At 53.9% G+C, this 55,870-nt stretch carries 57 protein-coding genes, 7 tRNA genes and 1 other RNA gene (1 of these 65 cut by a window edge); 31 read left to right on the top strand and 34 right to left on the bottom strand.

The features are described 5' to 3' along the window. The 5 genes in view from ccmE to ccmA are tightly spaced (at most 58 nt apart) and all read right to left on the bottom strand, a layout consistent with a single transcriptional unit that may run on beyond the window. On the bottom strand, positions 1 to 157 hold the 5' end (the start) of the coding sequence (ccmE, locus tag PMI17_RS10500) for a cytochrome c maturation protein CcmE (protein WP_007889192.1). 329 nt of this gene lie to the left of the window's left edge; the window shows 157 of its 486 coding nt (coding positions 1-157); the start codon lies at positions 155 to 157; its stop codon lies beyond the left edge, outside the window. Then, positions 154 to 387, bottom strand: coding sequence for a heme exporter protein CcmD (gene ccmD, locus PMI17_RS10495; RefSeq protein WP_007889184.1), 234 nt, complete (start codon positions 385 to 387; stop codon positions 154 to 156). The genes ccmE and ccmD overlap by 4 nt, the downstream gene beginning before the upstream one ends. Next, a complete protein-coding gene (locus PMI17_RS10490) occupies positions 384 to 1,124 on the bottom strand; it encodes a heme ABC transporter permease (protein WP_007889180.1) in 741 nt (246 codons plus the stop codon). The genes ccmD and PMI17_RS10490 overlap by 4 nt, the downstream gene beginning before the upstream one ends. Before the next feature lie 58 nt (positions 1,125 to 1,182). Continuing rightward, positions 1,183 to 1,842 (bottom strand): heme exporter protein CcmB, encoded by a 660-nt coding sequence (gene ccmB, locus PMI17_RS10485; RefSeq protein WP_007889178.1) that lies wholly within the window; start codon positions 1,840 to 1,842, stop codon positions 1,183 to 1,185. After that, a complete protein-coding gene (gene ccmA / locus PMI17_RS10480; RefSeq protein ID WP_036620914.1) occupies positions 1,842 to 2,456 on the bottom strand; it encodes a cytochrome c biogenesis heme-transporting ATPase CcmA in 615 nt (204 codons plus the stop codon). Before ccmA ends, ccmB begins: the two co-directional genes overlap by 1 nt. 243 nt (positions 2,457 to 2,699) lie before the next feature. On the opposite strand from ccmA, the gene PMI17_RS10475 reads away from it, so the two are divergent. Both PMI17_RS10475 and PMI17_RS10470 read left to right on the top strand, forming a co-directional pair. Beyond that, positions 2,700 to 3,614, top strand: a complete 915-nt coding sequence (locus PMI17_RS10475; protein WP_007889169.1) for a formate/nitrite transporter family protein — start codon at positions 2,700 to 2,702, stop codon at positions 3,612 to 3,614. Positions 3,615 to 3,701: 87 nt separating this feature from the next. Beyond that, positions 3,702 to 3,776: transfer RNA gene (locus PMI17_RS10470), tRNA-Arg, on the top strand. A 20-nt stretch (positions 3,777 to 3,796) separates the two neighbouring features. Here PMI17_RS10470 and PMI17_RS10465 read toward each other — a convergent pair. After that, on the bottom strand, positions 3,797 to 4,048 hold the full coding sequence (locus tag PMI17_RS10465) for a hypothetical protein (protein WP_007889162.1): 252 nt from the start codon (positions 4,046 to 4,048) through the stop codon (positions 3,797 to 3,799). Between the two features lie 183 nt (positions 4,049 to 4,231). Continuing rightward, complete coding sequence (locus PMI17_RS10460) at positions 4,232 to 5,104, bottom strand: helix-turn-helix domain-containing protein (RefSeq protein WP_007889160.1); 873 nt, start codon at positions 5,102 to 5,104, stop codon at positions 4,232 to 4,234. Between the two features lie 180 nt (positions 5,105 to 5,284). Here PMI17_RS10460 and PMI17_RS10450 point away from each other — a divergent pair, with 180 nt between their 5' ends. Continuing rightward, on the top strand, positions 5,285 to 6,184 hold the full coding sequence (locus PMI17_RS10450; protein ID WP_007889158.1) for a DMT family transporter: 900 nt from the start codon (positions 5,285 to 5,287) through the stop codon (positions 6,182 to 6,184). Between the two features lie 39 nt (positions 6,185 to 6,223). Here the strand turns inward: PMI17_RS10450 and PMI17_RS10445 are convergent, their stop codons facing one another. Then, entirely contained in the window at positions 6,224 to 6,463 is a 240-nt protein-coding gene (locus PMI17_RS10445) for a hypothetical protein (RefSeq protein WP_007889156.1), read from the bottom strand. Positions 6,464 to 6,734: 271 nt separating this feature from the next. On the opposite strand from PMI17_RS10445, the gene PMI17_RS10440 reads away from it, so the two are divergent. Next, a complete protein-coding gene (locus PMI17_RS10440; RefSeq protein WP_007889153.1) occupies positions 6,735 to 7,952 on the top strand; it encodes an MFS transporter in 1,218 nt (405 codons plus the stop codon). A 510-nt stretch (positions 7,953 to 8,462) separates the two neighbouring features. Here PMI17_RS10440 and PMI17_RS10435 read toward each other — a convergent pair. The 4 genes from PMI17_RS10435 to PMI17_RS10420 all read right to left on the bottom strand — a co-directional run bounded on the left by PMI17_RS10435 (position 8,463) and on the right by PMI17_RS10420 (position 11,052). Further along, positions 8,463 to 8,744, bottom strand: a complete 282-nt coding sequence (locus PMI17_RS10435) for a membrane lipoprotein lipid attachment site-containing protein (RefSeq protein ID WP_007889143.1) — start codon at positions 8,742 to 8,744, stop codon at positions 8,463 to 8,465. Positions 8,745 to 8,994: 250 nt separating this feature from the next. Beyond that, positions 8,995 to 9,798, bottom strand: coding sequence for a hypothetical protein (locus PMI17_RS10430; protein ID WP_007889139.1), 804 nt, complete (start codon positions 9,796 to 9,798; stop codon positions 8,995 to 8,997). A gap of 9 nt (positions 9,799 to 9,807) precedes the next feature. Beyond that, on the bottom strand, positions 9,808 to 10,260 hold the full coding sequence (locus tag PMI17_RS10425) for a universal stress protein (protein WP_007889137.1): 453 nt from the start codon (positions 10,258 to 10,260) through the stop codon (positions 9,808 to 9,810). Between the two features lie 6 nt (positions 10,261 to 10,266). Next, positions 10,267 to 11,052 carry an IclR family transcriptional regulator gene (locus tag PMI17_RS10420; protein ID WP_007889135.1) on the bottom strand — a complete coding sequence of 262 codons (786 nt, stop codon included), beginning with the start codon at positions 11,050 to 11,052 and terminating at the stop codon, positions 10,267 to 10,269. A gap of 150 nt (positions 11,053 to 11,202) precedes the next feature. Here PMI17_RS10420 and PMI17_RS10415 point away from each other — a divergent pair, with 150 nt between their 5' ends. The 3 genes from PMI17_RS10415 to ypdK all read left to right on the top strand — a co-directional run bounded on the left by PMI17_RS10415 (position 11,203) and on the right by ypdK (position 14,112). Further along, on the top strand, positions 11,203 to 12,804 hold the full coding sequence (locus PMI17_RS10415; RefSeq protein WP_007889133.1) for an MFS transporter: 1,602 nt from the start codon (positions 11,203 to 11,205) through the stop codon (positions 12,802 to 12,804). A 5-nt stretch (positions 12,805 to 12,809) separates the two neighbouring features. After that, positions 12,810 to 13,838: an HlyD family secretion protein gene (locus tag PMI17_RS10410; protein WP_007889131.1), complete on the top strand. Its 1,029-nt coding sequence runs from the start codon at positions 12,810 to 12,812 to the stop codon at positions 13,836 to 13,838. A 202-nt stretch (positions 13,839 to 14,040) separates the two neighbouring features. Continuing rightward, the gene (gene ypdK / locus PMI17_RS25380; RefSeq protein WP_099686956.1) at positions 14,041 to 14,112 is read left to right on the top strand and encodes a membrane protein YpdK; all 72 of its coding nucleotides are present in this window, start codon (positions 14,041 to 14,043) and stop codon (positions 14,110 to 14,112) included. Positions 14,113 to 14,153: 41 nt separating this feature from the next. On the opposite strand, the gene alaC is transcribed toward ypdK, so the two are convergent. Together alaC and PMI17_RS10400 are read right to left on the bottom strand one after the other, a co-directional pair. Next, positions 14,154 to 15,389, bottom strand: a complete 1,236-nt coding sequence (gene alaC, locus PMI17_RS10405; protein WP_007889129.1) for an alanine transaminase — start codon at positions 15,387 to 15,389, stop codon at positions 14,154 to 14,156. A 119-nt stretch (positions 15,390 to 15,508) separates the two neighbouring features. Next, positions 15,509 to 16,033 (bottom strand): GNAT family N-acetyltransferase, encoded by a 525-nt coding sequence (locus PMI17_RS10400; protein WP_007889127.1) that lies wholly within the window; start codon positions 16,031 to 16,033, stop codon positions 15,509 to 15,511. Positions 16,034 to 16,296: 263 nt separating this feature from the next. Here PMI17_RS10400 and PMI17_RS10395 point away from each other — a divergent pair, with 263 nt between their 5' ends. Together PMI17_RS10395 and PMI17_RS10390 are read left to right on the top strand one after the other, a co-directional pair. Beyond that, a complete protein-coding gene (locus PMI17_RS10395; RefSeq protein ID WP_036620850.1) occupies positions 16,297 to 17,988 on the top strand; it encodes a sensor histidine kinase in 1,692 nt (563 codons plus the stop codon). After that, positions 17,985 to 18,710 (top strand): LytTR family DNA-binding domain-containing protein, encoded by a 726-nt coding sequence (locus PMI17_RS10390; RefSeq protein ID WP_007889122.1) that lies wholly within the window; start codon positions 17,985 to 17,987, stop codon positions 18,708 to 18,710. Before PMI17_RS10395 ends, PMI17_RS10390 begins: the two co-directional genes overlap by 4 nt. Before the next feature lie 32 nt (positions 18,711 to 18,742). On the opposite strand, the gene glk is transcribed toward PMI17_RS10390, so the two are convergent. Then, complete coding sequence (glk, locus tag PMI17_RS10385; protein ID WP_007889119.1) at positions 18,743 to 19,708, bottom strand: glucokinase; 966 nt, start codon at positions 19,706 to 19,708, stop codon at positions 18,743 to 18,745. A gap of 160 nt (positions 19,709 to 19,868) precedes the next feature. After that, positions 19,869 to 21,521: an alpha-keto acid decarboxylase family protein gene (locus PMI17_RS10380; protein ID WP_007889116.1), complete on the bottom strand. Its 1,653-nt coding sequence runs from the start codon at positions 21,519 to 21,521 to the stop codon at positions 19,869 to 19,871. Between the two features lie 213 nt (positions 21,522 to 21,734). On the opposite strand from PMI17_RS10380, the gene mgrA reads away from it, so the two are divergent. Next, entirely contained in the window at positions 21,735 to 22,724 is a 990-nt protein-coding gene (gene mgrA, locus PMI17_RS10375; RefSeq protein ID WP_007889113.1) for an L-glyceraldehyde 3-phosphate reductase, read from the top strand. Between the two features lie 159 nt (positions 22,725 to 22,883). Then, positions 22,884 to 23,240 carry a DUF2502 domain-containing protein gene (locus PMI17_RS10370; RefSeq protein ID WP_007889111.1) on the top strand — a complete coding sequence of 119 codons (357 nt, stop codon included), beginning with the start codon at positions 22,884 to 22,886 and terminating at the stop codon, positions 23,238 to 23,240. Between the two features lie 45 nt (positions 23,241 to 23,285). On the opposite strand, the gene PMI17_RS10365 is transcribed toward PMI17_RS10370, so the two are convergent. Then, positions 23,286 to 24,527, bottom strand: coding sequence for an Nramp family divalent metal transporter (locus PMI17_RS10365; protein ID WP_007889109.1), 1,242 nt, complete (start codon positions 24,525 to 24,527; stop codon positions 23,286 to 23,288). A gap of 368 nt (positions 24,528 to 24,895) precedes the next feature. On the opposite strand from PMI17_RS10365, the gene PMI17_RS10360 reads away from it, so the two are divergent. From PMI17_RS10360 to PMI17_RS10345, 4 genes are all read left to right on the top strand, one after another. Then, positions 24,896 to 26,086, top strand: coding sequence for a NupC/NupG family nucleoside CNT transporter (locus PMI17_RS10360; RefSeq protein WP_007889107.1), 1,191 nt, complete (start codon positions 24,896 to 24,898; stop codon positions 26,084 to 26,086). Positions 26,087 to 26,278: 192 nt separating this feature from the next. Next, entirely contained in the window at positions 26,279 to 27,367 is a 1,089-nt protein-coding gene (locus tag PMI17_RS10355) for an LLM class flavin-dependent oxidoreductase (protein ID WP_007889105.1), read from the top strand. A 5-nt stretch (positions 27,368 to 27,372) separates the two neighbouring features. Next, the gene (locus tag PMI17_RS10350; RefSeq protein WP_007889104.1) at positions 27,373 to 27,963 is read left to right on the top strand and encodes a cysteine dioxygenase; all 591 of its coding nucleotides are present in this window, start codon (positions 27,373 to 27,375) and stop codon (positions 27,961 to 27,963) included. Then, positions 27,956 to 29,572 (top strand): rhodanese homology domain-containing protein, encoded by a 1,617-nt coding sequence (locus PMI17_RS10345; RefSeq protein WP_007889103.1) that lies wholly within the window; start codon positions 27,956 to 27,958, stop codon positions 29,570 to 29,572. The genes PMI17_RS10350 and PMI17_RS10345 overlap by 8 nt, the downstream gene beginning before the upstream one ends. A gap of 140 nt (positions 29,573 to 29,712) precedes the next feature. On the opposite strand, the gene PMI17_RS10340 is transcribed toward PMI17_RS10345, so the two are convergent. Both PMI17_RS10340 and PMI17_RS10335 read right to left on the bottom strand, forming a co-directional pair. Continuing rightward, positions 29,713 to 29,788, bottom strand: a tRNA-Ala gene (locus tag PMI17_RS10340). A gap of 42 nt (positions 29,789 to 29,830) precedes the next feature. Continuing rightward, positions 29,831 to 29,906 (bottom strand) — tRNA-Ala (locus tag PMI17_RS10335). A 363-nt stretch (positions 29,907 to 30,269) separates the two neighbouring features. On the opposite strand from PMI17_RS10335, the gene PMI17_RS10330 reads away from it, so the two are divergent. Together PMI17_RS10330 and PMI17_RS10325 are read left to right on the top strand one after the other, a co-directional pair. Further along, entirely contained in the window at positions 30,270 to 31,058 is a 789-nt protein-coding gene (locus PMI17_RS10330) for a formate/nitrite transporter family protein (protein WP_007889100.1), read from the top strand. 111 nt (positions 31,059 to 31,169) lie between these two features. Continuing rightward, positions 31,170 to 31,520: a YfeC-like transcriptional regulator gene (locus PMI17_RS10325; RefSeq protein WP_007889099.1), complete on the top strand. Its 351-nt coding sequence runs from the start codon at positions 31,170 to 31,172 to the stop codon at positions 31,518 to 31,520. Between the two features lie 48 nt (positions 31,521 to 31,568). Here the strand turns inward: PMI17_RS10325 and gltX are convergent, their stop codons facing one another. Then, a complete protein-coding gene (gene gltX, locus PMI17_RS10320) occupies positions 31,569 to 32,990 on the bottom strand; it encodes a glutamate--tRNA ligase (protein WP_007889096.1) in 1,422 nt (473 codons plus the stop codon). Between the two features lie 273 nt (positions 32,991 to 33,263). On the opposite strand from gltX, the gene PMI17_RS10315 reads away from it, so the two are divergent. The 6 genes from PMI17_RS10315 (at position 33,264) to PMI17_RS10290 (ending at position 34,348) form a co-directional block, all read left to right on the top strand. Beyond that, positions 33,264 to 33,339, top strand: a tRNA-Val gene (locus PMI17_RS10315). Positions 33,340 to 33,391: 52 nt separating this feature from the next. Beyond that, positions 33,392 to 33,467 (top strand) — tRNA-Val (locus tag PMI17_RS10310). Positions 33,468 to 33,507: 40 nt separating this feature from the next. Then, a tRNA-Val gene (locus PMI17_RS10305) sits at positions 33,508 to 33,583 on the top strand. A gap of 4 nt (positions 33,584 to 33,587) precedes the next feature. Next, positions 33,588 to 33,663 (top strand) — tRNA-Lys (locus tag PMI17_RS10300). A 43-nt stretch (positions 33,664 to 33,706) separates the two neighbouring features. Then, positions 33,707 to 33,843, top strand: a non-coding RNA gene (locus PMI17_RS24820) — RtT sRNA. Between the two features lie 172 nt (positions 33,844 to 34,015). Next, positions 34,016 to 34,348, top strand: a complete 333-nt coding sequence (locus PMI17_RS10290; RefSeq protein ID WP_007889095.1) for a FlxA-like family protein — start codon at positions 34,016 to 34,018, stop codon at positions 34,346 to 34,348. On the opposite strand, the gene PMI17_RS10285 is transcribed toward PMI17_RS10290, so the two are convergent. Beyond that, positions 34,345 to 35,265 carry a LysR family transcriptional regulator gene (locus PMI17_RS10285; RefSeq protein WP_007889093.1) on the bottom strand — a complete coding sequence of 307 codons (921 nt, stop codon included), beginning with the start codon at positions 35,263 to 35,265 and terminating at the stop codon, positions 34,345 to 34,347. The two genes, PMI17_RS10290 and PMI17_RS10285, sit on opposite strands and share 4 nt — an antisense overlap. 102 nt (positions 35,266 to 35,367) lie before the next feature. On the opposite strand from PMI17_RS10285, the gene PMI17_RS10280 reads away from it, so the two are divergent. Continuing rightward, the gene (locus PMI17_RS10280) at positions 35,368 to 36,372 is read left to right on the top strand and encodes a bile acid:sodium symporter family protein (RefSeq protein ID WP_007889091.1); all 1,005 of its coding nucleotides are present in this window, start codon (positions 35,368 to 35,370) and stop codon (positions 36,370 to 36,372) included. A gap of 31 nt (positions 36,373 to 36,403) precedes the next feature. Here PMI17_RS10280 and PMI17_RS10275 read toward each other — a convergent pair whose 3' ends face one another. The 3 genes from PMI17_RS10275 to zipA form a co-directional block, all read right to left on the bottom strand. Next, positions 36,404 to 36,622 (bottom strand): DUF3820 family protein, encoded by a 219-nt coding sequence (locus PMI17_RS10275; protein ID WP_007889085.1) that lies wholly within the window; start codon positions 36,620 to 36,622, stop codon positions 36,404 to 36,406. Position 36,623: 1 nt separating this feature from the next. Beyond that, positions 36,624 to 38,642, bottom strand: a complete 2,019-nt coding sequence (gene ligA / locus PMI17_RS10270; protein WP_007889077.1) for an NAD-dependent DNA ligase LigA — start codon at positions 38,640 to 38,642, stop codon at positions 36,624 to 36,626. A 68-nt stretch (positions 38,643 to 38,710) separates the two neighbouring features. Continuing rightward, positions 38,711 to 39,691, bottom strand: coding sequence for a cell division protein ZipA (zipA, locus tag PMI17_RS10265; RefSeq protein WP_007889075.1), 981 nt, complete (start codon positions 39,689 to 39,691; stop codon positions 38,711 to 38,713). Between the two features lie 217 nt (positions 39,692 to 39,908). On the opposite strand from zipA, the gene cysZ reads away from it, so the two are divergent. The 5 genes from cysZ (at position 39,909) to crr (ending at position 44,855) form a co-directional block, all read left to right on the top strand. Continuing rightward, positions 39,909 to 40,667, top strand: coding sequence for a sulfate transporter CysZ (gene cysZ, locus PMI17_RS10260; RefSeq protein ID WP_007889073.1), 759 nt, complete (start codon positions 39,909 to 39,911; stop codon positions 40,665 to 40,667). A 140-nt stretch (positions 40,668 to 40,807) separates the two neighbouring features. Beyond that, on the top strand, positions 40,808 to 41,779 hold the full coding sequence (cysK, locus tag PMI17_RS10255) for a cysteine synthase A (protein ID WP_007889072.1): 972 nt from the start codon (positions 40,808 to 40,810) through the stop codon (positions 41,777 to 41,779). Positions 41,780 to 42,167: 388 nt separating this feature from the next. After that, positions 42,168 to 42,425, top strand: coding sequence for a phosphocarrier protein Hpr (ptsH, locus tag PMI17_RS10250; RefSeq protein ID WP_007889063.1), 258 nt, complete (start codon positions 42,168 to 42,170; stop codon positions 42,423 to 42,425). A 157-nt stretch (positions 42,426 to 42,582) separates the two neighbouring features. Then, the gene (gene ptsI / locus PMI17_RS10245) at positions 42,583 to 44,310 is read left to right on the top strand and encodes a phosphoenolpyruvate-protein phosphotransferase PtsI (protein ID WP_007889058.1); all 1,728 of its coding nucleotides are present in this window, start codon (positions 42,583 to 42,585) and stop codon (positions 44,308 to 44,310) included. Positions 44,311 to 44,351: 41 nt separating this feature from the next. Next, positions 44,352 to 44,855 carry a PTS glucose transporter subunit IIA gene (gene crr / locus PMI17_RS10240; RefSeq protein ID WP_007889056.1) on the top strand — a complete coding sequence of 168 codons (504 nt, stop codon included), beginning with the start codon at positions 44,352 to 44,354 and terminating at the stop codon, positions 44,853 to 44,855. A gap of 137 nt (positions 44,856 to 44,992) precedes the next feature. Here the strand turns inward: crr and PMI17_RS10235 are convergent, their stop codons facing one another. The 10 genes from PMI17_RS10235 to PMI17_RS10190 all read right to left on the bottom strand — a co-directional run bounded on the left by PMI17_RS10235 (position 44,993) and on the right by PMI17_RS10190 (position 53,719). After that, complete coding sequence (locus tag PMI17_RS10235; protein WP_007889052.1) at positions 44,993 to 46,354, bottom strand: ATP-binding protein; 1,362 nt, start codon at positions 46,352 to 46,354, stop codon at positions 44,993 to 44,995. Then, entirely contained in the window at positions 46,351 to 47,031 is a 681-nt protein-coding gene (locus PMI17_RS10230) for a response regulator transcription factor (RefSeq protein WP_007889049.1), read from the bottom strand. The genes PMI17_RS10235 and PMI17_RS10230 overlap by 4 nt, the downstream gene beginning before the upstream one ends. Positions 47,032 to 47,208: 177 nt before the next feature. Beyond that, on the bottom strand, positions 47,209 to 48,090 hold the full coding sequence (gene cysM / locus PMI17_RS10225; protein ID WP_007889046.1) for a cysteine synthase CysM: 882 nt from the start codon (positions 48,088 to 48,090) through the stop codon (positions 47,209 to 47,211). Between the two features lie 72 nt (positions 48,091 to 48,162). Continuing rightward, entirely contained in the window at positions 48,163 to 49,251 is a 1,089-nt protein-coding gene (gene cysA, locus PMI17_RS10220) for a sulfate/thiosulfate ABC transporter ATP-binding protein CysA (RefSeq protein WP_007889043.1), read from the bottom strand. Then, positions 49,241 to 50,113, bottom strand: a complete 873-nt coding sequence (gene cysW / locus PMI17_RS10215; RefSeq protein WP_007889041.1) for a sulfate/thiosulfate ABC transporter permease CysW — start codon at positions 50,111 to 50,113, stop codon at positions 49,241 to 49,243. Before cysW ends, cysA begins: the two co-directional genes overlap by 11 nt. Beyond that, on the bottom strand, positions 50,113 to 50,946 hold the full coding sequence (gene cysT / locus PMI17_RS10210) for a sulfate/thiosulfate ABC transporter permease CysT (RefSeq protein WP_007889038.1): 834 nt from the start codon (positions 50,944 to 50,946) through the stop codon (positions 50,113 to 50,115). The genes cysW and cysT overlap by 1 nt, the downstream gene beginning before the upstream one ends. After that, a complete protein-coding gene (locus PMI17_RS10205) occupies positions 50,946 to 51,962 on the bottom strand; it encodes a sulfate ABC transporter substrate-binding protein (protein ID WP_007889036.1) in 1,017 nt (338 codons plus the stop codon). Before PMI17_RS10205 ends, cysT begins: the two co-directional genes overlap by 1 nt. Positions 51,963 to 52,154: 192 nt before the next feature. Continuing rightward, positions 52,155 to 52,769 carry an RpoE-regulated lipoprotein gene (locus tag PMI17_RS10200; RefSeq protein ID WP_007889035.1) on the bottom strand — a complete coding sequence of 205 codons (615 nt, stop codon included), beginning with the start codon at positions 52,767 to 52,769 and terminating at the stop codon, positions 52,155 to 52,157. Between the two features lie 63 nt (positions 52,770 to 52,832). After that, positions 52,833 to 53,294, bottom strand: coding sequence for a DUF2919 domain-containing protein (locus PMI17_RS10195; protein ID WP_007889034.1), 462 nt, complete (start codon positions 53,292 to 53,294; stop codon positions 52,833 to 52,835). Continuing rightward, complete coding sequence (locus PMI17_RS10190) at positions 53,294 to 53,719, bottom strand: GNAT family acetyltransferase (RefSeq protein ID WP_007889032.1); 426 nt, start codon at positions 53,717 to 53,719, stop codon at positions 53,294 to 53,296. Before PMI17_RS10190 ends, PMI17_RS10195 begins: the two co-directional genes overlap by 1 nt. A 211-nt stretch (positions 53,720 to 53,930) precedes the next feature. On the opposite strand from PMI17_RS10190, the gene amiA reads away from it, so the two are divergent. Beyond that, positions 53,931 to 54,788 (top strand): N-acetylmuramoyl-L-alanine amidase AmiA, encoded by an 858-nt coding sequence (gene amiA, locus PMI17_RS10185; protein WP_007889028.1) that lies wholly within the window; start codon positions 53,931 to 53,933, stop codon positions 54,786 to 54,788. Between the two features lie 48 nt (positions 54,789 to 54,836). Continuing rightward, complete coding sequence (hemF, locus tag PMI17_RS10180; protein WP_007889023.1) at positions 54,837 to 55,748, top strand: oxygen-dependent coproporphyrinogen oxidase; 912 nt, start codon at positions 54,837 to 54,839, stop codon at positions 55,746 to 55,748. Positions 55,749 to 55,870: the final 122 nt, after the last annotated feature.

Below are 55,870 nucleotides of genomic sequence, written 5' to 3'. Positions count from 1 at the left end.
TCTGATGATCTTCGCCCTTGCCATAGAGAATTTCACTCGGGGTATAAAACAGGTCGATGTTGGAACGCAGCGCATACATGACCAGCGATGTCGCCAGGCCAAGGCCAATCAACACCGCTAGCGCGACATACAAGCGGTTACGACGACGGATATTCACACGGATTCTCCCGCTGCTTCACTGGCAGCTTTTTTCGATTTCGCCGCGCGAATGCGGCGCTCCCTGGCCTGGCGCTGGCGAATATCGGCCAGCAGTCGGCGACGGAACAGCACGGTGTGCAGTACCAGACCGCATAAAGGAATCAAGGTGAGAATGACGGCGAGCCAGACGTAAAAGGCATAGCCGCCCATGGCAAAGAAATCACTCCATGATGCGAAAGCTGGCGTCATGATTGGCGTCCTCCCTGTGCGACGTCAATCGCCCACGGACGATGGCGCTCGGTAAACAGAATCAGGTTACGCAGGCGCATCAAGGTGAGCGCGCCGAACACCAGCAAATAGCCGAGAATCGACCAGCGCAGCGGGGTGCGCATGCTCGGGTCAATCGCCTGCTGCAGAATGCCCGAAGAGCCCTGATGCAAGGTGTTCCACCACTGCACCGAAAAGTGAATGATTGGCAGATTAACCACGCCAACCAGGATCAAGATCCCCGCAGCACGACCGGCAGTGCGACGATCTTCAAACGAGTGGTAGAGCGCGATGACGCCCATATACAGGAACAGCAGCACCAGCTCCGATGTCAGACGCGCATCCCAGATCCACCAGGTGCCCCACATCGGTTTACCCCAGGCGGAACCCGTGACGAGCGCGATAAAGGTAAACACGGCACCGATGGGCGCCATGGCCGCCGACACCAGATCGGCCATCTTCATCTGCCACACCAGGCCGATAAACGCGGCGATTGCCATCGACGCATAGACGCCCATCGACCACATCGCCGCGGGCACGTGAATGTACATAATTCGGAAGCTGTTGCCTTGCTGATAATCCGCTGGCGCAAAGCCGAAGCCCCACACCCAACCGAGCAGCAGCGAAGCAACGCCCAGCACCGCGAACCAGGGAATCAAGCGCCCGCATAGCTGGTAAAGCCGTTCAGGCTTCGCCCACTGATGTAACCATTTCCACATTTTTGCATCGCTCACAATAAACAGAATTCAGGTTTCGGCCGCTCTGGGGCGACACGAATTAATGCAGACTAATACGCAAGGCCGCCGCCGTCGCAAAGGGCGCTAGCGTGGCGCTTAGCGCCAGCATCGCGCCCAGAATCGCCAGATAACCACCAATCGGCAATCCCATGCCGGCGGCATCAATCGCAGCGCTGGCAAAAATTAAAACCGGTATCGATAAGGGCAACACCAGCAAACTGAGTAGTACACCGCCACGGCGCAGCCCAACGGTCAATCCGGTGCCGATTGCACCAAGGAAACTCAGCGTTGGCGTACCGAGTAATAGCGTCAGCGCCATGGCGCGCCAGCCGGCAAAATCGAGCGACAGCAGTAATGCAGCCAGCGGTGATAATAAAATCAACGGCAGACCGGTAATCAGCCAGTGAGCAATCACTTTGCCCAGCACGGTGACCGGTAGCGGCGTCGGCAACAGAAGTAGTTGCTCAAGCGAACCATCAAGAAAATCATCACGAAACAGCCGTTCCAGCGCCAGCAAGGAGGCCAATAGCGCGGCAACCCACGCGATGCCCGGCGCAATGCGCGCCAGCTGTTGCGGTTCCGGCCCGATACCTAACGGAAACAGTGTGATAACAATCAGGAAAAACCACAGCGGATTGATCACTTCTGCGCCACTGCGAAAAGCGATTTTTAATTCACGCTGAATAACCCGGCCAAGCATCAAGCCCACTCCGCAGTAAGTCGAATTTTACGCACCCGAGCGTGGCTTGCGGGCAGATCTTGATGCGTAGTCAGAATCACCGCTCCACCGTTATCGGCATGTGCGGCGAATCGCGCCATTAATTTTTCTACGCCGCCTTTATCAATGGCGGTCAACGGCTCGTCGAGGATCCACACAGACACCGGGCTGAGCCACAGTCGCGCCAGTGCCACGCGCCGCTGCTGTCCGGCGGAAAGTTGCGCCACCGGCACCTCTTCAAAACCCAGTAAATCCACCTGCTCAAGGGCGTCGAAAATCGCGTTTTCATCGCTGCTACCATGCCAGAAGCGCAGATTCTCAAGCGGAGAGAGTACTGATTTCACTCCCGGGTGATGACCGAGATAGAGCAGATTTTGTTGCCATATTTCACGCTGTTGCCGAATTGGCCGTGCCTGCCACAAAACTTCGCCCTCTTCTGCGCGGCTTAATCCGGCCAGCAGGCGCAGTAACGAGGTTTTTCCAGCCCCGTTCGGCCCTTCGATTTGCACAATGTCACCCGATTGCACACGGAAGCTCAATCCATGAAAAAGCGTTCGCTCATCACGAACACATGAAAGATTAATGACTTCGAGCATAGAAGGGAGAATCACAGCAATGAATGAGGCGGCGATAATACCACATTGAATCTGTGGGCCGAAGTCTGTGAGCTGGCTCCCACTTACCCCAAATGGGGTATTCGTGCGCATCAGATCAATAAATCGCTCAAAAAACCACCTTCGTTAAAACTTCGTTACTCTTAATTTGAATCTTCGTAACAAATCGCCCTTGATAAAACCGGCTACGCTTATTACGCATTGGCATTATCACCAGGGGAAAACATGAAACATTCACCATCGATTTCAAACAGTGACAACGATGTAGAGAGCGACGAAAAAGATCAGGGCAAGGAGATTGAAGTCGATGAAGATGCCCTGCCCTCGCAGGCGGCGGCGATTCATGAGGAGATTCGCCACGACGGTGAAAAGGAGTTAGAGCGCGATGGCATGGCGCTGCTTTGGTCTGCGGTGGCGGCGGGACTATCAATGAGCGCCTCGCTGATGGCGAAAGGCATTTTTCAGGTCCATTTAAAAGGCGTGCCCGGCGCGTTTTTATTGGAGAACCTGGGTTATACCTTTGGTTTTGTCATTGTGATTATGGCGCGCCAGCAGCTGTTTACCGAGAATACCGTCACCGCCGTTTTGCCAGTGATGCACAAACCTACTGGCAGCAATTTTGCATTGCTGTTGCGTTTATGGTGTGTGGTGCTGCTCGGCAATCTGATTGGTACTGCGCTCGGCGCATTGGCCTTCAATCATATGCCGATATTTGACGATGCTACCCGTCAGGCTTTTACCGCTATCAGCGAAAAAGTGATGGTTAATCCACCGAGCGAAATGTTTGCTAATGCAGTGATCTCCGGCTGGATTATCGCCACCATGGTGTGGATGTTCCCGTATGCCGGCGCGGCGAAAATTGTGGTGATCGTGATGATGACCTGGCTGGTGGCGTTAGGCGATTTGGCGCATATCGTGGTCGGTTCAGTGGAAGTGCTGTATCTGGTGTTTGCCGGAACGCTGCCGTGGTATGAATTCTTCTGGCCATTTGCCCTGCCAACGCTGCTCGGCAATATCACCGGCGGTACGCTGATTTTTGCGCTGATCAGCCATGCACAGATTCGTAATGACATGAGTGAAGCGGCGAAAGCCAAAGCACGAGCGGAGCAGAAGCGTAAAGAGAAGCAAAAACAGGCGTGAGTTTGGTCTTAAATTGCTGATAGATTAAGCAAACAAGCTCAGCATAGTTAAAATCAGGCGCGCGGTGCGCTATACTGCGCGCCCGGCGTCTCCTTAGTTAAATGGATATAACGAGCCCCTCCTAAGGGCTAGTTGCAGGTTCGATTCCTGCAGGGGACACCAGATTTTAATCATTATCCCGCTTAAAATAGCCATCTTGCCAAAGCAAGCGTCATACCAGCGGTACTCATCATGCCCGCCACAATCCATTTGGTCTGTTTGCTCAGCTCCTGATGAATTTTTCCGATCTCCTGATGAATCTTGCCAACCTCCTGATGAAGATCGCTTTTGGTGGCGTAATTGGATTTAATGACTGCAATATCCACTTTCATCGACGACATATCAGTTTTGATGTTGTCGATGTCAGCTTCCAGCTTTGAAACGCGATTTTCCATAATTACGCTTTCCTCTAATATTCCAACTTAATCAATGCAATGCATGATCTTCCTGCCAGGCATCCTACTTCAAAACCTTTGAATATTTCACGTTGCAGAGTGGCGAAAATGGTTTTATGAGAGATAAGTTCAGAAAAGAATTGGCTTGCTTGCAGCGGATTACAGCGCTTTAGGGGCAGCTCGTTATTTTTTCAGGTCTCGCCGCCATGTGGAAGGCGTGACGCCATGCAATTGACGGAAGCGGTTGCTGAAGTGGCTGGAGGAGTGAAAACCGCAGCGCAATGCGATTTCGGTTAGCGGTAAAGAGCTGAATTTCAGTAGCTGCAATGCGGCGTCCATGCGGCGGCGCATCACATATTGATGCGGAGCTTCCCCGACACTGCTTCGGAACATCCGTGCAAAATGATATTCGCTCAACGCCGCTTCGCCAGCTAAATGTGCCAGCGTTAACGGTTGATCTAATTGCGCATCAATATAGGCCATGACTCGTCGCAGAACCGCCGGTGCCAGTCCGCCGCGTACTTGTGGCGCCTGCCATTGCACGTCGCTATAACGCTGCAAAAGATGCGTCATCAATAAGGTTGATGCGCTACTGAGCATCAGTTGGTTGGCTGGCTGTTGCCAATCGGTGCTGAGCAGGAAATGGCGATAAAGCTGCGTAATGCGATCATCCGCGGCAAAGATCTTTTCATGCAGATTGAGCTGCGACGGGCTGCGATCCCAGATCTGTTCGCCAAGATGGCGCAGATGTTCGTCGGTGCAATAGAGATGCACAAACGACAAATCAGCGCGAATATCCCACACCGATTCCACGCCGCTGGGCATCAGGCAAAAGCGATCCGGCCCGCCGCCGTTGCGCCAGCCATGCTGGGTTTTATGCCAGGTTTCGTAGCCGTCAGCGGTATACAGGCTAAGCGTGTGATGATTGCTAAGATTGGTGACGCGATCGCCGCTGTTAAACCAAGCCGCCAGCTTAATGCCGCCCGACAGCTGCACGCTGTCGCGCAATTGCGCTTTGTGGCGTTGTAGCATGTTGAAGGTCTGGTAATCGGCCATGGTAGCTATCACTCGCAGTTCATTAGCGCACAGTGTACGGATCTCGGCGGACAGAAAACAGGTCACAGCAGGACGCGAGGAGAAAAAGCGCAAGATTTTGCAATTGCCGCGCAAAAGCGTGCAAGTTGCGCTGTGCTTTTCACGCCACACTGCGAGCCGGATTCTGTTGGAGATCGCGTTATGAATGTGATGTTGTACCTTGCCGTGGTCATGATTTGGGGCACCACCTGGATCGCCATTTTCCTGCAGCAGGAAGCCGCTGAGACGCCGGTGCTGGTGGCGGTATTTTGGCGCTTTTTACTGGCTTCGCTGGTGATGCTGGCACTCCTTAAAGTGCTGCGTCGCCTGAGAACGCTGGACAAACGCGATCATCTATTCTGTTTGCTTCAAGGCTGCTGCGTATTTGGCTTCAACTTCGTCTGCTTCTATCATGCCGCCGCCTGGATCAGCAGTGGATTGGAGTCGGTCATTTTTTCCATGGCCGTGCTCTACAACGCGCTGAATAGCTGGATTTTCTTCCGCCAACGACCGTCATTTCGCCTGCTGCCCGCTGCGGTACTGGGCCTTGGCGGCATCGTCGCGCTGTTCTGGAATGATATTCAGGCGGCACATCCGGCGCCGCAATTATTATGGGGCGTTGGCCTGAGCGCGCTCGGCACTTTAGGTTTCTCGTTCGGCAATATGATCTCTTTACGCCATCAGCGACGTCAACGTGATGTGCTGACCACCAACAGCTATGCCATGTTTTATGGCGCCATCATCATGGCCGCGCTGGCTTTGCTAAACGGCGATTCACTTGCGCCCGCGCTAAACGTCCAGTGGTTGGGTGCCATGAGTTATTTGGCGATTTTTGGATCGGTGCTGGGATTTGGTGCTTACTTCACGCTGGTGGGTCGGATTGGCGCTAGCCAGGCCGCTTACAGCACCTTGCTGTTCCCGCTGGTGGCGCTAACGCTCTCAACGCTTTATGAGGGTTATCACTGGCACAGCAATGCGATTGTGGGATTGGTAATGATACTGGCGGGGAATATGGTGATGTTTGTACGCTGGCCGACTCTGGGACGCTTGCGCACCGCCTGACATAACGAGAGCGGGCATTGCGCCCGCTCTTTTGTTCCTCTAGCGCCAGCCCTGAACGCCGATATTGAGCTGGTGAGGTTTAGTTATGGCTTTTCTGGCAATCCAGTAAAGCAGGACGCGTTCATCATCTTTGTCGCGGTCGGCCATTGCCAGTAATTTCAGCGACAATGTGGATTTATTCACTGGTTGATGCTCATCACTTAACTCGATCACCGCCTGACCGATAATGCAGCAAACCTCATCCTCGCTTGACGCGGATTCATATGCTCGGTCTTTCATATTTCCTCCTCTTGAATGAACTCTAAGCCTGGCAAACATCCCGAGCTTTGCAGGCATAAAGGCGCCATAGATACACCTGGTTACACAAGGTTACCCGCAGTAACCGCTACGCTTATGCTGAAATCCCGCGTTGTCATCGTTATGTCATTCATACCCGCTTCGCTGCATTTCATTCCGTCATCCGGTGCTTTCACGCCCGCACTTCACTCGCCCGTGCGCGAGGCGCTTATTATCTCCACAGATTCCGCTTTCTCGCATGAGAGATAAAAAAATGAATACAGCTTTGACCGCGAATTATCAACGTACCCGCACGCTGACGCTTATCGGCACCATTATTACGCAGTTTGCTTTGGGCTCGGTTTATACCTGGAGCCTGTTTAATGGCCCGCTGGCCAATAAGCTGGATGCGCCAATCAGCGAGGTGGCATTCTCGTTCGGTTTACTCAGCCTGGGCCTGGCGATCGCTTCATCGCTGGCCGGAAAACTGCAGGAGCGCTTTGGCGTGCGCAACGTGACCATCGGCGCGGGCATTTTAATGGCAGTGGGATTCTGGCTAACCGCTCATGCCGATAATCTGATGATGCTTTACCTCAGCGCCGGTATTTTAGTCGGCCTTGCGGATGGAGCCGGTTATCTAATGACGCTCTCCAACTGTGTGAAGTGGTTCCCGGAGCGCAAAGGATTAATTTCCGCCTGTTCCATTGGCGCTTACGGTTTGGGCAGTCTTGGTTTTAAATTTATCTGTGGTGCACTGCTAAGCGCGCAAGGTCTGGAGAATACCTTCATGATTTGGGGCGTGCTGGCGATGAGCATGATCATTCTCGGCGCTTTGTTGATGCGTGATGCCCCGATGCAAAAGAGCAGTGGTAATAGCCAGTTGGAGACGAAGGATTACACGTTAGCGCAATCGGTACGTTTGCCGCAGTATTGGATGCTGGCGCTGATGTTTCTGACCGCTTGCATGAGCGGCTTGTATGTCATTGGTGTGGCAAAAGATATCGGCGAAGGCATGGTTCATCTTAGTGCGCAAACGGCAGCGAATGCAGTTACGGTAATTGCGATTGCCAATCTCAGTGGCCGCCTCATTCTCGGTGTACTGTCGGATAAAATGGCGCGTATTCGTGTCATCACCCTGGCGCAGATTGTCTCGCTGGCCGGCATGAGCATTCTGCTCTTTACCCATATGAGTGAATCCACCTTCTTCCTGTCCCTGGCCTGCGTTGCCTTCAGCTTTGGCGGTACGATTACCGTGTTCCCATCGCTGGTGAGTGATTTCTTTGGTCTGAACAATCTCACTAAGAATTATGGCCTGATTTACCTTGGCTTCGGGATTGGTAGCGTACTGGGTTCATTGGTTGCCTCAGCCTTTGGTGGCTTTACCGTCACCTTCAGCCTGATTATGACCTTGCTGGTGATCTCGCTGGTGCTGTCGCTCAGCATCCGTCTGCCAAATCGTCAAAACGTAGCAGAACCTTTACTGCATAATTGACCTCTCTGGATGCCGCATTTATTTGCGGCATCCTCTCTACAAAATTCCTCCATAAAAGGTATTTACTTGAGAACCACTATTATCAAGCCTTGTCTTTCAGAGTATTCGCGTTATTATAATCAGGCATTCAGCTTATTCTGATTGGCTTATTTTACTCGCCGATTTTTTTAGCATTTAATTGAAATACTCCGTAATACATCCAGTAATAAATCTACATTTTCTGCATCTTCACTCCACTATTCCCCTGTAATCTGGCTGCATTGGAACAGAGGAGGACTCTCCATGAAGAAGCTTATTAAGGTCGCATCGGTTGTCGCCATTATGACGATGTTGAGTGGCTGTATTATCGATCATCATCGTGGAGGCGGCCCAGGTTGGGGCCATCATGGTGGAGGAGGTTGGCACCATGGGCATGGCGGTTATGGACACCGCAGATAGTTGGGCAAAGAACACACACAGCACATAATAAGAAAATATAAAAAGGGCGGGAATTTATCCCGCCCTATTTTTTTAGCTTTTAACCGCGTAATTACATTGATACCAGGCTTTCTTTAATCCAGGCAAATTACTGTTTTGCGACGGCAATGATTCCACCTTATCGAACCCACGCTGACTACAATAATTCGCCAGGTCGATATCCAACGCATCTTTATTGAGCGTTTGTGGATCGTAACGGTACTGCACGGTATTTGAACTGGTGTCTTCATCCACGCGTTCAAATCCACCGGGTTTACTGACGCTACAACCGGCCAGCATAAAAAGCGCGAATGCGCTAATAAGCATTTTATTCATTAGGGTGTCCTCTTCAGCGTCGCAGTTTAAATGGCAACGCAGCGCTCTTCTATAAGAATAAAGCGCGAAATGTCTGCTTTAAGCAAGTTTTTGCCGATTAAATCGATAAAACCAAACGGCTTCTCTTATCAAACCATCAATGACATGATGCTTTCAGACAAAACGAAGTCTGCACCACACCAGGTGAATTACATAAAAACATACTGATAGTGACCTTCATGCCCGCGCTGAGCGGGCTTTTTTTTGCCCGCTAACCGGTGAGGCTGACCATCTTACGTAAAAGATTGGCCGCTTGTTTGTCAGGCAATGCGAGAATACCGTTGTAGAGATCAATCGACATGGCGCACATCGCGCCGCGATCGACGGCGGTATCCGCGGGCATATTCAGCTGTTGCAGCCGATCGCCCCACTTTCCATACAGTTTTTCCACTACGCTTTGCAAATCACGCTGCGCTGCCGCGTGATCCAGTGGCTGCTCATTTCCGGTACTCTGCTGAAGCAAGGCTTCAAGCACTTGGGCATCACGCTGATTTAACTCAGGTGACAACACCTGTTGCAGATTGATGCCGCCATTCACCTGCGGATAGAGAAAGCGGAAGCAGCGCTGCGGCTCCTGCTGCTGCAGCGCCTGCATTTCCTGCACCGATACGCGAACATAGTTGAGGATCGCCTCATCGGTGGCGCGCGTTAAGCGTTGATTGATCAAATCCATCAACCAGCCACGCATGTCGCCCAGCGCCTGATCGGCCGGCACCCCTTCCAGCCGCTTATGCAGCAGTTCGCGATTTAACAGCTGCCATAGCGCAGGCTCCTGAATCTTCAGCAAGCGATACCCTGGCGCAAGGCTAAGCTGGGTTGAGACTTCCGCCGCCAGCGCCTGCCGCTCCTGACGCGGATGCAGCCAGCTGAACCACAGCAGATTTGCCACCATCAGCGGCAGCAGAAACAGCAGCACGCCTTGCCAAAGTCGCAGAGAAGTGGTGCGCAGCAGCAGAATAATAAGCAGCGCCAGCAGCGCAAACGCCGCTAGCGTAATGGGAACAAGCGAGAGCATCGAACGCGATTAATCCTTACGTACATCAATCAAAACGGGGCAGTTAGCACGTTCAATGACCGCAGCACTGACCGACCCTTTTAACAGTCGGTTAAACGGCGACAAATGACGGCGCCCCATGATGATCATACTGACCTGCAGCTGAGTGGATTGCGCGACAATGGTTTCCGCCGCTTCACCTGCCAGAATCAAGCCTTTCGCAGCCACGCCAGCGCGCAGCAGCGGCGCCAGCGCATGACGCACCACCATTTCCGCGGTGTTCTGCTCATCTTTGGCCGCGACAAAATCATCGGGATCTTCACCCGCATCAATTTCAATCGGTTGATTGCAGGAGGAGTAAGCCGGATCGACGCAGCACAGCACCGTAACCTGCGCCTGATGCGCCAGCGCTTGTTCAATGGTTAACGCAATCACTTTTTCCGCCACCGGGGAGTTATCGATGGCCATCAGCAAGGTTTTCATCAGTTGTTATCCTTCCACAGCGGTCATTTTGCCAATTTCACGAATCAATGCGTCTTTGCATTTGATGATTTGCTCACGATAGTGCGTTTCCTGCTTATGAAAACGCGCCGTCGGCACCAGTAACGAGATGGAGAAGCGGCCAAATAGCGTATCGATGGCCACCGCCATGGTCGAAATGCCCTCCAGCGTTTCACCGCGATCGATTGCCAATCCGCTGACGCGAACCTCAGCGATCAATTCCAGTAATTGTGGCAGCGTTTTCACCGTCATCTCGGTCAACTCTTTATAGGCTTCGCCTACCATCACGCGCACATCTTCATCGCTCTCCAGCGCCAGCAGCGCGCGGCCGCCAGACGTGCTGTAAAGCGGCAGATTTAATCCGATGCGCGGCACCACGCGCAGTTCGCGCGATGCCACCACATAATGCACGATGGCGAGCTGCGTTCCACTGGCACGCGACAACGACACCGTTTCATTGATCTCTGCAGAGAGCTGCTCGAGGAAGGGACGCACGATCTCCACCACATCGCTGTGCACGCTGGAGATCAGCTTAAGCAACGCCGGACCAAGGCGTAAACCGCCTGCCCCGCTGCTGCGTACCAGTTGCGCATTGTCCAACGCGGCGACAATACGCTGCACCGTGGATCGTGGCAGATCCACCACCTGCGCAATTTCACCCAAACTCATGCCGCCGGGATGTTCACCCAACGCATTCAGAATTTTTGCCGCACGCGCGATGACCTGAATGCCACCCGCTTTTTCATCCTCACGGCTTGAGGGGAGTTCAACCATGATGCGTTCCTTTTTGGCCTGCCCTACTTTAGCGCGAATGATCGCACTTTTACACCCTGTATCACATTGCAATACAGCATATCGATATGTAATATGCCACCTGTATCACATTGCAATACACTGCATCAACAATATAACGAGAAGCCTGCTATGAACGCCCAGCCCACTGCGGCCCCGGCGCCCCACCCGTTTACTCTGCGCCTGGCGTTGGGACTGGTTGGCGTGCTGATTGCCGCGCTCACGTCGGGATTAAACGATCGCGTCACCGACATTGCGTTAGCGGATATCCGCGCCGCCATCGGCATCAGTTACGATCAAGGCAGCTGGATCATTTCCGCCTATCAGGCCGCTGAAGTGGCGGCAATGATGATTGCGCCGTGGTTCGCCGTCACCTTTTCTCTGCGCCGTTTTGCGCTCTGCGTCTCTGCGGGCTTTATGCTGAGCGGCCTGCTGTTACCGCTGATGCCAAACGCCAACTTGTTTATCGCCCTGCGCGTGCTGCAGGGAGTGTTTGGCGGCGCGCTGCCGCCAATGCTGATGACCGTCGCGCTGCGCTTTCTGCCACCGCCGATCAAATTGTACGGCCTGGCGGGCTATGCGCTGACCGCCACCTTTGGCCCGAATATGGCCGCTTCACTGGCGGCATTCTGGACCGACGATGTCAGCTGGCTGTTTGTATTCTGGCAAGTGGTTCCCGCCATGTTGATTGCCATGCTGCTGATTAGCTGGGGCTTGCCGCAGGACCCGCTGCGCCTCGAACGATTTAAGCAGATAGACCTATTTGGCATGCTCACAGGATGCTCCGGTATGGCGCTGTTAATTCTGGCGCTAACCCAGGGCGAGCGGCTCGACTGGCTCGAATCACCGTTATTTGCCGGCCTATTATTCAGCGCGCTGGCGTTGCTGACTGTGTTCTTTATTAATGAATGGTTTCACCCGCTGCCGCTGTTCAAATTGCAGATGCTAAGCAGGCGCAATCTGGCGCATGGATTGCTGGTGCTGGCGGGCGTGTTGATTCTGTCGCTGTCGGGTTCGGCGTTGCCCTCGGCCTATCTGGCGCAGGTGCAGGGCTTCCGCACCCTGCAATTCGCGCCGCTGGCGTTAACCGTCGGCTTACCGCAGTTATTGATCGCACCTCTTATCGCCGCACTGCTGAATATTCGTTGGGTCGATTGCCGCTGGATGTTGACGGCGGGCGTCGCGCTGCTGGTAACGTCCTGCCTGATGGGCATGCATATCACCACCGATTGGGCACGCCAGAATTTCTGGCTGATGCAAATCCTGCAGGCTTTCGGCCAGCCGATGGTGATTTTACCGGTGTTGATGAGCGCCACCAGCGTGGTCGCACCGCCGGAAGGGCCGTTCGCTTCAGCGATGTTTAACACCGTGCGCGGCTTCTCCAGCATCACCGCCAGCACGCTGGTGGAGTGGTTTATTAGCCACCGCGAAAAATTTCACTCCAACGTGCTGGTCGATAACGCGGCCAGCCGTTCGTGGTTGATGACGGCTCCCAACAGCGCCCAGTCCAGCAGCAGTTTGCCATTGCTGCCCGATGGCAGCGCCAGCAGCGCGGAAAACCTCAGCGGCTTTGCCACCTTATTGAAACATCAGGCAATGGTGCTGAGCCTGAGTGATTGCTATCAGATGCTGATTACGTTCGCCGCCCTGCTTTTACTGTTAACCGCCTGGCTGCCGAAACGCGTGTGGCCGCCACAAACTCTGATTCAACCTGTTACGACGACGTCGAGATAATTGATATGCAAGCTTCTGCTATGAAAAGAACGGTGCTGCTGAGTGCCCTATTACTGGTATTGCTGGCGATAGCCTTTTTTGTCTGGTCCACCATGACCGGCAACGATGGCCGCACCACCGATGCTTATGTGAATGCCGATTACACGCTGGTGGCGCCGAAAGTTTCCGGTTATATCGCCAGCGTCAAGGTGCAGGATAACCAGCGCGTTAAGGCCGGAGAACTGCTGGCGACGCTCGATGACCGCGATTACCGCGTTGCGCTGGAAACTGCGCAGGCCAATTTGCAGGTCAGCGAAGCCAAACGCCTGAGCAGCCAGGCGCAGTTGGAACAGCAACAATCCACCATTGACCAGGCGAAAGCGACCGTGGCGGCAAACCAGGCTTCCGCGCAGTACGCCGGGCAAAGTGCCGCACGTTACAACCAGCTGTATAAAAATGGCACCATTGCGGCAGACGATCAGCAAAAAGCCAGCTCGACGCAGCGTTCGGCTTCGGCAACCGTGCGTCAAAGCGAAGCGGCGCTGGCTGCGGCGATCAAGCAAGTTGGCGTGTTACAGGCTGCTGTGCGTCAGGCCGCTGCCGATGTGGCCGCCGCGCAGGCCAGCGTCGACCAGGCGCAGCTTAATCTTTCCTATACGCGCATCGTGGCGCCGGTCGATGGCATGGTCGGTCAGCGTTCGGTGCGCCTTGGTGCCTACGTCAGTGCCGGCACACGTTTGCTGGCGGTGGTGCCACTGCAGCAAACCTATATCACCGCTAACTATCTGGAAACGCAGCTGGCAGATGTGCAGCAAGGGCAGAGAGTCAGCGTGAAGGTAGATGCGTTGCCGGGCAAGGTGTTTACCGGTCGCGTTGACAGCATTGCGCCAGCTACCGGCGCGACGTTCTCCGCTATTTCACCGGACAACGCCACCGGCAATTACACCAAAGTAGTACAGCGTTTACCGGTGAAAATTGTGCTGGATGCCAACCAGCCGGATCTGGCAAAACTGCGGGTAGGCATGTCGGCGATACCGGAAATTGAGACCCGCTGAAAATGTGAGCAACATCTCAGTTGTGGCCTATTTATTTTTGAGACAAATCCGCGTAAATTAGCGCTCGATCCTGTTCTGGGCTTGCCTGGAGCGACCTGAGAAGAAAGCGTGTAGCGAAGATGAACTCCACCTTTCTCTTATTCTGTTCGGGTTACGCGGGTTTGGGATCGCCCGCCGGGTAACCGCTCAGAGGAGTTGTTTTGTGAGATACGCCTTGATGGGAATTTCTTTCTTCCTGTTGCTTTGGGTCGGTACCTTCGTACTGATGCTGTAGAATCGCCAGGCGGGGCGACCGTTTGTCGCCCCACTTAATCCTTACTCCTCTTCTTCCAGCGCCTTAACCGTTCCTGGTAAGATACCATCGGCACGGAACATCGCCTTAATCCCCCGCACCGCCTGACGAATACGATCGCTATTTTCAATCAGCGCAAAGCGCACATGGGTATCACCGTAATCACCAAAACCAATGCCCGGCGAGACGCACACTTTGGCTTCCTGCAGCAGTAGCTTGGCGAACTCCAGCGAGCCGAGATGCGCGTAGTGATCGGGAATTTTCGCCCAGACGTACATCGATGCCTTCGGCAAATCGACCATCCAGCCCGCTTCGTGCAGGCCTTTCACCAGCACGTTGCGACGACGTTTATACTGCTCAGCGATATCGCGCACGCACTGTTGATCGCCTTCCAGCGCGGCAATCGCCGCCACCTGCAGCGGGGTGAAGGTACCGTAATCGTGGTAGCTCTTGATGCGCGCCAGCGCGGCCACCAGCTCTTTGTTGCCCACCATAAAGCCGATGCGCCAGCCCGCCATGTTGTAGCTTTTCGACAGGGTAAAGAATTCAACCGCCACATCGCGCGCGCCCGGCACCTGCATAATTGACGGTGCTTTCCAGCCGTCATAGGTGATGTCAGCGTAGGCGAGATCGTGGATTACTAGCACGTTGTACTGCTTCGCCAGCGCAATCACGCGCTCGAAAAAGTCCAGCTCAACGCATTGTGCCGTAGGGTTTGACGGGAAGCCGAGGATCATCATTTTCGGCTTCGGATAGCTTTCACGAATCGCGCGTTCCAGTTCGTTGAAGAAATCCACGCCCGCCACCAGTGGTACCGAACGCACCTGCGCCCCGGCAATCACCGCGCCGTAAATGTGAATGGGGTAGCTTGGATTAGGCACCAGCACGGTGTCGCCGTGATCGAGCGTGGCCAGCATTAAGTGCGCCAAACCCTCTTTGGAACCAATAGTGACGATCGCTTCCGATTCCGGATCGATCTCCACCTGATAACGATCTGCGTACCAGCGTGAAATAGCGCGACGCAAACGGGGAATGCCTTTCGAGGTTGAGTAACCGTGCGTGTCTTCGCGCTGCGCCACCTGGCAGAGTTTTTCTACGATGTGCGGCGGCGTGGGGCCATCTGGATTTCCCATCGAAAAATCGATGATGTCTTCGCCGCGCCGACGCGCAGCCATCTTCAATTCAGCGGTAATGTTAAAAACATACGGGGGGAGGCGTTCAATACGCGAGAAACGACGGGGTGTGCTGTTATCAGCCATGATGTCCTCTGGATTACGTAAGCGCCCGGACCGTCCGAGCGACGTGGGTCACATGAGGTGACCGCACCAAGAACATAACGTGCTGATAACAAGATTGTCGAGAGCGGAATAAAATAATTTTAATTATTTGGATTCAGGCGGCCAAACACCCAATCGCTTACCCATTGGCCATTTAGCAGATAATTATCCCGCAGCGTGCCCTCAAGCGCGAAACCATTCTTCTCCAGAATGCGGCGCGACGGCCAATTTCCCTCAATCACCATCGCTTTTAGCTTATGAAACTCTGCCTGTAGCAAAAACTCACAGAGCGCATTAAGCGCTTCGCTGCCATAACCCAGATCGGTAAACGCATCGCGCAACATGTATCCCACTTCCGCCTGGCGATACGGATGCCATTCGGCGCTGCAGCCAAACAGACCAATCGGCTCGCCGGTTTCGCGGATACGCGCCACCAAACACAGCATGTGAAAACTGCTCGCCTGCCATGGCGCCAGACGCTCGGTAAAGCGCTGGCGGATATCATTTTCGTCCGGAATTTCACTCACCCACGTCATTGTCGCGGCATCCTGATGCACCGCTTTGAAAATCTGCCAGTCTTCCGGCTGTAAGCGACTGAGGGACAAACGGGGGGTGAGTAATTGCATTGCTGGGCTCCGCTATTTTGCATACGGCAACATAGCAAACCGGCAGAGCCACAACCAGCGATCGGCGCACGGTTTCGCTAATCCTCTTTTTGTTACTCAAGCTTTCCTCTTTTAGCCGGGATGGCTCGGTCGCCATGATGAAAATTGATCCTGGCTATAAGAAACAGCTGCAGACTGTTATGGCGCTGGCGGATCGCGATCACATTTTTTATCATGGCTTCCCGAGCATGACCTGAGAGATGCCCTTGCCTTCCCACTTCGACATGCTGCTGGCGGTATTTGACCGCGCGGCGCTAATGCTGATTTGCCTGTTTTTCCTTACTCGCATGCGGGTGTTCCGTCAGCTGTTGCAAAAAGATGAGCATTCAGTGCGTGAAAAAGTGGCCGTGACCGCGATTTTCTCGCTGTTTGCGCTATTCAGCACCTGGTCCGGCATTAACGTTGATGGTTCGCTGCTCAATGTACGCGTGATTGCAGTGATGTCTGGCGGCATCCTGTTTGGGCCGTGGGTGGGTATTGCCACCGGCGTAATTGCAGGTTTGCATCGCTATCTGATTGATATCGATGGCGTCACGGCGGTGCCTTGTCTGATCACCAGCATCATCGCTGGCATCGCTTCTGGCGTCATTAACCGCCGCGTCACGAAAGAGCAGCGCTGGCGCGCCGGTATTCTCGGCGGCATGCTGTGCGAAAGCCTGACCATGCTACTGATTGTGCTGTGGGCCAAGCCGATGGCGCTGGGCATGTCGATTGTATACGAAATTGCACTCCCGATGATCCTCGGCGCATCGAGCATTGGGTTAATCGTGCTGCTGGTGCAGAGCGTGGAAGGTGAAAAAGAGGCGATTGCGGCGCGTCAGGCCAAGCTGGCGCTGGAGATCGCCAACAAGACCCTGCCGCTGTTCCGCCAGATTGATAGCCAGTCGCTGCATAAAGTGTGTGACATCATTCGTACTGATATCCATGCCGATGCGGTCGCCATCACCAACAACAAACAGATCCTCGCTTATGTTGGCTACGGCGAGCAAAACTATCACAACGGTGATGACGCCATTAGCCCGACCACCGCGCAGGCTATCGCTAGCGGCAAAATCATTATCAAGAATAACGATGAGGCGCATCGCACCAAAGATATTCACTCGATGCTGGTTATTCCCCTTTGGGAAAAAGGGGAAGTCACCGGCACGCTAAAAATCTATTATCGCCGCGCGCATCGCATCACCGGATCGCTCAAAGAGATGGCCATTGGTCTGTCGCAAATCATCTCAACGCAGCTGGAAGTGTCACGCGCTGAGCAGCTTCGCGAGATGGCCAACAAGGCTGAGCTGCGCGCACTGCAAAGTAAAATCAACCCGCACTTCTTGTTTAATGCGCTGAATGCTATCTCGGCCTCGATTCGCCTCAATCCGGACACCGCGCGCCAGCTGGTGATCAACCTGTCGCGCTATCTGCGTTACAACCTGGAACTCAACGATGACGAGTTGATCGATATTAAGAAAGAGCTGTGGCAGGTGAAAGATTACATCGCGATTGAGCAAGCGCGCTTCGGCGATAAGCTGACAATGATTTATGACGTGGATGAGGATCTGCATTTTACGCTGCCCAGCCTGCTGATTCAGCCGCTGGTGGAAAATGCCATCGTACACGGTATTCAACCCTGTCGCGGCAAAGGCGTGGTCACTTTGAGCGTGAAAGATTTAGGCGATCGCGTGCGCGTTGCAGTACGTGATACTGGCGACGGCATCAGTGAGGATGTGATGAACCGCGTGGCGCGTAATGAGATGCCCGGTAACAAAATTGGCCTGCTAAATGTGCATCATCGGGTGAAATTGCTCTCCGGCCAGGGCCTGAACATCACCCGCCATTATCCGGGCACCGAAATCGCCTTTACTCTTAGCAAGAATGGTCAGCAACTGCCTGTGCCGCTGCGCCACACCACGGAAACCTCTGCGTGAAAGCCATCATCGTTGAAGACGAGTTTCTCGCCCAGCAAGAGTTGAGCTGGATGATCCAGCAGCACAGCCAAATCAGCGTTGAGGCCTGTTTTGATGATGGGCTGGAGGTGCTGAAATATCTGCAAAACCATCGGGTGGACGTCATTTTTCTCGACATCAACATTCCTTCGCTGGATGGCATGCTGCTGGCCCAAAACATCAATCAATTTGCCCATAAGCCATTGATCGTATTTATTACCGCGTGGAAAGAGCATGCGGTTGAGGCGTTTGAACTGGACGCGTTTGACTACATCCTTAAGCCGTATCATGAATCTCGCATCGTCACCATGTTACGTAAACTGGAAGCCAGCGCCCAGCAACAATCGCAACCGCAGAACGCGCCTGCCAGCTCACCCCAAACCGTTAATTTGCTGAAAGATGAGCGCATCATCGTCACCGATATCAACGAGATCTACTATGTTGAAGCGCATGAGAAGCTGACGTTTGTCTATACGCGGCGCGAAGCCTATGTGATGTCGATGGTGATCAGTGAGTTTTGCAGCCGCTTGCCGGAACAGCAGTTCTTCCGCTGCCATCGCTCTTACTGCGTCAATCTGAGCAAAATTCGTGAAATCGAGCCGTGGTTTAACAACACCTATTTGCTGAAGCTGCGCGATTTGGATGCGCAGGTGCCGGTGAGTCGCAGCAAGGTGAAAGCCTTTCGGCAGTTGATGAGGTTATAAGGCGAACGGCGCAAGCCGCTCGCCTGCAAAGATTACAGCTCGCGGCCCAGCACCTGGCGCAGATGTGCACCGGCACCCAGCAAGCCCGGTTGATCGTGGGTAATCATATACACCGGAATATCCACCAGATAGTCGCGGAAGCGGCCTTTATCTTCAAACGCCGCGCGGAAACCGGAGGCTTTGAAGAAGTCGAGGAAGCGCGGCACGATGCCACCGGCAATGTACACGCCGCCAAAGGTGCCGAGGTTGAGCGCCAGGTTACCGCCAAAGCGACCCATGATGACGCAGAACAGCGACAGCGCACGGCGGCAATCGATGCAGCTGTCTTTCAACGCGCGCTCGGTGACATCTTTTGGCTTGAGGTTTTCTGGCTCACGCTCATCAGATTTGGCGATGGCGCGATACAGATTGACTAATCCAGCACCTGACAACACGCGCTCAGCCGAGACGTGACCGATCTCCGCGCGCAGCACCTCGAGAATCTCACCCTCTTCTTCGCTGTTAGGCGCGAAGTCTACGTGTCCGCCTTCGCCCGGCAAGCTAATCCAACGCTTGTCCACGTGGACTAAGTGGCTAACGCCAAGGCCGGTGCCAGCGCCATAAATCGCAATAGGTTTGCCTTCAACCGGCACTTTGCCGCCAAACTGAATCACTTCGTTTTCGCTCAGCATCGGAATCGCCATGGAAACGGCGGTGAAATCGTTAATGATCTCCAGGCTTTCCAGCGCCAGATTCTGTTTCATCGCTTTAGTGGAAAATGCCCAATCGTGGTTGGTCATCTCCACCCAATCGCCGGTGATCGGACAAGCAATGGCGATACAGGCGTGCTTGATGTCCTGTTTTTGCTCGTCGAGATAGTGGCGAATCACCGCTTCGAGATTGTCGTAGTCTGATGTTGAGAAGGTTTGGGCTTGCGAGATGGCGCCATTTTCCACCTCACACAATGCGAGACGGGCATTGGTACCGCCCACATCGCCGACCAGGGCGTATGTTGTCATTCTTCTGCTGCTCCGCTTGGGTCATAAACAATTGCAGGACACTATAAAAGCCTGCCAATAAAACAACAACGCCCACCTGCACGATGGGCGTAATCCATTCAAAGATGCTGCACAGCCTACCGATCGCCTGCCTCACTGCACAGCGGCAACTATCCGAAATTTAGCGGCTATTACGCTGATGCAGCGCAGCGGTAACCTTACGCAGCAGCGGCGGCAAGTCCTGTTTGTCCATCACCACTTCCACCAGCGACAGGCGACGATTACGCATTAATTGCGCCATTACCGCGTCCAGCTGTACCGTTTCGCTGATGCGCCAACTCTGCGCCGCGCACTGCAGGCTCATCGCCTGCGGCAGCGCAGTCCAGTTCCACTGGGCTATATCATTGTAACGTTGCTCTGCGCCGTGAATCGCGCGCTCAACCGTGTAGCCATCATTATTCAGTAAGAAGATGATCGGCTGCTGTCCATCGCGCTGCATGGAGCCCAGCTCCTGAATCGTAAGCTGAGCGGAGCCATCACCAATAATCAGGATCACGCGGCGATCGGGCTGCGCCGTTTGCGCACCAAAGGTGGCGGGTAAAGTATAGCCAATCGATCCCCACAGCGGTTGTACCAGCAGTTGTGCATCCTGCGGTAAACGCAGCGCTGCGGCACCAAAGGCGGCGGTGCCTTGATCGGCAAGGATAATATCACCCGGCTGCAGGAAGCGCTGCATCGCCTGCCAGAATGCGTGCTGACTGATTACCGCCGCATCGATTTGCTCATTTTCCTCGCACTCTATCTCTGCCGCGAGCTGCCAATGCGCGCAGTGACGCTGGTAAATGGGCAGCAGTGCATCCAGCGCCTGCTCCATGCTCAGCGGGGCGAATACCTCTCCGCCAACCGTCGCCTGAAACGGCTGTAGATCGATGACCCGCGCTTCCGGCAAGTTTTGCGTGAAACCGGCGGTTAAGGTATCGGTGAAACGTACGCCGACGCACAGCGTGACATCGGTATCTTCAATAGCCTGGCGTACGGCATCGCTGCTGCCTTCAGCCGCATAGGTGCCGACATAACCTGGCTGCTGCTCGTTCAGCACCCCTTTTCCCATTAATAACGTGGCGGCAGGAATCGCGCGCAGTTGGCGCAGCGTCTCCAACTGCGGCTGCAATTGCCAGCGCGAGGCGAGGAAATCTGCTAATAGCGCGACTCGCTGCGCCGGTGCCAGCAAGCGTTCTGCCGCGTCGGCAAACGCAGCGGCAATCTGATGATGACTGGGTTGCGCATCGGATTTAACCGCGGGCATCGTCACTTCTGCGGCGGCCACATCCACGGCCAGCAAGAGATAGCCCGGACGATGTTGCTGCAACGCCTCGTCAATCACCCGATCAATCTCCGCCACCGCATTGTCCGCCGTCAGCACCGCAGAGGCGGCACTCACTTCCTGCGCCATACGCAAAAAGTGGCCAAAATCGCCGTCTCCCAACGAATGATGTACGCAGTCGCCCTGCTGCTGCACTTTGCTCGCCGGCGCGCCCACGATATGAATCACTGGTACATACTCGGCATAACTGCCGGCAATGCCATTAATGGCGCTGAGCTCGCCGACGCCAAAGGTGGTTAGCAGCGCGGCTGCGCCGTTGCAGCGCCCGTAACCATCTGCCGCATAGGCGGCATTAAGTTCATTGGCACAACCAACCCAGGCGATTTCCGGATGCGCAATGACGCTGTCGAGAAATTGCAGGTTGTAATCGCCGGGTACGCCGAACAAATGGCGGATGCCGCTTTGGTGTAAACGGTGCAGTAAGTACTCGCCAACATTGAGGGTTTTCATCGACAACTCCTTGTTAAGGGGATGATCAGGAGTATTAGCGATGTGGCTGAATTGGCGAGATTTTCACCATGGTGAAACGGGGATTTGTGGCAAGCTATCGTTACGACGACAGATAATTCTGTAAGTTGCGATCTTCGGCGCGTTTCGCCTTAGTGTAAACGCATACACTGCTATGCTGATGTCACTTTCTCCCCTTTGAGACAGGAACGCTGCATGACTGCTTTTCCCCATCCCGAACGTTACCAACAAATGCAATATCGTCGTAGTGGCCGTAGCGGCCTGAAGTTACCGGCTATTTCGCTGGGCTTGTGGCACAACTTTGGCGACAGTACGCGCGTGGATAACAGCCGTGAATTGCTACGTCACGCCTTTGATCGCGGCATTACTCATTTCGACCTCGCCAATAACTACGGCCCGCCGCCGGGTTCGGCAGAATCCAACTTTGGTCGCATCCTGCGCGAGGATTTTCATGGGCTACGCGATGAGTTGGTGATCTCAACAAAAGCCGGTTACACCATGTGGGACGGGCCTTACGGCGATTGGGGTTCACGCAAATATCTGATTTCCAGTCTCGATCAAAGCCTGAAACGCATGGGGCTGGAGTACGTGGATATCTTCTATCATCACCGACCGGATCCCGAAACGCCGCTGGAAGAAACCATGCGCGCGTTGGACCAGGTGGTGCGTCAGGGTAAAGCGCTGTATGCCGCCATCTCCAACTATCCAGCAGATAAAGCCGCCGAAGCGATTGCGATTCTACGCGATCTCGGCACGCCGTGCCTGATCCATCAGCCGCGTTATTCGATGTTTGAACGCGCGCCAGAGCAGGGTTTGCTGGATGTGCTGGGCGAAAACGGCGTCGGCTGCATCGCCTTCTCTCCGCTGGCAGGTGGCGTGTTAACCGACCGCTATTTGCAGGGCATTCCAGAAGATTCACGCATCGCCAGCGGCAGTAAGTTCCTCAATGAGAACCAGCTGACGCAAGAGAAGATGGAAAAAGTGCGTCAGCTGCAGGCGATTGCCCAACAGCGCGGTCAGAAGCTGGCACAAATGGCGCTGAGCTGGGTGTTGCGCGATGCGCGCGTCACGTCGGTATTAATTGGTGCCAGTAAAACTGCGCAGATTGATGACGCCGTGGAGATGTTGAGCCAGTCAGAGCTAAGCACAGACGAAATTAGCGCCATCCATAATATCTTGGTGTAAACGTTTACCCGCCCGGCATTTGTCGGGCGTTCTTCGCAGCAGAAAATTCTCAATTCAGATTTCCCTCAGCGTTTTCAGACTGATTCTCAAGGCTTACCTGGTCCGATGTGGCAAACTAGCGCAACGGTGGCAGAGATAAGCTACTGAAAAGGAGAAGTTATGAAACGTGCAATTTTGTTTGCCGCCTTGCTGGCAACTTTATCCCCATTAGCCACACACACAGCAGAAGCTAATAGCGCCACCATCAATTTGGGTCCCGGCGTCACGCTGCATCTTGGCGATCGCGATCGTCACGGTAATTACTGGGATGGCGGCCGCTGGCGCGAGCCGCGCTGGTGGAACGATCGCTACCAGTACAATGATAATCGCTGGTGGCGTCACGAAGAGTGGAAACGTCATCGCGCCTATGAACGTGAGCGCGAACGTCGCTGGCATGAACGTGAACGTCGTGAACATCATCGTCACGATCACCGCCATGACGATCGTCGTGGCCACCACGATCATCATCATCACTAAACAAAAAATCCCGCTTGATAGCGGGATTTTTCTTTTATCGCGCGCTTACCAACCGAGCGCTTCGCCGACCAGCAGGTAGAGATTGAGGGCGATCACCAGCACCACAATCAAGCGCCCGGCATTCTGCATCAGACGCGAATTCACCATCTCATCGCCCATCAATTCACGGTTGCCGGTGAATGACAGCAGCGGAATCAGCGCCAGTGCAATACCAAAACTCAACAGCACCTGGCTCATCACCAGAATACGCGTTGGATCCCAGCCGGCCCAAATCACAATAAAGGACGGCAACATGGTGATGGTACGGCGGAACCACAGCGGGATGTGGAAGCGGATAAAGCCTTGCATAACCACTTGTCCTGCCAGCGTTCCCACCACCGTAGAAGAGAGACCTGCGGCAACCAGGCTTAAACCAAACACAATGGCGGCAGCCTGACCCAGCAGCGGTTGCAGCGTTAAGTACGCCTGGTCGAGATCGACAATTTTAGAGTGGCCGCTAAAGTGGAACGCCGCCGCTGCGGTGGCCATCATCGCCAGATTGACAAAGCCCGCGATGGTCATCGCAATCGCCACATCCAGCTTTGTCGAGGAGTAGCGCTCAGCTTTGCTGCCTTTATTACCATGCTGCGTCAGCGCCGAGTGCAGATAAATCACGTGCGGCATAATGGTGGCGCCTAACACGCCGGCAGCCAGGAAAACCGCATCGGAAGTCGGCAGCGAAGGAAGCGCCATGCCAACCACCAGCTCGCTGACTTTCGGCTGGGAGAAAAACAGCTCGACAATATACGCCGCCGCAACAAACAGCAGCAGGCCACCAATCACAAGCTCCAGCGGCTTCTGCCCACGACTTTGCAGCATCAGAATCAGATAGGTTGCGATCCCCGTCAGCACCGCGCCCTGCAGCAGTGAAATACCCAGCAAAAGCTTAAAGCCGAGCGCTGCGCCGATAAATTCGGCGAGATCGGTAGCCATGGCGATGATTTCCGCCTGCACCCAATAGAACCATACCGCCGGGCGCGGAAAGCGATCGCGAATGTGCTCAGCTAAATTTTTACCGGTGGCGATGCCGAGTTTGGCCGACATCAGCTGAATCAGCATCGCCATCACGTTAGCCCACACTACCACCCATAACAGCTTATAGCCGTAGGCGGCGCCGGCCTGAATATTGGTAGCAAAGTTACCGGGATCGATATAACCAATCGCCGCGATAAAGGCGGGGCCCAGCAACGCAAGCTTAATCTTTCTGGCTCCGCGAGCGGCGCGCTCAGCGGTGCGGCTTTCTAGCATAGTTTTACCCTGTCTTAATGCTTGTTGACCTGAGCAGCTTAAGAGGTGAACAAGGCAGATGAAATATGGTTATAGTTATCGTATTAATAGATGGTGCTATGAAGTATAGCCATTGCTATACATTTTGGTAAAGGTGGTTCTTGCCAAAACCAGGACAACGGAATTGACTCTACGCTTGGGTCATTTTATAGACAATGTTTTTGTGGATATTTCTTGTGAGAGAATTGTAACGCTGTTGTGAGCGGTCAGACTTATCTGAGAAAAATCGCGATAGCGAATACTTATAATGTGGTTTTGATCTCGTTTTTAAGTAACGCGTTACATAGAATACGCAACAAAATACAACCCTCCTCAAATTTGGAGCCGACATGTCCCATGTTTTGCATTTTATTTTAGCACTGGTGGTGGTAGCCGTGCTGGCCTTGCTGGTCAGTCACGATCGTAAAAGCATTCGCATTCGCTATATCGTCCAACTTTTGGTGATCGAAGTACTGCTGGCGTGGTTCTTCCTCAACTCATCAGTCGGCCTCGGTTTCGTACAGGGTTTCGCCGGCGTCTTTGATCATCTGCTCAAGTATGCGGCCGAAGGGACCAACTTCGTGTTCGGCAACATGAACGAAAAAGGCCTCGCCTTCTTCTTCCTGAATGTTCTGTGCCCGATTGTGTTCATCTCCGCATTAATCGGTATTCTGCAACATTTCCGCATCTTACCGTGGGTGATTCGTGGCATCGGTACCGTGCTGTCAAAAGTTAACGGTATGGGCAAACTGGAATCCTTTAACGCCGTTAGCTCTCTGATTTTGGGACAGTCAGAAAACTTTATCGCCTATAAGGATATCCTCGGCAAGATGTCGCAGCGCCGCATGTACACCATGGCAGCGACCGCAATGTCGACCGTTTCCATGTCGATTGTCGGCGCCTACATGACCATGCTCCAGCCAAAATATGTGGTGGCTGCGCTGGTACTGAATATGTTCAGCACCTTTATTGTGCTGTCGCTGATTAACCCGTACCGCGTTGATAGCGAAGAAGACCTGCAGCTGCAGGATCTGCATAAAGGTCAGAGCTTCTTCGAAATGCTGGGCGAATACATTCTCGCCGGTTTCAAAGTAGCGATTATCGTGGCGGCGATGCTGATTGGTTTTATCGCGCTGATTTCTGGTCTGAACGCCTTGTTCGATTTGATCTTCGGTATCAGCTTCCAGGGCGTGCTGGGTTATGTGTTCTATCCGTTTGCCTGGGTGATGGGCGTTCCTTCACACGAAGCGCTGCAGGTTGGCAGCATCATGGCGACCAAACTGGTGTCCAACGAATTCGTGGCGATGATGGATCTGCAGAAAATCGCCGGTCAGCTTTCGCCACATGCGGAAGGTATTCTGTCTGTATTCCTCGTCTCCTTTGCTAACTTCTCATCTATCGGGATTGTGGCGGGTGCGATTAAAGGTTTGCACGAAGAGCAAGGTAACGTGGTTTCGCGCTTCGGCCTGAAACTGCTGTACGGCTCAACCCTGGTGAGCGTGCTGTCTGCCGCCATCGCCGGTTTAGTATTGGCCTTCTGATGGTCTGGGCGAGCTGCGGCTCGCCCTTCTCTTCTTAATTATTTCAATCGGTTCTATCTCGTCGCTCCTCAGCTTTCCCCGCGCTATCACCCGCTTCACCGTTAAATGCAAAACCTTTGCACAATATTGAATTTCCGTTCATACCGCCTGCGCCCGTAGTTTTTCTCCATGACGTCACTTCAGGAGAACCGCATGAGCATTCAATTCCTTGGCATGATTGGCCACCGCCTCGCTTCCGAAATCATCCCGGCCAGCGGCCCGCTGTTCGATAAAGATTACATTGCCCGTTTTGCGCGCGCGCATGAAGAAGCCGGCTTTGATCGCATTCTGGTCGGCTATTGGTCAGATCAACCGGATGGTTTTCTGGTTACTGCCCACGCCGCTGCGCATACCTCGACGCTGAAGTTTCTGCTGGCGCATCGTCCAGGCTTTGTCGCGCCAACCCTGGCAGCACGCAAACTGGCCTCGCTCGACCACTTAACCGACGGCCGTTTAGCCGTGCACATCATCAGCGGCGGCAGCGATGTCGAGCAGCGGCGCGATGGTGACTTCCTGAATAAAGCCGAGCGCTATGCGCGCAGCGATGAGTTCCTCACCGTGCTGAAGCAGAGCCTGGAGTCCTCGCAGCCTTACGATCATCAAGGTGCGTTTTATCAGGCTGAACAGGCGTTTTCCGCCATCAAACCAGTGCAGAAAAAACTGCCGGTCTATTTTGGCGGATCGTCGCAGGAGGCGATTGAGGTGGCGGCACGCCATGCCGATGTGTTCGCGCTATGGGGTGAACCGTTGAAAGGAGCCGAAGAAACCGTGCGCAACGTGCGTGCCGCTGCCGCCAAACAGGGCCGCGAGATTAACTTTAATATCTCGTTCCGCCCGATTCTTGGCAAAACGGAAAAAGAAGCCTGGGAACGTGCTGAACATATCCGCGCCACCGCCGAGAAACAGCTTACGGAAAGCGGCTTTGCTTTTGGTAAGGCCAAGCCGCAGAGCGTCGGGGCGCAGCGTTTACTCGCTGCCGCCAACGAAGGCGATCGCCTGGATAAAGTGCTGTGGACCGGCGTGGCGAAGCTGGTTCAGGGCGGCTACAACTCCACCGCATTGGTGGGAACGCCAGAACAAGTGTCCGATGCGCTGCTGGAATACTATCGCCTTGGCATTCATAGCGTGCTGATTCGCGGCTTCGACCCGCTAAACGATGCGGTGGAGTATGGGCGCGAGCTGATTCCTTTGACGCGCGAGAAAGTCGCTGCGCTCTCTGCCGCTGATAAAAGGAGCGCCTGAGCCTCATGAGCCATTATCAGCATCACCGCCTGCGCGACTTCGTCGCTAATCTGGCCAATTTGTTAGATACCCAGCCCGCGGAAACCACGATTTTGCAGCGTGGCAGCGAATGGCTCGGCGAGTTGATTCGTCATGACGACTGGCTGGACGACGCCTTCACACAGCCCCATCCGGAACACTATCAACAATATCTGCTGCACGCTGATGCCCAGCAGCGCTTCTCGGTGGTGAGCTTCGTCTGGGGACCGGGCCAACAAACGCCCATTCACGACCATCGCGTGTGGGGATTAATTGGCATGCTGCGCGGCGCGGAAATTTCACAATCGTGGCAGCCTGGACCCAACGGTTTACAGCCGGAAGGTGCTCCCGTGCGACTCGATCCCGGCAGCGTCGAAGCGGTATCGCCGACGGTTGGCGATATTCATCGCGTCAGCAATGCCTATGACGACCGCGTCTCCATTAGCATTCACGTTTATGGCGCCAACATTGGTGCAGTAAAACGCGCGGTCTATCGCGAAGACGGCAGCGAAAAAACGTTTATCTCCGGTTACAGCAACCGTTACTTACCGAACATTTGGGACCTTTCACATGACTAAAGCCGTTTTTCCTTTACGCCAGGCGGCGGAAATTATTGATGCCCTGCGTCAGCAGCAGGAAGTGGCGCTGATTGATGTGCGTGATGAAGCGCTGTTTGCCACCGCGCATCCGCTGTTTGCGGTGAATATTCCGCTTTCCAAGCTGGAGCTTGAGCTGCTGGATCGTATTCCGCAGCGCACCACCGCTATCACGCTGTATGACAATGGCGAAGGCCTGGCGCAAACCGCCGCTGAACGCATTGCCGCACAGGGTTACAGCAATGTTGCTCTGCTGGCCGATGATTTAGCCGGTTGGCAGGCGGCAGGCGGTGAACTGTTTATCGATGTGAACTCACCCAGCAAAGCATTTGGCGAGCTGGTTGAGCACCACAATCACACCCCTTCCCTGTCAGCGGACGAAGTACATCAGCTGATTAATAGCGAAGCCAACGTGGTAGTGCTGGATGCGCGTCGCTTCGACGAGTACCAAACCATGAGTATCCCTGGCGCCACTAGCGTGCCTGGCGGAGAGTTGGTGCTGCGCGTACGTGATATCGCGCCGTCACCGGAAACCACGGTAATTGTGAACTGCGCTGGTCGCACCCGCAGCATCATCGGCACGCAATCGCTGGTGAATGCCGGCGTGCGTAATCCGGTATTCGCGCTGCGTAATGGCACTATTGGCTGGACGCTGGCTGGACATGCGCTGGATAAGGGTCAGGCGCGCCGCTATGGCGAGACCAGCGAAACGGCACAGCGTCAGGCGGCGAATATTGCGCGCAGCATCGCTGACCGTGCGGGTGTGGAACGTATCCCACTGGCCACGCTTAAACGCTGGCAGCAGGAAACGCGCACCACCTATCTATTTGATGTGCGTGATGCCGAAGAGTATGCCGCCGGACATCTGCCCGGCAGCCGCCACGTGCCAGGTGGCCAGCTGGTACAGGAAACCGACCATTACGCTAGCGTGCGCGGCGCACGGATTGTGCTGATTGATGATGATGGCGTCCGCGCCAATATGACCGCCTCCTGGTTGGCACAGCTTGGCTGGCAGGTTTCGGTACTGGAAGAACTGCAGGCCAGTGATTTCAGTGAAACCGGTAACTGGAAGGCACAGGTGCCGCCAGTCGCTCAACCTGAATTCGTGTCACCGCAACAGTTAGCGGCATGGCTGGAAGAGGGCCAGACGCAGGTGCTGGACTTCACTACCCGCGCCAATCACCTTAACAGCCATATTCCGGGTGCGGCCTGGTTACTGCGCTCTACCCTGCAGCAGCAAGGAAAAGCGCTGCTGCCTGAGGCGCGTCGTTATGTGCTGACCTGCGGCAGCAGTCTGCTGGCCGGTTACGCGGTGGAACAAGTGGCAGAGTTAACCGGCAAGCCGGTGTTCGTGCTGGAAGGGGGTAACGCCGCATGGCGCGCTGCGGAACTGCCGACAGAGCAAGGTGAGCAGCAGCTACTTTCACCCGCGATCGATCGCTATCGCCGCCCGTATGAAGGCACCGATATTGAACCCGGCGTGATGCAGGCCTATCTGGATTGGGAGTATGGCTTGGTGGCGCAGCTGGATCGCGATGGCACACACGGTTTCCGTGTGCTGCAATTGCAGCCGCAGGCCGCAACCGCCTGATAAAAAAGCGCTGCTTACAACATGTGTAGCGGCGCATTTTAGTGCGCATTTGAATTTGAAATAGCAAAACCGCGCAATAAATTGCGTCGCTATAGGTTCTTCGTGGTTATTTAATCATGCGTTCAGAACGAACAGAGATTTGGTGGAGATAAGCGGGATCGAACCGCTGACCTCTTGCATGCCATGCAAGCGCTCTCCCAGCTGAGCTATACCCCCACATCTGGAAATCATTTTTCGGTCAAACCGTTGGGAGCGGTTTGGTGGAGATAAGCGGGATCGAACCGCTGACCTCTTGCATGCCATGCAAGCGCTCTCCCAGCTGAGCTATACCCCCGAACCGAAAAACTGCCGAGTAAACTCGACGGACGGGATAATATGAAACCGCCTGTTGAGTGTCAACGTCAAATTCTCGTTCTGTGTTTGATCGCTGAAAAAGGCGTCAACCCCATGCCTGCATGGCTTTTATTTCAGCACCTCATTGCCGTTTGCGCAGAGTTATATGCATTTAATCGCATGGCTTCTCAAACCCGGCCTCAACATAGCGTTAACTTCAGGTTAAAGATGTTAGTAACAGTCTTGTTTTCGTTAATAGTGCGTGTAAAACTTAGCGCGCTAATTAACCGGTCATCCTTCCAGGGATTTCTCTCAATGACCGGCCAGCAACGTCCCCCTTTGTTTAATAAAAGAAAAGTGAACTATGTCGCTGCATACACCTAAAGAAATCGCTCAGCTGGCGATTCAAGCTGGCGTGGCTAAAAGCCGCCTTCCTATCTCCACCTTATTAATTTTGGGCTTTATGGCCGGAGCCTTTATCGCCACAGGCTTCCTGCTCGATCTGCATGTGATTAACCAACTGCCTGCTGAATGGGGTTCATTCGGCGTGCTACTGGGTGCCGCCGTCTTCCCGGTAGGTTTAATCATGACGGTGCTGGCGGGCGGTGAACTGTTAACCGGCAATATGATGACCATGCCCATCGCCTGGTTCGCGCGTCGCATCAGTGGCTTTAGCGTGCTGCGTAACTGGTTTTGGGTGACCGTCGCCAATTTTATTGGCAGCGTTGCGGTAGCATGGTTTTTTGGTCACATGTTGGGCATGACCGAAGGTGACTATCTAAAGAAAACCGTAGCGATTGCACACGCCAAAGTGAATGCCGATTTCCTGCATGCGTTTATTTCCGGTGTGGGCTGCAACTGGCTGGTGTGTTTGGCGGTGTGGCTCGCCTTTGCCAGCAAAGATGTGGTGGGCAAAATTTTCGGCATGTGGTTCCCGGTAATGGCTTTCGTAGCAATTGGCTTCCAGCACGTTGTCGCCAACATGTTTATTGTCCCGGCAGCGATTTTTGCCGGACAGATGAGCTGGGCGGAGTTTGCGCCAAACGTGATTGCAGTATTCCTGGGTAATGGTGTGGGAGGAGCAATTTTCGTTGGTCTCACCTATTTCATCGCCTTCCGCCCGGAACAACCCGTCGTCAACGAAGCGCAATAACCGAATTTTGCCTTTTGTTGGAGCGCAGAAGGCATTTTCTACCCAGGTTACTTTTCCCCGTTACGTTTTGTTGTAATATGTAGAACTAATGTATTTAACAGGGACAGCATCGTGAAAAAGGAATGGCTTACCCCCGAGGAGCTCGCGCTGGAAACGGGCTACAGTCGGCAAACGGTGAATAAATGGATTAAGCGTGAAAACTGGACAACCACGCCAAAGCCCGGTGTTCAGGGCGGTAAAGCGCGATTAATCCATATTGATGAGCGCGTAAAGAGCTTTGTTCAAACCCGCCACGCGAACGAACCGGCGGCTAATTACGGTGCACAGCAAAATACGTTACCTGCGTTATTAATAAATTCTGTCCAGCAAATGACCGCGGCGGAGCAAGAGCAATTTGCCGCGTTGTTGTTGCGGGAAGGAATTCGCGGCGTACTGGAACGGTTAGGGATTCAGGAAGAATAAAAAAGCCGGAAGCAGATGCTTCCGGCTTTTTAACGCTCCAACGTCACATTATGCGTTAGCTTCACGCTCAGCGATGAAAGCCAGCGCCTTCTCAATGCGCGCCACGCTGCGGCTGCGGCCAATGGCTTCGACTGTGACATCCAATGCCGGTGACTGGCCAGAACCGGTCACGGCGACACGCAGCGGCATACCTACTTTGCCCATCCCCAGCGCCAGCTCATCAGCTGCAGACTGGATAGCATGGTGCACATTCTCGGCATTCCAGTCGCTATCACCGATCGCTGCCAGTTTATCGCGTACCACTTCCAGCGGCTGACGGGCTACCGGACGCAGATGCTTCTTCGCCGCATCAGCATCAAAGGCGTCAAACTCTTCATAGAAGTAACGGCACGACGCGGCGATCTCTACCAGCGTTTTGCAGCGTTCGCCGAGCAGAGTCACCAGCTTCGCCAGCTCCGGGCCGGTGCGGGTATCAATCTTCTGCTGCTCAATGTGCCACTGCAGCTGCGTAGCGACGTACTCCGGCGGCAGCGTATTAATGTAGTGATGGTTCAGCCACTGCAGTTTTTCCGTATTGAAAGCACTGGCTGATTTGCTCACCGCATCAAGAGTGAACAGCTCTGCCATTTCCGGCACGCTGAAAATTTCCTGATCGCCGTGTGACCAACCGAGACGCACCAGATAGTTGAGCAGCGCTTCCGGCAGGTAGCCATCATCGCGATACTGCATTACGCCGACCGCACCATGACGCTTAGAGAGTTTCTTGCTGTCATCGCCAAGGATCATCGAGACGTGCGCATAGGTGGGGACTTCTGCACCGATGGCTTTAAGGATGTTGATCTGGCGCGGCGTGTTGTTGATATGGTCTTCACCACGGATCACGTGAGTGATGCCCATATCCCAATCATCCACCACCACACAGAAGTTGTAGGTTGGCGAACCATCGGTACGACGAATGATCAGGTCATCCAGTTCCTGGTTGCTGAATTCAATTGGACCACGAATCTGGTCGTCAAAGATGACGGAACCGTCCTGCGGGTTGCGGAAGCGCACCACGCACGGCTCATCGGCAGCATGATGATCATGGCTGTCGCGGCAGCGGCCGTCGTAACGTGGCTTTTCACCTTTTTCCATCTGCTCTTCACGCAGCGCGTCCAGACGCTCTTTGCTGCAATAGCATTTATAAGCCGTACCCGCTTCCAGCATGTCGTCGATGACCGCGTTGTAGCGATCAAAACGTTTGGTCTGATAATACGGACCTTCATCCCAGTTGAGGCTCAGCCAGTTCATACCATCCATAATGGCTTCGATGGCTTCTGGTGTGGAGCGCTCCAGATCGGTATCTTCGATACGCAGCACAAATTCGCCGTGGTTATGGCGAGCATAAAGCCAGGAGTAAAGAGCAGTACGAGCACCGCCTACGTGCAGATAGCCCGTTGGGCTGGGTGCGAAGCGAGTTTTGATTTTCATTCAGCATTGCCTTAAATGCGCAGGTTTCATTGTCTGGATGACAAAAAAACGGGTTAACGCGAAAAAACAGTGCGCACATTCTAGCAGGTGAGGCTGATTCCTCAATGATTGTCGCGGTGGCATCCCGGTTTGTCGTGCGCTTTTCTGCTAATAAAACCAGCACATTGGCTAAAACCGCCCCACGATGATTATTTTTAAAGCGAACGCACATTTAAGTTTTAAAAACCGTTGACTCACTTTGAAGGATCCCTATAATGCGACTCCACACAGCGGGGGTGATTAGCTCAGTTGGTAGAGCATCTCCCTTACAAGGAGGGGGTCGGCGGTTCGAGCCCGTCATCACCCACCACTCTTAAATGAATGTTTTAGAGTTGGCCCGCAGTGAACAAGAGATAAGATATGGGTGATTAGCTCAGTTGGTAGAGCATCTCCCTTACAAGGAGGGGGTCGGCGGTTCGAGCCCGTCATCACCCACCATATCTTAGTCAGATGACACTCTTGTTAAGCAGTACGAAGTGGGTGATTAGCTCAGTTGGTAGAGCATCTCCCTTACAAGGAGGGGGTCGGCGGTTCGAGCCCGTCATCACCCACCACTTCGGGTCGTTAGCTCAGTTGGTAGAGCAGTTGACTTTTAATCAATTGGTCGCAGGTTCGAATCCTGCACGACCCACCAATTCAGAGAAAAGCGCCTTTTAGGCGCTTTTTTCGTTTCTGCGCTCCAAAGGTTAGCGTGCAGGGTGAGAACCTGCAGCAGGTTCGACTGAATCGCCGGGAGCGATTCAGGCTGATGCGTAAGCATCACCCGAAGGGCGAGGCCCAGGATGGGCCGAGGCATATCCTGCACGACCCACCAATTCAGAGAAAAGCGCCTTTTAGGCGCTTTTTTCGTTTCTGCGCTCCAAAGGTTAACGTCCTCTCAAGCACTCAATCCCTACAAAACCTTTTCGCAAGCTTAACACTCCCTGCCCTCAAGCCTTCTGAGCCTTTGACCGATAACGATAATGGTCTATTGCAAGGAGAAAACCATGTCTACCATCTCAAGCGTTAGTAGTGTCAGCACGGCAAGTAGCGGTGGCGGTTCTACCTCAGAAATCGCGAGCCTTAATAAACAGATTCAAACCATTACCAAGCAGCTGAAAGATCTTTCCAGCGACGATACCCTGACAGATGAACAAAAATCTGAGCAGGAGCAGATGCTGCAATCACAGATTCAAATGATTGAAGCGCAAATCGCGCAGATTGAGCAGCAGCAAGCAGAGAAAGCCCAGCAGAAGCAGGAAGCACAGCAACCTGCTGCACCCCAGGCTGATGGCATTAACCGTCCAACGGATACCAATCAGATCAACGTTTACGTTTAAAACGCCGGTTTCAGCATGCGCTGTTGCGTCAGCAGGGTTGCCTGCTGACGCACTTCTTGCCAGATGGCTTCCGCCGCGGGCGTTAGCGAGCGGTTTTTCCGCTTTATCAGCATCAAACTACGATTAATTTCCGGATAGAGACGTCGCACCGTGAGTTTGCGTCCTGATGGCAATGGCAGCGCCAGCGCCGGCAAAATGCTGATACCAATCCCCGCTTCCACCATCGGATAAAGCGTGGCGGGATGACCGATTTCCTGCACCACATTCACACTGAGCGCCAACTGTTGCAGCGCGGCATCGACTAAAACGCGGCTGCCAGAAGCATAATCCTGCAGCACCATATTACGTCCTGCCAGCATTGACCATTGCGCCTGTTCTATGCGCGCCAGCTCATCATCTGCATGGCACAGCAGTAAAAAAGGCTCCTGCAAAATCTCTTCGCTATCGAAATCGGTATCATTGAGTGGGCCGATGACAATCCCAAAATCGACCTCGGCGTTGCGTACGCTTTGCAGCACCCATTGCTGAACTCTATCGTGCAGGATCACCCGGATATCGGGATAGCGCTGCTGGCTGCTGGCGAGACACTGCGGCATTAAATGTGCAGAAGGCGTTTGGCTGGCAGCCACGCGCACCGTGCCGCTACGCTGTTCGCCATAGCTGCGCACATCCAAAACCGCGGTATTGAGATCGTCCAGCAGGCGATTAAGCCGCGTGGCCAGCTGTTGTCCCGCTTCGGTGAGCATCACTTCACGCGTAGTACGATCCAGCAAACGGACGCCCATTTCTGCTTCCAACTCTTTAATGCTGTGGCTGACCGCAGACTGACTTAAACCAATCGCTTGTCCTGCCAGACTGAAGCTGCCGTGATGTGCGACTGCCACAAAGGTGCGTAGCTGACGTAAGGTATAATTCATCGATAATTCTCATAGATTGATGCAATAAATCAATTTTATTTCTAAACCCAGCGGGCGCACAATCAGCACCATCATTTTTTTAAATTTAACCGGATTTTAACAATGGGATTTTTACGCCTCGATCCAATGATGATTAAACTCATCATCACCGTGCTGCTGGCCAGCTTCATTCCTGCTAAAGGTGTCTTTGTCGACATTTTCGAATATCTGACCACCGCCGCCATCGCCCTGCTGTTCTTTATGCATGGCGCAAAATTGTCGCGTGAAAAGATCATTGCCGGGAGCAGCCACTGGCGTTTGCACCTATGGATTATGTGCAGCACCTTTGTCATTTTCCCGATTATTGGCTTGCTGATCGTTTGGTGGCATCCGGTGAACGTGAGCCCGGAGATCTACACCGGCTTTATCTATCTGTGTATTCTGCCAGCGACCGTGCAGTCATCCATCGCTTTCACCTCAATGGCGGGTGGCAACGTGGCCGCTGCGGTATGTGCCGCTTCGGCCTCCAGCCTGCTGGGCGTATTTATTTCGCCACTGCTGGTGAATCTGGTGATGAATGTGCACAGCGAAATGCCAGGCAATGGTCTGGAGCAAATTGGCAAAATCATGCTGCAACTGCTGGTGCCGTTTGTTTTAGGGCATTTGTCGCGTCGCTGGATTGGTGCCTGGGTTGAGAAGCATCGCAGTCTGATTGGCAAAACTGACCAAACCTCAATTCTGCTGGTGGTCTACTCCGCCTTTAGCGAAGCGGTGGTGAACGGTATCTGGCATCGCGTTGGCGTTGATACCTTGCTGTGGATTTTAGTGGGCAGCGTGCTGGTACTGTTTATTGCGTTGGCGATTAACCTGGCTGCATCGCGTTTGTTTGGCTTTAGCCGCGCAGATGAAATTGTGGTGCTGTTCTGTGGCTCGAAAAAGAGTTTGGCGAATGGGGTACCCATGGCCAACATTCTGTTCCCAGCCAGTGCCGTGGGGATTATCGTCTTACCGCTGATGATCTTCCATCAGGTGCAATTAATGGTGTGCTCTTTCATTGCCCAACGCTATAAGGCCGGCAATGAGAAGCGACTGGCGCAGCAGCAGTCAGTTGAAATTCAGAAATCTTAAGGAAAACGGCCCGCAAATGCGGGCCGTTTTGTTATTCGCTACGTTTGAGCGGTTTGACCAGACCTTCCAGCCCCTCACTCTTGATCACCAACGTTAACTGCATTAATTCACCTAGCTTACCGGCCGGAAATTCATCTTTGCGCGCGAACCACAACAGATACTCTTCCGGCACATCAATCAGTACCCGGCCTTTATACTTGCCGAACGGCATCACGGTATTGGCAATTTCAACCAGCTGTTGTTTATCCACGTTAGGCTCCGAGCAGACGAATCATTTCCGCTTCGTCGATCACCGGAATACCCAGCTCCTGCGCTTTCGCCAGCTTGGAACCGGCCGCTTCACCGGCGATCAGTAAGTCGGTTTTCTTCGACACGCTGCCGCTGACTTTAGCCCCCAGCGCTACCAGACGCTCTTTGGCATCATCACGATTCATCTGCGACAGTGAGCCCGTCAGGACCACGGTTTTACCGGCAAACGGACTATCAATCTCTTCTGCATTCACCACTTCAACCGGCGGCCAATGCACGCCAATCTCTTCCGTAAGATCGCGAATAACGGCGCGGTTGCTCTCTTCGTCCATAAAGTTACGCACATGCGTCGCTACCACTTTGCCCACGTCCTGCACTTCAATCAGCGCATCAAGATCGGCATTCATTACCTTTTCCAGTTCGCCAAAGTGGTTGGCGAGGTTGGCGGCAGTGGCTTCACCGACTTCACGAATGCCCAGCGCGTACAGGAAGCGCGGTAAGGTAGTGAGTTTGGCCTTTTCCAGCGCATCGACGACATTCTGCGCCGATTTTGGCCCCATACGATCCAGTCCGGTTAGCTTACCGGCAGTCAGACGGAACAGATCGGCTGGCGTTAACACGTACTCTTTTTCCACCAGCTGATCGATGATTTTGTCGCCCATGCCATCAACATCCATCGCACGACGTGAGACGAAATGCTTGAGCGCCTCTTTGCGCTGCGCGCCACATATCAGGCCGCCGGTACAACGCGTTACCACTTCGCCTTCAACGCGTTCTACGTCAGAACCACAAACCGGACAATGACTGGGGAAGACAATTTCGCGCGTCTCTTGCGGGCGCTCAGACTCCACCACGTTGACCACTTGCGGAATGACATCACCCGCACGACGGATCACTACCTTGTCGCCAATGCGCAACCCAAGTCGCGCGATTTCATCGGCGTTATGCAGCGTGGCGTTACTTACTATCACGCCAGCCACTTGCACCGGCTCCAGGCGCGCTACTGGCGTTATCGCGCCGGTACGACCTACCTGGAACTCAACATCGCGCACAAACGTCATCTGTTCCTGCGCCGGGAATTTAAACGCTACCGCCCAACGCGGCGCACGAGCCACAAAGCCAAGCTGCTCCTGCAGCGCTTGTGAATCGACTTTTATCACCACACCATCGATGTCAAACCCGAGCGATGGACGCTCCTGCTCAACCTGACGATAAAATGCCAGCACTTCTTCGGCGCTATGTGCCAGACGAATACGATCGGTAACCGGCAATCCCCACGCCTTAAACTGCTGCAGACGTTGCCAATGGCTGGCGGGCATTTCACCGCCTTCTAACAGACCAAAACCGTAGCAGAAGAAGGTCAGAGGACGTTTAGCAGTGATACGTGGGTCAAGCTGACGCAATGAACCCGCCGCTGCATTACGTGGGTTTGCAAAGACTTTAGCGCCGGTACGACGCGCTTCCTCGTTGAGCTTTTCAAAGCCGCTTTCGGTGATAAATACTTCGCCACGCACTTCTACGCGCGCGGGAATGTTGTCGCCATGCAGGCGCAGGGGAATAGCATGAATGGTGCGCACGTTCGCCGTAATGTTCTCGCCGGTAGTGCCATCGCCGCGCGTTGCTGCACGAACCAGCAAGCCATCTTCGTAGAGCAAACTTACCGCTAAACCATCCAGCTTGAGCTCACAGCAGTAAGTCAGGTCGTCGGTGCTTTTAAGGCGATCCTGCACGCGTTTGTTGAAGGCAAGAAAGCCCGCTTCGTCAAAGGTGTTATCCAGCGACAACATCGGTACTTCATGGCGCACCTGTTCAAAAGCGGCCAGCGGTGCCGCGCCCACGCGTTGCGTTGGTGAATCAGGCGTAATCAAATCAGGATGAGCACTTTCCAGCTCGCGCAGCTGCAGCATTAATCGGTCATATTCTGCATCCGGAATTTCCGGCGTATCCATCACGTGATAGAGATATTCGTGGTGACGTAACGTGGTGCGCAGCGCGGTGATCTGCTCCTGAACCGATTTCATAGTCTCTTATCCGATAAAAAACCCCCGACATGCGGGGGTTGTATTTAGTTTGATTCAGTTAGCGGCGATTAACCGATAACTTCGCGAATACGCGTCTTGTAGGTTTCCAGCTTCTGTGGCGTCATCATGCGACGCTCATCATCCAGCACCACGCCGCCAACATCATCAGCGATACGTTGGGCGGATTGCAGCATCAGTTTGAAATTCTGATTCGCATCACCGTATGACGGCACCATCATAAAGATGGAGATGCCCGGCGTGGAGAAATTGCCCATTTCATCCGGATCGAAAGAACCTGGTTTAACCATGTTCGCCAAACTGAACAGCACTGGGCCGCTGCCTGCCGGGCTGAGATGACGATGGAAAATGTTCATTTCACCAAACTGGAAGCCGGCCTGCAGAATGCCCTGCAACAGCGCTTCACCGTTCAGTTCACCACCTGCATGTGCAGCGACGTGCAGCACTAACACCGCTTCTTTTTTGCTGCCCGGCGCTGCAGCTTGCTGCGGCGCTTCATTGTGATGTGCGATAGGCGCTTCATGTTCCAACTCAGGCTCTTCTGCCGCCTGGAACTCTGGCGCAGGCTGAGTGGCTGAAAGCGGCTCATTATCCAATAAAGGATCAGCCTGAATCGGCTGTGCTACAGGTGCTGGGGTTGGCTTAACCGGTGGCGCCTGGACCGGGGCAGCAGGTTTCCGGGCTTCCGGCTCATCATCAAGTAGCGGATCACCTAATAAGGGATCGGATTGGCGTGATACTGGCTGACGCGCAGGCTCAGGTGCACGTGACGGATTAACCGGACGTGGCGTAAATTCAGGCTCTTCATCAGCATCACGATGACGGCGCACGCGGACTTCGCCGACGCCATCATCATCTTCTTCGCTCAGCAGATCTTCATCGGCTTCTTCGCGCTGTTTCAGACGTTTGTGCGGGCGATCACGAAACACGGAGGAGCGCTCTTTACGGCTGGTCCACAGTCCATGAAGTAGCAGCGCTATTATGGCGATCGCGCCAACAACGATTAATATCAGACGCAAATCCTGCATCATTGTATTCTCTGTTGTTCCAATACCTTGCCACCACGGCAAACTTTATCCTCTAACTGTATTTGCCCAGCTAAACAAGTGCAAGTCTGTGCAGTATTTTCTGACAAATTAGATAGCTGCCCCACGCTTTTTTGCTGTTTTTTCGCGCAAAGCATGCCTGTAGCCGATAAAAAGCCAGGTTATGATGTTCGCGCCGCTATTTTTAGGAGAAAGGCTCGCTATGCCCGCAGTGAATTCAGTCTCAACATTTAATGGTGTTCACTACTTTGCCGAAGGATGGAAACTGGTGTGCCTGCCAGGCATTCGTCGCTATGTCATCATGCCGCTACTGATCAACATCCTGCTGCTTGGCGGAGCCTTTATCTGGCTGTTCCAGCGTCTTGGTTTGTGGATCCCTGCCATGATGTCGTATATCCCTGACTGGCTGCAGTGGTTGAGCTATCTGCTGTGGCCACTCTCGGTAATCACGATTGTGTTGGTGTTCAGCTATTTCTTTTCAACCCTCGCTAACTTACTTGCCGCACCGTTTTGCGGCTTACTTGCTGAACAGCTGGAAGGTCGTTTGACGGGTACACCGTTGCCCGATAGCGGCTGGATGGGGCTGGTAAAAGATGTTCCGCGCATCATGAAACGAGAATTACAGAAGCTCGGCTACTACTTGCCGCGTGCGCTCGGTTTATTACTGCTTCACTTCATCCCCGGATTTGGACAAACCGTTGCCCCCATTCTATGGTTTTTATTCAGTGCGTGGATGCTGTCAGTGCAATATTGCGACTATCCGTTTGATAATCACAAGGTGAGCTTTCATCAGATGCGCCGGGCTTTACGCCAGCATAAAACGGCAAATATGCAGTTTGGTGCGCTGGTAAGCCTGTTCACCATGATTCCCATTATCAATCTGGCCATTTTGCCTGTCGCCGTTTGCGGCGCAACGGCAATGTGGGTGGATCGTTACCGCCCGCAGCATGCGCGTCATTAAAGCGTTAAATTGCCTTATGCATTTTTGCATAAGGCTTATGGTTGTGCGCTATATAGATATGCGATTTCTTTCCTTCCGCACATCGGCAGAAAAGGTATGCTCTGAGGGTTCCCAATATTTCATACAGTTAAGGACGAGCTATGAGTAAGATCTATGAAGACAACTCTCTGACAATTGGTCATACGCCGCTGGTTCGACTGAACCGCATCGGTAACGGCCGCATTCTGGCTAAGGTCGAGTCGCGCAACCCGAGCTTCAGCATCAAATGCCGTATCGGTGCCAATATGATTTGGGACGCGGAAAAACGCGGTATTCTAAAACCGGGTGTTGAACTGGTTGAACCCACCAGTGGTAACACCGGGATTGCCCTGGCTTATGTGGCCGCTGCGCGCGGTTACAAGCTGACGCTGACAATGCCAGAAACCATGTCGATTGAACGCCGTAAGTTGCTCAAAGCGTTGGGCGCGAACCTGGTGCTGACCGAAGGTCCAAAAGGCATGAAAGGTGCCATCGCCAAAGCGGAAGAGATTGTTGCCAGCGATCCCGATAAATATGTCCTGCTGCAGCAGTTCAGCAATCCGGCAAACCCTGAAATCCACGAGAAAACCACCGGCCCAGAAATCTGGGAAGATACCGATGGCGAAGTGGATGTATTCATCGCTGGCGTCGGCACGGGCGGTACGCTGACTGGCGTGAGCCGCTACATCAAAAACACCAAAGGTAAGAAAGAGCTGATTACCGTTGCGGTTGAACCGACTGATTCTCCGGTTATCGCCCAAGCGTTGGCTGGCGAAGAGATTAAGCCAGGCCCGCACAAAATTCAGGGCATCGGTGCCGGCTTCATTCCGGGTAACCTTGATCTGAAACTGATTGACCGTGTTGTGGCGATCACTAACGAAGAAGCTATCAGCACCGCACGCCAGCTGATGGAAGAGGAAGGCATTCTGGCAGGGATCTCCTCGGGCGCCGCAGTTGCCGCAGCGTTGAAGTTGCAGGAAGATGAAGCCTTTGCCAATAAGAATATTGTGGTGATTCTGCCCTCCTCCGGCGAGCGCTATTTAAGTACTGCGCTGTTTGCCGATCTTTTCACTGAGAAAGAACTGCAGCAGTGATGCCAGAATTCTGAAACTGACGAAAAAAGCACCCAAATGGGTGCTTTTTTGTGGTGCAGATCTCACTTTTATCACCAGACAGATTGCTTTCAGTGATGGGGCTCTGGTATTTAAGCTTCCAATTATTTCGGTGCCTGAAATTAATCTCCCTTTGAAGTGGATCAAGCTGAATCGATTTACTGATTTGGCGAAACGGCGAATCACGGCATAATGAGAAGAGTGACGTATTCGTGCAGTTTTTGATCTGTCACTGTTAATGACGTACTCATTCGAGCGCATTTTTTGGTGAGCTTAATGCCATACCAGCGCACCTACACAGGCTAAAGTTACGGCTCCAGGCTAGACTTTAGATCCATAACACCAAACCTGATAAAGTTGGGGAAATAGAATGTTCCAGCAAGAAGTTACCATTACCGCACCTAACGGCCTTCATACCCGTCCTGCAGCTCAGTTCGTGAAAGAAGCAAAGGCTTTCCAGTCAGAAATCACTGTGACTTCCAATGGCAAATCCGCCAGCGCGAAAAGCCTGTTCAAACTGCAGACTTTGGGTCTGACTCAGGGTACGGTTGTTACGCTGTCTGCTGAAGGTGAAGATGAGCAGCAAGCGGTTGAGCACCTGGTCAAGCTGATGGCTGAGCTGGAGTAACCGGCTCAGTTCGCAACTAAACCGACCCCTTTGCCCCATTGAGTGCAAATATCTTGATCGCGGACAACCTGTCCGCGTTATTGCATCTTTAGAGTACTGCTCCGCGACAGTGGCGACGCATTGGGTCAATGAGCCATCGTGATTAAAAGGTAGGGTTATGATTTCAGGCATTTTAGCATCACCGGGTATCGCTTTCGGCAACGCACTGCTGCTGAAGGAAGATGAGATCGTCATCAGCCGTAAAAAAATTACCGACGATCAGGTTGAGCAGGAAGTTCAGCGCTTCCTCGATGGACGCAGCAGCGCTGCTTCACAGCTCGAAGCCATTCGCATTAAAGCCGGTGAAACCTTCGGTGAAGAGAAAGCTGCGATCTTTGAAGGTCACATCATGCTGCTCGAAGACGAAGAGCTTGAGCAGGAAATCATCGACCTGATTAAAAAAGATCACGCCACTGCTGATGCTGCCGCTCACTCTGTGATCGAAGGCCAGGCCGTTGCGCTGGAAGAGTTGGACGACGAATACCTGAAAGAGCGTGCGGCTGATGTACGTGATATCGGTAAGCGTCTGCTGCAGAACATCTTGGGTCTGCACATTGTCGACCTGAGCGCGATTGCTGAAGAATCTATTCTGGTGGCCAAAGATTTAACGCCTTCAGAAACCGCACAGCTGAACCTGAAAAAGGTGCTGGGCTTTATTACCGATCTGGGTGGCCGTACTTCTCACACCTCGATCATGGCGCGTTCGCTTGAGCTGCCTGCCATTGTCGGCACCGGCAACGTTACCGCAACCGTGAAAAACGGTGATTTCCTGATCATCGATGGCGTGAACAACAAAATTTACGTTAATCCATCAGAAGATGTGCTGGAAGAGCTGAAAGCCATTCAGACACAATACCTGTCTGAGAAGCATGAGCTGGCTAAACTGAAAGATCTGCCCGCGATTACGCTGGACGGACATCAGGTTGAAGTCTGCGCCAACATCGGTACAGTGCGCGACGTCGCGGGTGCTGAACGTAACGGCGCTGAAGGCGTTGGCTTGTATCGTACCGAATTCCTGTTTATGGACCGTGATTCACTGCCAACTGAAGAAGAGCAGTTCCAGGCTTACAAAGCCGTGGCGGAAGCTGTGGGTTCACAGGCGGTCATCGTGCGTACCATGGATATCGGTGGCGACAAAGATCTGCCTTACATGAACCTGCCGAAAGAGGACAACCCGTTCCTCGGCTGGCGCGCGATCCGTATCGCGATGGACCGTAAAGAGATTCTGCATGCGCAGCTGCGCGCGATTCTGCGTGCCTCCTCTTTCGGTAAATTACGCATCATGTTCCCAATGATTATTTCAGTAGAAGAAGTTCGCATCCTGAAAGGCGAGCTGGAGCTGCTGAAAGCGCAACTGCGCGAAGAGGGCAAATCCTTTGATGAGACCATTGAAGTGGGCATCATGGTGGAAACGCCAGCCTCCGCAGTGATTGCTCGCCATCTGGCGAAAGAAGTCGACTTCTTTAGTATTGGGACAAATGACCTGACGCAGTATACTCTGGCGGTCGATCGTGGTAATGATTTGATTTCACACCTCTATAACCCAATGACGCCGTCTGTTCTTGGCCTCATTAAGCAAGTGATCGATGCATCACATGCCGAAGGGAAATGGACCGGCATGTGTGGTGAGCTGGCTGGTGATGAACGTGCTACACTACTGTTACTGGGAATGGGGCTGGATGAATTCAGCATGAGCGCCATTTCAATCCCAAGCATCAAGAAGATCATTCGTAATACTAATTTCGAAGATGCGAAGGCATTGGCGGAGCAGGCTCTGGATCAACCGACAGCGGATGATTTGATGAATTTGGTCAACAAGTTCATCAAAGAAAAAACGCTCTGCTGATCCACGGACGCTAGCCTCAAATTACTGCTTAGGAGAAGATCATGGGTTTGTTTTCTAAACTTTTTGGCGAAAAATCAGAGAGCGCGTCAGGCACTATTGATATCGTTGCGCCTCTGTCAGGCGAAATCGTAAATATCGAAGACGTACCTGATGTGGTATTCGCTGAGAAAATTGTTGGCGACGGTATCGCAATCAAACCAACCGGCAACAAAATGGTTGCACCAGTTGATGGTACTATCGGCAAGATTTTCGAAACTAACCACGCATTTTCAATCGAGTCTGATAACGGCATTGAGTTATTTGTTCACTTCGGTATCGATACGGTTGAGCTTAAAGGTGAAGGTTTCAAACGCATCGCTGAAGAAGGCCAGAAGGTTAAGAAAGGCGACGTGGTCATCGAGTTTGATCTGGCATTGCTGGAAGAGAAAGCTAAATCCACGCTGACGCCGGTTGTAATCTCGAACATGGACGAGATTAAAGACCTGATCAAACTCTCCGGTCAGGTAACGGTAGGCGAAACGCCGGTTATCCGTATCAGGAAGTAAGCTTCGGCTGATTCGTGAGAATTAAAAACGGCGCCCATTGGGTGCCGTTTTTGTTTGAGAGAATGGTTGAACCTACCGGCTTCCTGCCTTTATCAGCAAACAAAATGCCTAAAGAGGTTGAACACCCACGTAAAATATTAATCCTGCTTCCAGCGCGGCAGCCTTAACGTCAACTCTAATCCCCCTTCCGGGCGATTTACCGCCTGTACTTCACCGTGATGCGCCAGAATCACTTTGCGTACGATGGAAAGCCCCAATCCATAGCCTTTACCCATCAGCGGTGAATTGACGCGGACAAAGGGATCAAAAATGCTCGATAGCTTCTCATCATCCACGCCCGGTCCTTGATCGCGCACGCTAATCGCCAGCCACTGATTTTCCGCTTGTAAGCTCACGTTGATGTGTTGCCCTTTATGCGAGAAACGCAGCGCATTACGCAGCACATTCTCTACGCCACGGCGGATCAGCTCGGCGTTGCCATGAACGGTATAATCCGCATTTTCATCAACATGAAAATCGACTTTCACACCCGGAATCTGCGCTTCGTAGCGCACATCTGTTACCACCGCATGCAGCAGCCCAGTCAGGTCGAAATACTGCTCGCCCGGCATACTCTCGTGCTCAGCACGCGAAAGTGTCAGCAACTCACCAATCATCTTATCGAGGCGGCGCGCTTCCTCATCAATACGATTGAGTGAAGATGCTACCGATTCTGGTGTCTGGCGCGCCAGTCCTGTCGCCAGCTGCAAACGCGCCAGCGGTGAACGTAGCTCGTGCGAAATATCATGCAGCAGCTCCTCACGCGCTTTTACCAGCGTATCAAGGCGCTCTACCATTGCGTCAAAGTCCTGCGCAACGTTCGAGAGCTCATCATGGCGTTTACGCATCACCGGATAGAGTCGCACCGATAAGTCGCCGCTGGAGACGCGCGCAAAGCCTTCGCGCAGTTGACGCATCGGACGCGTCAGGTTCCACGCCAGTAGCAGGCTGAACAGCAGCCCGAGCGCACCGGCGAAGGTGAACATCGGTTCAGGAATATTGAGGATACGGCGCGGCCCGCCACCGCCCATCGAACTGTCTTGCCGCAAGCCTTTAACGTCGTAGCGCAGTTCATACTGTTTACCGTCCTGCCCTTTCACCCAACGCACAATGACTTCGGGAAAAGGTCCATGGAAGGGTGCACTAAAGGTTTCAGGCGGAGCATTACCTGCCATGGCAGCAGGTTTATTGTGCTGAATAACAGAAAAAAATTGACGGTCGTTTGGTTCCCAATCCGCCATCATGTCATCCAGCGAACTGAGTCCACCGCGTTCCAGAACCGAAACCGCCGATGCCATTTGCAGATTAACGATGCGGCGAATGGCGACGATCTCCGGCGGCTCATGACGATTACCCGATAGCGTAAAGCCAAGCCACAACAGTTGGCTGATGATGACAAACACAATCCAGAAGCCCAGCAAAATCTTCCAAAACATGCGGCCGCGATAGCTGTGTTTCATCGAATGCGGTAACCAATACTGCGCACCGTTTCAATGTTGATGCTATCGGCAGTTAAGGCTGCCAACTTTTGGCGGATGTTACTGATATGCACGTCAACGCTGCGATCGTAGGCTTCGCGCGGACGGCCAAGCCCCTTTTCCGACAGTTCATCCTTTGACACCACGCGATCCGGCGCGCGCAGCAGCAGATCCAGCAAGTTAAACTCAGATGCCGTCAGATCGAACGCTTTACCCTGCCATTCGGTAATGCGTGTCGCGGGATTAAGGCTGAGATCGCCCCAGCGCAGTAGCTCTTTCTTGTCCGGAACCGGCGCCTGATCTTCAAAGCGACGCAGGACGGCGCGCAGACGGGCCACCAGCTCACGCGGGTAGCACGGTTTTGGCATGTAATCGTCAGCCCCCATCTCCAGGCCAATCACGCGATCGATGTTGTCACCTTTAGCCGTGAGCATAATCACCGGCAAACGGCTGTTCTGCCGCACCTGGCGCAGCACATCAATACCGCTCATATCGGGCAGCATGATGTCGAGAATCATAGCGGTATAGTTGCCCGATAACGCGCCTTCCACACCGGCGCTACCGGTTAAAACCAGCTGCGTCTCAAAGCCTTCAGCAATCAGGTATTGGCTCAGCATGGTGCCAAGTTCTACATCATCATCAACCAGCAGAATTTTCATCTTTATCTCTCGCCTAAATTGCCGCTATTTTGTCCTGAGTCCGCAACGAACGCAGCCGATTTTACGCGATCCTTACGTTGCTAACGTCAAATGATTATTACGAAGACTATAGACAAAAATGGCCTGGACGCACCATGACAGTACGTGCAGGCCAGATAACAGGCGGGGAAAGAGGAATCAGTGGAAAACCCCGGTGGAGAGATAGCGGTCGCCACGATCGCAAATAATCGCCACCACCACGCTGCCAGGCTGCGCTAGCGCAATACGTAATGCGCCAGCAACGGCGCCGCCTGAGCTAACGCCACAGAAAATGCCTTCACGCTGCGCCAGCGCTCGCATGGTTTCTTCCGCTTCTTGCTGCGCCATGTCGATCACGTCATCGACTAAATCAGGACGATAAATGCCGGGCAAATAAGCCTCAGGCCAGCGACGAATACCAGGAATGCTACTGCCCTCTTGCGGCTGCAGGCCAATCACCTGCACCGCTGGCGCGAACTCTTTCAAGTAGCGACCCACGCCGCTTATGGTGCCGGTGGTGCCCATGCTGGAGACAAAATGCGTCATGCGACCGCGGGTTTGCTGCCAGATTTCCGGGCCGGTAGTGAGATAGTGACCCAGCGGATTATCGGGATTGTTGAACTGATCCAACACCCGTCCTTCGCCGCGATCGGCCATTGCCTGGGCGAGATCTCGCGCGCCCTCCATGCCCTGCTCACGCGTCACTAACAGCAATTCAGCACCGTAGGCGCGCATCGCGTCCTGGCGCTCCTGGCTCATGTTATCAGGCATCAGCAAACGCAGTTTGTAGCCTTTCATTGCGGCGATCATCGCCAGCGCAATGCCGGTATTACCGCTGGTCGCTTCAATCAAGGTATCGCCCGGTTTAATCTCACCGCGGAGCTCTGCCTGATGAATCATCGACCAGGCGGCGCGATCCTTTACCGAGCCGGCTGGATTGTTGCCTTCCAGCTTTAGCCAGATTTCGCTGCCGTTGTCAGGCGTCAGACGCTGCAACTTTATCAACGGCGTATTGCCGATGGTATTTTCCAGTGTGGTCACGGTTTGATTCCAGACGAAAGAGAGGCAAATAAAACGGGCGGGAAAGTCCCGCCCGAAGGAGTGTCAAAAATATCAGGCGCTTTCGGCAAAGGCAACCGGGCGCAGCGGCGTAGTACCATGGTAAATTCGCGCCTGTTGCAGGCCGATAAACAGACGTTCACCACGTATTGGCGCGGTATGGTCGCCGTCGAACACCACGGAGAACGCTTCACCTTGCCAGCCACTCGGCTGTACCACCAGCTGCCAGAAGTGGCCGCGCGGGCTAATTTCCAGCACCTGCACCGGCAGCGGAGTTTCCAGGCTGCTCTGGCGCGATACATCAATTTCCCATGGACGCAGGAACAGCTCTACCTCGCCCTGATGCGCTGGCGTATAGCCTAGCGGCCAGCGATGCGCGGCAACATGGAACTGCGAGCCGTGCACTTCGCCGTCAAAGCGATTCACTTCGCCAAGGAACTCGAGCACAAAGCGGGTAGCCGGATCGCGCCATACGTCATCTGGCGTGCCAACCTGTTCAATATTGCCCTGGCTCATCACTACCACCGTATCGGCCACTTCCATCGCCTCTTCCTGGTCGTGGGTGACGAACACGCTGGTAAACTTCAACTCTTCATGCAGCTGTCGCAGCCAGCGACGCAGCTCTTTACGTACCTGCGCATCAAGCGCACCAAACGGCTCATCCAGCAGCAAAATTTGCGGTTCGACGGCCAGTGCACGCGCCAGCGCCACGCGCTGCTTCTGTCCGCCTGAAAGCTGGGCCGGGAAGCGATTGGCCAGATGGGCTAGCTGCACCATCTCCAGCAGACGCGTTACGCGCTTTTTGATCTCTGCCGCATTCGGCCGCTCACGGCGCGGCAGCACCGTCAGACCAAAGGCGATGTTGTCGAACACCGTCATATGGCGGAACAGCGCGTAGTGCTGGAACACAAAGCCGACCTGACGATCGCGCGCATGGATGCGGCTCACATCTTTACCATTAAAATGGATCTGCCCACTATTCTGATGTTCCAGTCCGGCGATAATGCGCAGCAGCGTGGTTTTCCCGGAACCGGACGGTCCCAGCAGCGCCACCATCTTGCCGGAAGGAATATCCAGAGAGATGTCGTTCAGTACCGACGTGCGGTCAAACGCTTTGTTAATCTGTTTAATCTCAATGCTCATGATTTTCCTCCTGTAGGCGCTTCTGCTGATGCTCTAATCGCCACTGCACCACGCTTTTCAGAAACAGCGTTACAATTGCCATCAGGGTCAGCAGCGCGGCGGCGGTAAAAGCGCCTACGGTGTTGTAATCCTGATGCAGTAATTCAACCTGAAGCGGCAAGGTATAGGTTTCGCCGCGAATCGATCCCGAAACTACCGAGACCGCACCAAATTCACCAATGGCACGTGCGTTGGTCAGCACCACGCCATACATCAGTGCCCAGCGGATATTCGGCAGCGTGACGCGACGGAACATCTGCCAGCCGGAGGCGCCAAGCAGCACCGCGGCCTCATCTTCATGACTGCCCTGGCTCAGCATCACCGGCACTAGCTCACGCACCACAAACGGACAGGTAACGAAGATGGTTGCCAGCACCATGCCCGGCCAGGAGAACATAATCTGAATATTGTGCGCATCCAGCCAGCCGCCTGCGGGACCGTTAACGCCCCAGAACAGCAGATACATCAAACCGGCGACCACCGGTGACACGGCAAAGGGGATATCAAACAGCGTTAACAGCAGCTGGCGTCCCGGGAAGGTAAAGCGCGTTACTAACCACGCCAGCAGCGTGCCGAACACCAGATTGACCGGGACGGTAATCAGCGCCACCAGGATGGTCAGCCAGATGGCGTGCAACATATCGCCATCTTTCAGGTTATTCAGCGAGGCAACCAAACCCTGGTTGAGCGCTTCCCAAAAGATCGACACCATCGGCACCACCAGCAGCAGGATGGAAACCAGCGCACCGATACCAATCAGCAGCCACTTGCCCCAGTTGATGGGCTGGCGTTCGGCGTGATTGATGTGTGAAATCTCCGCCATCAGTGACCTCCTAAGCGACGGCCAAAGCGGCTCTGCAAGGTGTTAATAGCGAACAGCAACAGCAGCGACGCTGCCATGATCACGGAAGCAATCGCGCTCGCCGCCGGGTAATCGAACTCCTGCAGGCGGACAAAAATCATCAACGAGGTCACTTCCGTTTTCCAGGCAATGTTGCCGGCGATAAAGATCACCGCGCCAAACTCACCAATGCTGCGGGTAAACGACAGCGCGGTACCGGCTAGCAACGCTGGCGCCACTTCTGGCAGCACCACGCGACGGAAACTCTGCCAGCGGGTTGCTCCCAGGGTTTCTGCCGCCTCTTCATATTCCGGACCAAGCTCTTCAAGCACCGGCTGCACGGTGCGCACTACAAACGGAATACTGGTGAACGCCATGGCGACGGCGATGCCGAGCCAGGTGTAAGAAACTTTGATATCAAAATGCGCCAGCCATTGACCGTACCAACCGTTGACCGAAAACAGGCCCGCCAGCGTTAAACCCGCGACTGCGGTGGGCAATGCAAACGGCAGATCCATCAAACCATCCAGCAGCGTGCGGCCCGGGAAGCGATAACGCGTCAGAATCCACGCCATCAACATACCGAACACCGCATTGAACAGCGATGCGACGCCCGCCGCCAGAATCGTCACTTTGTACGCGGCAATCAGCTGCGGATGGGTAATCACATCCCAATACTGCGCCAGCGTCATCTGCGACAGCTGCATCAGCAACGCGCTGATCGGCAGCAGCAGAATCAGGCAGGTGAACAGCAAGCTGGTACCAAGGCTCAGTCCAAAGCCTGGCAAGACACGTTTTTGCGTCAGCGCGAACATTAACCGCGCCCCGCTGCCAGCAATTTATCCAGCTCACCGTCGCTGGCAAAATGCGTTTTCATCACGTTATCCCAACCACCAAACGCATCGTTAACATTGAACAGCTCGGTCTGCGGGAAACGATCTTTCTGCTCGGCCATCAGCTGTGGATTGTTCACGCGATAGTAGTAACGGGTGATAATTTTCTGCGCTTCAGGCGAGTAGAGATAATTAAGATAGGCTTTGGCGGCGTCAGTGGTGCCGTTGTGCTCGACGTTCTTGTCGATCCACGCCACCGGGAACTCCGCCAGAATGTTGTTTTTCGGTACGATGACTTCGTATTCGTCTTTGCCGTACTGATTACGGATGTTATTCACTTCCGATTCAAAGCTGATTAGCACATCCCCCAAACCGCGCTCGGCAAAGGTGGTGGTAGCGCCGCGACCGCCGGTATCAAACACCTCGACGTTTTTGAGGAACTTCGCCATAAAAGCTTCGGTTTTGGCTTTATCTTTGCCATCAGCCTGATCGGCAGCGCCCCACGCGGCAAGATAGGTATAGCGCCCGTTACCTGAGGTTTTGGGATTAGGGAAGATCAGCTTCACGTTGTCGCGCGCCAGATCGGCCCAGCTATGGATCTGCTTCGGATTCCCTTTACGCACCAGGAACGCCATGGTGGAGTAAAACGGTGAACTGCTGTTGGGCAAGCGTTGTTGCCAGTCCGCCGGAATCAGCTGACCTTTATCATGCAGCACCTGCACATCCGTCACCTGATTGTAGGTCACCACATCGGCGCGCAGGCCTTGCAGAATCGCCAACGCCTGCTTGGAAGAACCGGCGTGAGACTGTTTGATAGTCAGCTTGTCGGTGGGATGCGCGGCGTCCCACTGCTTCTCAAAAGGTGCATTCAGGGCGACGAACAGTTCGCGTGAAACATCATAAGAACTGTTGAGCAATTCGGTCGCTTGCGCCGCACTCGCGATACTCAGCGAGAGCGCGATACCGCCAAGCCATTTTTTCGAAATCGGAAGTGTCATGCAGCACCCTGAAAGACGGCGATTAAGCCAATGTCATTAGATGCTGTCAGTGTATTTATAACTCAGGTGAAAGCTGTAACGGTTTTATATATCGTTTAGGGATTTCAAAGTCTAAAAAGGCATAAGACGGCGGGAGAGTTTATGCAGGAAGTGGAAATATTAGGGACGACCGGGTAGCCGTCCATGTGTCGCCTAGCGCTGCCAGACGAGTTTAGTGATTTTCCAGCTCTTCAAAGTATCGTCCGACGGCATCAAGCCTTCGGGACCATGCCATTCACCGCTATAAATGTAGGAAATGTGCTGGCTGCCCGGCGCACGGCACTCCACATCACGCGCATCCAGTCCGCTGACCATTTTGCAGTTATTAAAGGCTTTGCTGAACTTAGCGCTGAACAGATCGCCGATTTTGCTGCCGTCCGCCGCTGTAGCATCGGCATCCTGCACCTCAATACGCTCAACGCGGGTGCTGCCGTTAATCACTAATTTAACCTTGTCGCCATCCAGCGCCTGCCAGAAATCGACCACCTGACCATTCTGCGTGCGCATACCCTGACGCAGTTTGTAGTCGCCGTTCAGCGCTTTATTGATGGCCTCTTCCGACATCAAGGTGGTGCTCGTCAGCCCCGCGACGCCTTGTTCGGTCACTTCCAGCGATCCGCCAAACCAGCCCAGCGGGTTGAGCGCTGACCAGTGATAGCTGAGCGGATTGTACCAATGGCTTTCGTTGGCGCTGGTTGAGGAACCTGAACTGGCGCAGCCGGCCAGAACCATGCTGCTAACCAGCAATGCGTGACGAACAACTTTCATGAAAACTCCTTGATCTGCTGAGCCGATTGGCGTGCCTGTTGGAGTCACAAACCGGCAAAAAGTTTACTCGATGTGCTGATGCTCCGGCAGAAAGCAGTCGCGCAGCCGCTGCTGGGTTTGCAGCCAGAACAGCGCGAGCAAATCGAATAGCGTTAATAACAGTGGCAGCGGGGAATCCGGGAAGGCGCCTTGCAGCAAACTGGAACCCTGCCACAGCAGGCTAATCAGCAACGATGCACTCAATACATGACGCCAACGCTGCCACAGGCGCGGCCAGCGCTGACGATAGCCGGTCAGCAGCAAACCCATAGCGGCCGGAATGCCTAGCGCCAGTCCCAGCCAGAAGCTTTGGCGATCGGGATAGAACAGCGCCAGCAGATCATTACCCTGCTGACGTGATGCGCCCGCCATCACCAGCAGCAGCCAGGTGCGCGCCTGCAATAATAGAATCAGCCAGAAAAGAAACGGCAGCCGCAGCTGCCCTTTTGCATCGTACTCTTCAGGAAGGTATTTCAAACCGATCATTAATACTCACGATCTTCGATCAAACGTTTGCCCAGCAGCAGCGAATCCACCGGCTCGTACTCAAGCTTTTCATAAAACGCCACCACCTGATCGTTCTCTTCGCGCACCATCAAATTGATTTTTGGACAACCGCGCGCAATCAACTTCTTCTCCAGACGATTCATCAGCGCATTGGCAAAACCACGGCCCTGATAATCGGGGTGCACCGCCAGATAGTAGACGGAACCGCGGTGACCATCGTAGCCGCCCATTACCGTGCCGACCACTTCGCCGCCGACTTCCGCCACCAGAAACAGTTCCGGGTCGTGGTTCATTTTACGTTCGATGTCCAACTCTGGATCGTTCCAGGGGCGCAACAAATCGCAACGCTCCCAGAGCGTAATCACTTCTTCAAAATCTTCCTGGCGGAAAGAACGGATTTCCATCGACGTTACCCTGCTGTTAGGCACAATTCGCTGATTATCACGCATTCTTTGCCAGGCGCAACCCTCACGCGTAACAACGGCGCAAAAAAAGCGCGACATGGCTGTTCGTTAGTTGCAATAGAAAGTAAACAGTTGAAATAGTTACGAGGTCGCCGCCTGGCCATTGTTACGCTATAACACTGGGCAGGATTTACCTGCCAGGGACCCATTAATGAAGAAGATTTCACTGCTTAAGCGCCTTACCAATCGTCGCCAACTGATTCTTTCCGGTTTAGCGCTGGCGGTGTTATCGCCGCGCGCCGTGCAGGCAACGGAAGAGAACAGCACTCTGCGCGTCAACTCGCGCCACACGCCACCAAAACCGGCGAGCAGCGGCAAACGCATCGTAATGATTGATCCCGGCCACGGCGGCATTGATTCTGGCGCGGTAGGCGAAGAGGGTTCGGAAGAGAAACACATCGTACTGGCCATCGCTAATACCGTGAAGACGCTGCTGCAGTCGCATCCGCGCATTGAAGTGCGCCTGACGCGCGACAGCGACCACTTTATTCCGCTCTATCAGCGAGTCGAAATTGCCCACCAGCACGGCGCTAACCTATTTATGTCGATTCACGCCGACGGCTACACCAGCCCGGATGCCAACGGTGCTTCCGTGTTTGCCCTCTCCAATCGCGGTGCCAGCAGCGCGATGGCGCGGTATTTGTCGCAGCGTGAAAACGATGCCGACAAAGTGGGCGGCGCCGAGGTGCAGGACAAAGATCACTACCTTAACCAGATCCTGTTCGATCTGGTGCAGACCGATACCATCCGCAACAGCTTAACGCTCGGCAAACACGTGCTGGATCAGATTCGTCCGGTGCATCATCTGCACAGCCAGCACACCGAACAGGCCGCCTTTGCGGTGCTTAAATCGCCGTCGATTCCGTCAGTGCTGGTGGAAACCTCGTTCATTACTAACCCGCGCGAAGAGCAGTTGCTTGGCACTCAGGCGTTCCGCCAGAAAATCGCCAGCGCGATTGCCGGTGGTATCGCCCGTTACTTTGATGAGGTCGATCGCCGCGAAGCGTAGCGTTTATCCTGTGGTAGAATCACGGCAAATTTCCGGAACGAGTGACTGATGAGCAATCCCGATATTTCCCGCGTCAAAGCCTTTTTGCTGGCGCTGCAGGATGATATTTGCGCCCAATTAGCGGCGGAAGATGGCAAGGCGAGCTTTGCCGAAGATGCGTGGCAGCGCCCCGGCGGCGGCGGCGGACGCAGCCGCGTGTTGCGCGATGGCGCAGTCTTCGAGCAAGCGGGCGTTAACTTCTCTCACGTGCATGGCGACCAAATGCCGGCTTCTGCCACCGCGCATCGCCCCGAACTGGCGGGCCGCAGCTTTGAAGCGATGGGCGTGTCACTGGTCGTCCATCCCTCCAACCCGTACGTGCCCACCAGCCACGCCAACGTGCGCTTCTTTATTGCGGAAAAGCCGGGCGCCGATCCGGTGTGGTGGTTTGGCGGCGGTTTCGATCTCACGCCCTATTACGGTTTCGAAGAGGATGCGCTGCACTGGCATCAAACCGCGCACGATCTGTGCCAGCCGTTTGGCGAAGATATCTATCCACGCTACAAAAAGTGGTGCGACGATTACTTTTACCTCAAGCATCGTGACGAGCAGCGCGGCATTGGTGGGCTGTTTTATGACGATCTCAACACCCCCGATTTTGACTACTGCTTCGATTTCATGCAGGCAGTCGGCAACGGTTTCGCCCAAGCCTATCTCCCGATTGTGGCGAAGCGCAAAGCGCTGCCGTGGGGCGATCGTGAGCGCCAGTTCCAGCTCTATCGTCGCGGTCGCTACGTTGAGTTCAATCTGGTGTGGGACCGCGGCACGCTGTTTGGCCTGCAAACCGGCGGCCGCACCGAATCCATTTTAATGTCGATGCCGCCGCTGGTGCGCTGGGAATATGATTATCAACCGGAAGCCGATTCGCCCGAAGCCGCGTTATACCGCGATTTCCTGCCGGTGAAGGCGTGGTTGAAATAATCCGTGGGTCGCCATTTATGGCGTAATGTCGCGCAGTTAAGCGCTGAGCGACTTTCGTTCGCATGGAGCAAGTTTCGTTCGCCATTGGCTGAGGCAGTTGCAGCTATGTCGTGCGGCGACCG

The sequence above is a fragment of the Pantoea sp. GM01 genome, from assembly GCF_000282675.1.
Classification (GTDB): domain Bacteria; phylum Pseudomonadota; class Gammaproteobacteria; order Enterobacterales; family Enterobacteriaceae; genus Pantoea; species Pantoea nemavictus.
This window is presented reverse-complemented; position numbering and strand designations above follow the sequence as displayed.

Coding starts and splice junctions, on each gene's coding strand:
- crr (WP_007889056.1), top strand. CDS start 44,352: ATGGGTTTGTTTTCTAAACTTTTTGGCGAAAAATCAGAGAGCGCGTCA.
- PMI17_RS10475 (WP_007889169.1), top strand. CDS start 2,700: ATGAAACATTCACCATCGATTTCAAACAGTGACAACGATGTAGAGAGC.
- PMI17_RS10230 (WP_007889049.1), bottom strand. CDS start 47,031: ATGAAAATTCTGCTGGTTGATGATGATGTAGAACTTGGCACCATGCTG.
- PMI17_RS10395 (WP_036620850.1), top strand. CDS start 16,297: ATGCTGCTGGCGGTATTTGACCGCGCGGCGCTAATGCTGATTTGCCTG.
- PMI17_RS10460 (WP_007889160.1), bottom strand. CDS start 5,104: ATGGCCGATTACCAGACCTTCAACATGCTACAACGCCACAAAGCGCAA.
- ligA (WP_007889077.1), bottom strand. CDS start 38,642: ATGAAATCGGTTCAGGAGCAGATCACCGCGCTGCGCACCACGTTACGT.
- cysW (WP_007889041.1), bottom strand. CDS start 50,113: ATGGCGGAGATTTCACACATCAATCACGCCGAACGCCAGCCCATCAAC.
- PMI17_RS10435 (WP_007889143.1), bottom strand. CDS start 8,744: ATGAATAAAATGCTTATTAGCGCATTCGCGCTTTTTATGCTGGCCGGT.
- PMI17_RS10200 (WP_007889035.1), bottom strand. CDS start 52,769: ATGAAAGTTGTTCGTCACGCATTGCTGGTTAGCAGCATGGTTCTGGCC.
- PMI17_RS10205 (WP_007889036.1), bottom strand. CDS start 51,962: ATGACACTTCCGATTTCGAAAAAATGGCTTGGCGGTATCGCGCTCTCG.
- PMI17_RS10420 (WP_007889135.1), bottom strand. CDS start 11,052: ATGGTTGAACTCCCCTCAAGCCGTGAGGATGAAAAAGCGGGTGGCATT.
- amiA (WP_007889028.1), top strand. CDS start 53,931: ATGAAGAAGATTTCACTGCTTAAGCGCCTTACCAATCGTCGCCAACTG.
- PMI17_RS10195 (WP_007889034.1), bottom strand. CDS start 53,294: ATGATCGGTTTGAAATACCTTCCTGAAGAGTACGATGCAAAAGGGCAG.
- cysT (WP_007889038.1), bottom strand. CDS start 50,946: ATGTTCGCGCTGACGCAAAAACGTGTCTTGCCAGGCTTTGGACTGAGC.
- glk (WP_007889119.1), bottom strand. CDS start 19,708: ATGACAACATACGCCCTGGTCGGCGATGTGGGCGGTACCAATGCCCGT.
- PMI17_RS10350 (WP_007889104.1), top strand. CDS start 27,373: ATGAGCCATTATCAGCATCACCGCCTGCGCGACTTCGTCGCTAATCTG.
- mgrA (WP_007889113.1), top strand. CDS start 21,735: ATGACTGCTTTTCCCCATCCCGAACGTTACCAACAAATGCAATATCGT.
- PMI17_RS10425 (WP_007889137.1), bottom strand. CDS start 10,260: ATGAAAACCTTGCTGATGGCCATCGATAACTCCCCGGTGGCGGAAAAA.
- PMI17_RS10490 (WP_007889180.1), bottom strand. CDS start 1,124: ATGTGGAAATGGTTACATCAGTGGGCGAAGCCTGAACGGCTTTACCAG.
- PMI17_RS10465 (WP_007889162.1), bottom strand. CDS start 4,048: ATGGAAAATCGCGTTTCAAAGCTGGAAGCTGACATCGACAACATCAAA.
- PMI17_RS10445 (WP_007889156.1), bottom strand. CDS start 6,463: ATGAAAGACCGAGCATATGAATCCGCGTCAAGCGAGGATGAGGTTTGC.
- PMI17_RS10290 (WP_007889095.1), top strand. CDS start 34,016: ATGTCTACCATCTCAAGCGTTAGTAGTGTCAGCACGGCAAGTAGCGGT.
- gltX (WP_007889096.1), bottom strand. CDS start 32,990: ATGAAAATCAAAACTCGCTTCGCACCCAGCCCAACGGGCTATCTGCAC.
- ccmA (WP_036620914.1), bottom strand. CDS start 2,456: ATGCTCGAAGTCATTAATCTTTCATGTGTTCGTGATGAGCGAACGCTT.
- cysK (WP_007889072.1), top strand. CDS start 40,808: ATGAGTAAGATCTATGAAGACAACTCTCTGACAATTGGTCATACGCCG.
- PMI17_RS10430 (WP_007889139.1), bottom strand. CDS start 9,798: ATGCTCTCGCTTGTTCCCATTACGCTAGCGGCGTTTGCGCTGCTGGCG.
- PMI17_RS10280 (WP_007889091.1), top strand. CDS start 35,368: ATGGGATTTTTACGCCTCGATCCAATGATGATTAAACTCATCATCACC.
- PMI17_RS10345 (WP_007889103.1), top strand. CDS start 27,956: ATGACTAAAGCCGTTTTTCCTTTACGCCAGGCGGCGGAAATTATTGAT.
- PMI17_RS10415 (WP_007889133.1), top strand. CDS start 11,203: ATGAACGCCCAGCCCACTGCGGCCCCGGCGCCCCACCCGTTTACTCTG.
- PMI17_RS10410 (WP_007889131.1), top strand. CDS start 12,810: ATGCAAGCTTCTGCTATGAAAAGAACGGTGCTGCTGAGTGCCCTATTA.
- PMI17_RS10450 (WP_007889158.1), top strand. CDS start 5,285: ATGAATGTGATGTTGTACCTTGCCGTGGTCATGATTTGGGGCACCACC.
- cysA (WP_007889043.1), bottom strand. CDS start 49,251: ATGAGCATTGAGATTAAACAGATTAACAAAGCGTTTGACCGCACGTCG.
- PMI17_RS10330 (WP_007889100.1), top strand. CDS start 30,270: ATGTCGCTGCATACACCTAAAGAAATCGCTCAGCTGGCGATTCAAGCT.
- PMI17_RS10400 (WP_007889127.1), bottom strand. CDS start 16,033: ATGCAATTACTCACCCCCCGTTTGTCCCTCAGTCGCTTACAGCCGGAA.
- PMI17_RS10370 (WP_007889111.1), top strand. CDS start 22,884: ATGAAACGTGCAATTTTGTTTGCCGCCTTGCTGGCAACTTTATCCCCA.
- PMI17_RS10235 (WP_007889052.1), bottom strand. CDS start 46,354: ATGAAACACAGCTATCGCGGCCGCATGTTTTGGAAGATTTTGCTGGGC.
- ccmD (WP_007889184.1), bottom strand. CDS start 387: ATGACGCCAGCTTTCGCATCATGGAGTGATTTCTTTGCCATGGGCGGC.
- ptsI (WP_007889058.1), top strand. CDS start 42,583: ATGATTTCAGGCATTTTAGCATCACCGGGTATCGCTTTCGGCAACGCA.
- alaC (WP_007889129.1), bottom strand. CDS start 15,389: ATGGCTGATAACAGCACACCCCGTCGTTTCTCGCGTATTGAACGCCTC.
- PMI17_RS10190 (WP_007889032.1), bottom strand. CDS start 53,719: ATGGAAATCCGTTCTTTCCGCCAGGAAGATTTTGAAGAAGTGATTACG.
- PMI17_RS10285 (WP_007889093.1), bottom strand. CDS start 35,265: ATGAATTATACCTTACGTCAGCTACGCACCTTTGTGGCAGTCGCACAT.
- ptsH (WP_007889063.1), top strand. CDS start 42,168: ATGTTCCAGCAAGAAGTTACCATTACCGCACCTAACGGCCTTCATACC.
- PMI17_RS10355 (WP_007889105.1), top strand. CDS start 26,279: ATGAGCATTCAATTCCTTGGCATGATTGGCCACCGCCTCGCTTCCGAA.
- ccmB (WP_007889178.1), bottom strand. CDS start 1,842: ATGCTTGGCCGGGTTATTCAGCGTGAATTAAAAATCGCTTTTCGCAGT.
- PMI17_RS10380 (WP_007889116.1), bottom strand. CDS start 21,521: ATGAAAACCCTCAATGTTGGCGAGTACTTACTGCACCGTTTACACCAA.
- hemF (WP_007889023.1), top strand. CDS start 54,837: ATGAGCAATCCCGATATTTCCCGCGTCAAAGCCTTTTTGCTGGCGCTG.
- PMI17_RS10440 (WP_007889153.1), top strand. CDS start 6,735: ATGAATACAGCTTTGACCGCGAATTATCAACGTACCCGCACGCTGACG.
- PMI17_RS10365 (WP_007889109.1), bottom strand. CDS start 24,527: ATGCTAGAAAGCCGCACCGCTGAGCGCGCCGCTCGCGGAGCCAGAAAG.
- cysZ (WP_007889073.1), top strand. CDS start 39,909: ATGCCCGCAGTGAATTCAGTCTCAACATTTAATGGTGTTCACTACTTT.
- zipA (WP_007889075.1), bottom strand. CDS start 39,691: ATGATGCAGGATTTGCGTCTGATATTAATCGTTGTTGGCGCGATCGCC.
- PMI17_RS10360 (WP_007889107.1), top strand. CDS start 24,896: ATGTCCCATGTTTTGCATTTTATTTTAGCACTGGTGGTGGTAGCCGTG.